General features: G+C 64.6%; 46 protein-coding genes and 9 pseudogenes (2 of these 55 cut by a window edge). 34 read left to right on the top strand and 21 right to left on the bottom strand.

Annotation, left to right across the window (positions count from 1 at the left end; all coding sequences use genetic code 11):
- The 4 genes from ASPU41_RS21345 to ASPU41_RS21335 all read right to left on the bottom strand — a co-directional run.
- A protein-coding gene (locus ASPU41_RS21345) for a hypothetical protein (protein ID WP_197515884.1) crosses the window boundary here: on the bottom strand, positions 1-240 show its start. It extends 615 nt beyond the left edge of the window; the window shows 240 of its 855 coding nt (coding positions 1-240); its start codon is at positions 238-240; its stop codon lies beyond the left edge, outside the window.
- A gap of 4 nt (positions 241-244) precedes the next feature.
- Complete coding sequence (locus ASPU41_RS21340) at positions 245-1,321, bottom strand: DNA adenine methylase (protein WP_083266760.1); 1,077 nt, start codon at positions 1,319-1,321, stop codon at positions 245-247.
- 179 nt (positions 1,322-1,500) lie between these two features.
- A complete protein-coding gene (locus ASPU41_RS22405; protein WP_083266759.1) occupies positions 1,501-1,743 on the bottom strand; it encodes a hypothetical protein in 243 nt (80 codons plus the stop codon).
- 143 nt (positions 1,744-1,886) lie between these two features.
- A complete protein-coding gene (locus ASPU41_RS21335; RefSeq protein WP_069953068.1) occupies positions 1,887-2,639 on the bottom strand; it encodes a YfbU family protein in 753 nt (250 codons plus the stop codon).
- A 661-nt stretch (positions 2,640-3,300) separates the two neighbouring features.
- Here ASPU41_RS21335 and ASPU41_RS21325 point away from each other — a divergent pair.
- Together ASPU41_RS21325 and ASPU41_RS21320 are read left to right on the top strand one after the other, a co-directional pair.
- On the top strand, positions 3,301-3,882 hold the full coding sequence (locus ASPU41_RS21325) for a DNA-binding protein (RefSeq protein ID WP_069953066.1): 582 nt from the start codon (positions 3,301-3,303) through the stop codon (positions 3,880-3,882).
- Positions 3,883-5,376: 1,494 nt separating this feature from the next.
- Entirely contained in the window at positions 5,377-6,066 is a 690-nt protein-coding gene (locus ASPU41_RS21320; protein ID WP_069953065.1) for a response regulator, read from the top strand.
- A gap of 46 nt (positions 6,067-6,112) precedes the next feature.
- On the opposite strand, the gene ASPU41_RS21315 is transcribed toward ASPU41_RS21320, so the two are convergent.
- On the bottom strand, positions 6,113-7,786 hold the full coding sequence (locus tag ASPU41_RS21315) for a GAF domain-containing sensor histidine kinase (protein ID WP_069953064.1): 1,674 nt from the start codon (positions 7,784-7,786) through the stop codon (positions 6,113-6,115).
- A 373-nt stretch (positions 7,787-8,159) separates the two neighbouring features.
- Here ASPU41_RS21315 and ASPU41_RS21310 point away from each other — a divergent pair.
- Positions 8,160-9,002, top strand: a pseudogene (locus ASPU41_RS21310) (IS481 family transposase); the annotation flags it as partial.
- Positions 9,003-9,078: 76 nt separating this feature from the next.
- On the opposite strand, the gene ASPU41_RS21305 reads toward ASPU41_RS21310, so the two are convergent.
- Positions 9,079-9,603 (bottom strand): hypothetical protein, encoded by a 525-nt coding sequence (locus tag ASPU41_RS21305; protein ID WP_069953063.1) that lies wholly within the window; start codon positions 9,601-9,603, stop codon positions 9,079-9,081.
- Positions 9,604-9,897: 294 nt separating this feature from the next.
- Positions 9,898-10,071, bottom strand: a complete 174-nt coding sequence (locus ASPU41_RS23155; RefSeq protein ID WP_197515883.1) for a hypothetical protein — start codon at positions 10,069-10,071, stop codon at positions 9,898-9,900.
- Positions 10,072-10,270: 199 nt separating this feature from the next.
- Here ASPU41_RS23155 and ASPU41_RS21295 point away from each other — a divergent pair, with 199 nt between their 5' ends.
- From ASPU41_RS21295 to ASPU41_RS21275, 5 genes are all read left to right on the top strand, one after another.
- The gene (locus ASPU41_RS21295; RefSeq protein WP_069953061.1) at positions 10,271-10,522 is read left to right on the top strand and encodes a hypothetical protein; all 252 of its coding nucleotides are present in this window, start codon (positions 10,271-10,273) and stop codon (positions 10,520-10,522) included.
- Between the two features lie 532 nt (positions 10,523-11,054).
- Positions 11,055-11,300 carry a hypothetical protein gene (locus tag ASPU41_RS21290; protein ID WP_069953060.1) on the top strand — a complete coding sequence of 82 codons (246 nt, stop codon included), beginning with the start codon at positions 11,055-11,057 and terminating at the stop codon, positions 11,298-11,300.
- A gap of 69 nt (positions 11,301-11,369) precedes the next feature.
- Positions 11,370-11,993, top strand: coding sequence for a DNA-binding protein (locus tag ASPU41_RS21285; protein ID WP_231941583.1), 624 nt, complete (start codon positions 11,370-11,372; stop codon positions 11,991-11,993).
- Positions 11,990-12,253, top strand: a complete 264-nt coding sequence (locus tag ASPU41_RS21280; RefSeq protein ID WP_069953058.1) for a ParB family protein — start codon at positions 11,990-11,992, stop codon at positions 12,251-12,253. The genes ASPU41_RS21285 and ASPU41_RS21280 overlap by 4 nt, the downstream gene beginning before the upstream one ends.
- A 2-nt stretch (positions 12,254-12,255) precedes the next feature.
- Positions 12,256-12,546: a helix-turn-helix domain-containing protein gene (locus ASPU41_RS21275; protein ID WP_083266757.1), complete on the top strand. Its 291-nt coding sequence runs from the start codon at positions 12,256-12,258 to the stop codon at positions 12,544-12,546.
- 339 nt (positions 12,547-12,885) lie between these two features.
- Here ASPU41_RS21275 and ASPU41_RS21270 read toward each other — a convergent pair whose 3' ends face one another.
- On the bottom strand, positions 12,886-13,194 hold the full coding sequence (locus ASPU41_RS21270) for a hypothetical protein (protein WP_069953057.1): 309 nt from the start codon (positions 13,192-13,194) through the stop codon (positions 12,886-12,888).
- Positions 13,195-13,442: 248 nt separating this feature from the next.
- On the opposite strand from ASPU41_RS21270, the gene mobC reads away from it, so the two are divergent.
- Genes mobC through ASPU41_RS21255 form a run of 3 tightly spaced genes read left to right on the top strand, consistent with a single transcriptional unit; the run spans position 13,443 to position 16,704 of the window.
- Positions 13,443-13,835, top strand: a complete 393-nt coding sequence (mobC, locus tag ASPU41_RS21265; protein ID WP_197515882.1) for a plasmid mobilization relaxosome protein MobC — start codon at positions 13,443-13,445, stop codon at positions 13,833-13,835.
- A 2-nt stretch (positions 13,836-13,837) separates the two neighbouring features.
- On the top strand, positions 13,838-15,454 hold the full coding sequence (locus tag ASPU41_RS21260) for a relaxase/mobilization nuclease domain-containing protein (protein WP_069953056.1): 1,617 nt from the start codon (positions 13,838-13,840) through the stop codon (positions 15,452-15,454).
- Between the two features lie 29 nt (positions 15,455-15,483).
- Positions 15,484-16,704: a hypothetical protein gene (locus tag ASPU41_RS21255; RefSeq protein ID WP_069953055.1), complete on the top strand. Its 1,221-nt coding sequence runs from the start codon at positions 15,484-15,486 to the stop codon at positions 16,702-16,704.
- A gap of 153 nt (positions 16,705-16,857) precedes the next feature.
- On the opposite strand, the gene ASPU41_RS21250 is transcribed toward ASPU41_RS21255, so the two are convergent.
- The 3 genes from ASPU41_RS21250 to ASPU41_RS21240 form a co-directional block, all read right to left on the bottom strand.
- Positions 16,858-17,670 carry an IclR family transcriptional regulator gene (locus tag ASPU41_RS21250; protein ID WP_157357183.1) on the bottom strand — a complete coding sequence of 271 codons (813 nt, stop codon included), beginning with the start codon at positions 17,668-17,670 and terminating at the stop codon, positions 16,858-16,860.
- Positions 17,671-17,754: 84 nt separating this feature from the next.
- Positions 17,755-19,011: an aminopeptidase P family protein gene (locus ASPU41_RS21245; protein ID WP_069953053.1), complete on the bottom strand. Its 1,257-nt coding sequence runs from the start codon at positions 19,009-19,011 to the stop codon at positions 17,755-17,757.
- Between the two features lie 56 nt (positions 19,012-19,067).
- Positions 19,068-20,459, bottom strand: coding sequence for an MFS transporter (locus ASPU41_RS21240; protein WP_157357182.1), 1,392 nt, complete (start codon positions 20,457-20,459; stop codon positions 19,068-19,070).
- Positions 20,460-20,699: 240 nt separating this feature from the next.
- On the opposite strand from ASPU41_RS21240, the pseudogene glyA reads away from it, so the two are divergent.
- From glyA to ASPU41_RS21195, 10 genes and pseudogenes are all read left to right on the top strand, one after another.
- A pseudogene (gene glyA, locus ASPU41_RS21235) lies at positions 20,700-22,008 on the top strand (serine hydroxymethyltransferase).
- A pseudogene (locus ASPU41_RS21230) lies at positions 22,005-23,223 on the top strand (sarcosine oxidase subunit beta family protein). The pseudogenes glyA and ASPU41_RS21230 overlap by 4 nt, the downstream one beginning before the upstream one ends.
- A gap of 26 nt (positions 23,224-23,249) precedes the next feature.
- Positions 23,250-23,672 carry a sarcosine oxidase subunit delta gene (locus tag ASPU41_RS21225; protein ID WP_069953052.1) on the top strand — a complete coding sequence of 141 codons (423 nt, stop codon included), beginning with the start codon at positions 23,250-23,252 and terminating at the stop codon, positions 23,670-23,672.
- Positions 23,669-26,632, top strand: coding sequence for a 2Fe-2S iron-sulfur cluster-binding protein (locus ASPU41_RS21220; protein ID WP_069953051.1), 2,964 nt, complete (start codon positions 23,669-23,671; stop codon positions 26,630-26,632). Before ASPU41_RS21225 ends, ASPU41_RS21220 begins: the two co-directional genes overlap by 4 nt.
- Positions 26,625-27,260, top strand: a complete 636-nt coding sequence (locus ASPU41_RS21215; RefSeq protein ID WP_069953050.1) for a sarcosine oxidase subunit gamma — start codon at positions 26,625-26,627, stop codon at positions 27,258-27,260. Before ASPU41_RS21220 ends, ASPU41_RS21215 begins: the two co-directional genes overlap by 8 nt.
- Entirely contained in the window at positions 27,260-28,675 is a 1,416-nt protein-coding gene (locus ASPU41_RS21210; RefSeq protein WP_069953049.1) for an L-serine ammonia-lyase, read from the top strand. Before ASPU41_RS21215 ends, ASPU41_RS21210 begins: the two co-directional genes overlap by 1 nt.
- A gap of 154 nt (positions 28,676-28,829) precedes the next feature.
- The gene (locus ASPU41_RS21205; RefSeq protein ID WP_069953048.1) at positions 28,830-29,315 is read left to right on the top strand and encodes a glutathione peroxidase; all 486 of its coding nucleotides are present in this window, start codon (positions 28,830-28,832) and stop codon (positions 29,313-29,315) included.
- 10 nt (positions 29,316-29,325) lie between these two features.
- Positions 29,326-29,508, top strand: a pseudogene (locus ASPU41_RS22400) (L-serine ammonia-lyase, iron-sulfur-dependent, subunit alpha); the annotation flags it as partial.
- A gap of 3 nt (positions 29,509-29,511) precedes the next feature.
- Positions 29,512-30,396, top strand: coding sequence for a formyltetrahydrofolate deformylase (purU, locus tag ASPU41_RS21200; protein WP_069953047.1), 885 nt, complete (start codon positions 29,512-29,514; stop codon positions 30,394-30,396).
- A 133-nt stretch (positions 30,397-30,529) separates the two neighbouring features.
- A pseudogene (locus ASPU41_RS21195) lies at positions 30,530-31,108 on the top strand (pyridoxal 5'-phosphate synthase lyase subunit PdxS); the annotation flags it as partial.
- 128 nt (positions 31,109-31,236) lie between these two features.
- Here ASPU41_RS21195 and ASPU41_RS21190 read toward each other — a convergent pair.
- Together ASPU41_RS21190 and ASPU41_RS21185 are read right to left on the bottom strand one after the other, a co-directional pair.
- On the bottom strand, positions 31,237-33,732 hold the full coding sequence (locus tag ASPU41_RS21190; RefSeq protein ID WP_069953046.1) for an ATP-dependent Clp protease ATP-binding subunit: 2,496 nt from the start codon (positions 33,730-33,732) through the stop codon (positions 31,237-31,239).
- A 552-nt stretch (positions 33,733-34,284) separates the two neighbouring features.
- Complete coding sequence (locus ASPU41_RS21185) at positions 34,285-34,836, bottom strand: flavin reductase family protein (RefSeq protein WP_069953107.1); 552 nt, start codon at positions 34,834-34,836, stop codon at positions 34,285-34,287.
- Between the two features lie 1,751 nt (positions 34,837-36,587).
- On the opposite strand from ASPU41_RS21185, the gene ASPU41_RS21170 reads away from it, so the two are divergent.
- Complete coding sequence (locus ASPU41_RS21170) at positions 36,588-37,877, top strand: ISL3 family transposase (protein ID WP_069953043.1); 1,290 nt, start codon at positions 36,588-36,590, stop codon at positions 37,875-37,877.
- 270 nt (positions 37,878-38,147) lie between these two features.
- On the top strand, positions 38,148-38,759 hold the full coding sequence (locus ASPU41_RS21165; RefSeq protein WP_069953042.1) for a recombinase family protein: 612 nt from the start codon (positions 38,148-38,150) through the stop codon (positions 38,757-38,759).
- On the opposite strand, the pseudogene ASPU41_RS21160 reads toward ASPU41_RS21165, so the two are convergent.
- A pseudogene (locus ASPU41_RS21160) lies at positions 38,746-39,015 on the bottom strand (EamA family transporter); the annotation flags it as partial. The gene ASPU41_RS21165 and the pseudogene ASPU41_RS21160 overlap by 14 nt on opposite strands.
- A gap of 524 nt (positions 39,016-39,539) precedes the next feature.
- Here ASPU41_RS21160 and ASPU41_RS21155 point away from each other — a divergent pair.
- Positions 39,540-40,836 (top strand): annotated as a pseudogene (locus ASPU41_RS21155) (hemolysin family protein).
- Positions 40,837-41,152: 316 nt separating this feature from the next.
- Here ASPU41_RS21155 and ASPU41_RS21150 read toward each other — a convergent pair.
- Entirely contained in the window at positions 41,153-41,449 is a 297-nt protein-coding gene (locus ASPU41_RS21150; RefSeq protein ID WP_069953101.1) for a transcriptional regulator, read from the bottom strand.
- Between the two features lie 1,313 nt (positions 41,450-42,762).
- On the opposite strand from ASPU41_RS21150, the pseudogene ASPU41_RS22395 reads away from it, so the two are divergent.
- Positions 42,763-42,969 (top strand): annotated as a pseudogene (locus ASPU41_RS22395) (helix-turn-helix transcriptional regulator); the annotation flags it as partial.
- A 63-nt stretch (positions 42,970-43,032) separates the two neighbouring features.
- On the opposite strand, the gene ASPU41_RS21130 reads toward ASPU41_RS22395, so the two are convergent.
- Positions 43,033-45,834: a cation-translocating P-type ATPase gene (locus ASPU41_RS21130; protein ID WP_083266754.1), complete on the bottom strand. Its 2,802-nt coding sequence runs from the start codon at positions 45,832-45,834 to the stop codon at positions 43,033-43,035.
- Between the two features lie 869 nt (positions 45,835-46,703).
- Between ASPU41_RS21130 and ASPU41_RS21125 the strand changes: the two genes are divergently transcribed.
- From ASPU41_RS21125 to ASPU41_RS21105, 5 genes and pseudogenes are all read left to right on the top strand, one after another.
- Positions 46,704-47,660, top strand: coding sequence for a calcium/sodium antiporter (locus ASPU41_RS21125; RefSeq protein WP_083266770.1), 957 nt, complete (start codon positions 46,704-46,706; stop codon positions 47,658-47,660).
- Between the two features lie 323 nt (positions 47,661-47,983).
- Positions 47,984-48,478: a YqhA family protein gene (locus ASPU41_RS21120; RefSeq protein WP_197515888.1), complete on the top strand. Its 495-nt coding sequence runs from the start codon at positions 47,984-47,986 to the stop codon at positions 48,476-48,478.
- Positions 48,479-48,910: 432 nt separating this feature from the next.
- Positions 48,911-49,111, top strand: coding sequence for a hypothetical protein (locus tag ASPU41_RS21115; protein ID WP_069953035.1), 201 nt, complete (start codon positions 48,911-48,913; stop codon positions 49,109-49,111).
- Positions 49,069-49,555, top strand: a pseudogene (locus tag ASPU41_RS21110) (CBS domain-containing protein); the annotation flags it as partial. The gene ASPU41_RS21115 and the pseudogene ASPU41_RS21110, both read left to right, overlap by 43 nt.
- A gap of 63 nt (positions 49,556-49,618) precedes the next feature.
- Positions 49,619-50,806 carry a TerC family protein gene (locus ASPU41_RS21105; RefSeq protein ID WP_069953034.1) on the top strand — a complete coding sequence of 396 codons (1,188 nt, stop codon included), beginning with the start codon at positions 49,619-49,621 and terminating at the stop codon, positions 50,804-50,806.
- A gap of 30 nt (positions 50,807-50,836) precedes the next feature.
- Here ASPU41_RS21105 and ASPU41_RS21100 read toward each other — a convergent pair whose 3' ends face one another.
- The 3 genes from ASPU41_RS21100 to ASPU41_RS21090 are packed head-to-tail and all read right to left on the bottom strand — an operon-like array spanning position 50,837 to position 52,719.
- A complete protein-coding gene (locus ASPU41_RS21100; protein WP_069953033.1) occupies positions 50,837-51,451 on the bottom strand; it encodes a dTMP kinase in 615 nt (204 codons plus the stop codon).
- Positions 51,445-51,708: a hypothetical protein gene (locus tag ASPU41_RS21095; protein WP_069953032.1), complete on the bottom strand. Its 264-nt coding sequence runs from the start codon at positions 51,706-51,708 to the stop codon at positions 51,445-51,447. The genes ASPU41_RS21100 and ASPU41_RS21095 overlap by 7 nt, the downstream gene beginning before the upstream one ends.
- Before the next feature lie 6 nt (positions 51,709-51,714).
- Positions 51,715-52,719 (bottom strand): TerC/Alx family metal homeostasis membrane protein, encoded by a 1,005-nt coding sequence (locus tag ASPU41_RS21090; protein ID WP_069953031.1) that lies wholly within the window; start codon positions 52,717-52,719, stop codon positions 51,715-51,717.
- A 102-nt stretch (positions 52,720-52,821) separates the two neighbouring features.
- On the opposite strand from ASPU41_RS21090, the gene ASPU41_RS21085 reads away from it, so the two are divergent.
- Complete coding sequence (locus tag ASPU41_RS21085; protein ID WP_069953030.1) at positions 52,822-53,184, top strand: helix-turn-helix transcriptional regulator; 363 nt, start codon at positions 52,822-52,824, stop codon at positions 53,182-53,184.
- A 497-nt stretch (positions 53,185-53,681) separates the two neighbouring features.
- On the top strand, positions 53,682-54,158 hold the full coding sequence (locus tag ASPU41_RS21080; protein ID WP_231941627.1) for a universal stress protein: 477 nt from the start codon (positions 53,682-53,684) through the stop codon (positions 54,156-54,158).
- A 44-nt stretch (positions 54,159-54,202) separates the two neighbouring features.
- Here the strand turns inward: ASPU41_RS21080 and ASPU41_RS21075 are convergent, their stop codons facing one another.
- A complete protein-coding gene (locus ASPU41_RS21075) occupies positions 54,203-54,505 on the bottom strand; it encodes a P-II family nitrogen regulator (protein ID WP_069953029.1) in 303 nt (100 codons plus the stop codon).
- 5 nt (positions 54,506-54,510) lie between these two features.
- On the bottom strand, positions 54,511-55,455 hold the full coding sequence (locus tag ASPU41_RS21070) for a sodium-dependent bicarbonate transport family permease (protein ID WP_069953028.1): 945 nt from the start codon (positions 55,453-55,455) through the stop codon (positions 54,511-54,513).
- 353 nt (positions 55,456-55,808) lie between these two features.
- Here ASPU41_RS21070 and ASPU41_RS21065 point away from each other — a divergent pair, with 353 nt between their 5' ends.
- Together ASPU41_RS21065 and ilvD are read left to right on the top strand one after the other, a co-directional pair.
- Positions 55,809-56,684, top strand: a complete 876-nt coding sequence (locus ASPU41_RS21065) for a DUF6671 family protein (RefSeq protein ID WP_069953027.1) — start codon at positions 55,809-55,811, stop codon at positions 56,682-56,684.
- Positions 56,685-56,766: 82 nt separating this feature from the next.
- Positions 56,767-57,671: the 5' portion of a dihydroxy-acid dehydratase gene (ilvD, locus tag ASPU41_RS21060; protein ID WP_069953026.1), read on the top strand. It continues 799 nt past the right edge of the window; the window shows 905 of its 1,704 coding nt (coding positions 1-905); the start codon lies at positions 56,767-56,769; the stop codon falls past the right edge of the window.

Genomic DNA, 57,671 nt, shown 5'->3' with positions numbered 1-57,671 from the left:
TCTCAGTGCTTCCTGCGAAAGGCCCACTACAAGGCCTAAGACACCAACCCCGGTACCTCGCGGTTGCTCGGCGACCCAGGCTGCGAGTGATTCCCGGGTGATTGACTCCAGAGCGGCAAGCCCTTCTGCGGCCGCTTTGATAAGCCGGCCTTCTTCGTTCTCCAGTGTGGGATCGACATGGGAGGTAAGAGCGCCGAGGGAAGCTACGTACTCCTCGAAGCTTGGTATAGCAGTAGGCACGCTGTCAGTCTCTCCCGATGAAAATGTATTCCTGGACGGACCGCCGTGCTGCCGTGGAGTGGGTTCCGAAGTGGTACTGGTGATCAATCATGCGTACTTCGACATTGGGTTTCACAGTGCCAAGCAGTTCTTTGATCCTGGCATCGCCGGGCAGCGCGTTGGATGAGTAGGACATCACTATTGCGCCGGCATCTTTGAATTTGTCGAACGTTCGCTCCAGCGCATCTTCGATGGTGCGTTTGTTGGCGAAAACCGAAGCCTGTTTGGGGATCTTCTTGGTCTTGGTCTTCTGCATGATTTCGCGTCCTACCCAGTAGTCCGATAGACCTTCCAGGAAGTGGTACCTCTTTGTGTAGTCGGCATCGTCAGTGGGCGGTGCGTAAGGGGGGTCCAGGTAGACGACGTCGTAGTCTGTCTTGGCCAGATCGAAAACATCGCCCGTGACTGCCCTGCCCTCTTGACCGGCGGAGAACACGGCTGCGTTGTACTCTGCAGCGCGTTCCCGGAAGTGGTCGCGCAGAGGCAACGATAGGTCCCGTCGGCCATCGTCATAGTGGGAGAGGTCTCCGGAAATGGTGAATACGCCACGCGGCTGCTTTCTTGCAGCAGAGAGGATGAGCGCGGCAAGGGCAATATCCCGCTCAAAGCCGGTCATGGAATCAATGTGTGACCAGGCAGAGTCGAGGAATACGCGATCGTCTTCGGCGAAAAAGACATCCCTAAAGGTTGTCTGGATGAAGTTCCGACTGTCTGCTGCTGGGCCACAGATGGTGGCGATCACTTCATCGGTCAAGAGGGTGGTGTCGTTCACCATGGACGCGCGGGAGATCACCGATGGGAAGTGGAGATAGTCATTGGTGGTGACGGCGTAGCCCATGGCTTTTGCGAGGTATCCGACGAATCCGGAGCCACTGAACGCATCAAGAAAAGTGGTCCCGCCAATCTCGTTAAAGACGGTTCCGAGGTGGGGCGCGAGCTTGTACTTGGAGCCCATATACCGAAGCCGCGGGTAGGTCGCCGCTCGCGCAAGCGCGGCAACCCGGCTTCGCATAGGTGACTCTAGTTCGACTGCGGTGCTCATACGACCCATTCCTCCGGATACCAGTGAGGACTCAAATACGTTGCGTGTCGCGCGTTTTGAGCCCAGTACGAGACTACCGTCTGGAGACGACAAAGCTTTGCCACTGTGCCTCGAAGGCCGGCCATGGCGCCAGGTAGAAATCAGGCTCCCGGGTGGGTGCAACGCGTTCGTATCCTTCGTTACCCAGGCCCGCCAACGCCCGGCCAGTGGACGCCAACAGCAACGCTTGGACGAAGCAATCGGAGCGCAGCCCTTTGGTCTGCGGCGCCGAAATTACGTGTCCGAGGCCAGCCGGTAGCCGCCAGTGCTCGATGCTCATCATTGGCATTGGCATTGGCATTGGCATTGGCATTGGCATTGGCATTGGCATTGGCATTGGCATTGGCATCGGCATCGGCATCGGTGCGTCTCGCTTCCCACAAGAGTCCCTACTGAAACAGAACCAGGTGTACCGGTTCGGTTCAGGTACCTCGTGAGGCTTGTGAGAGTCTTCACGTCATAGTGGTCGTGCGAGGTTTCGCAACCGTGGGTTTGCCCATCTTGGCCGAGCAGGCTGTCACTGGCGCTAGCGGTTTGAGGGGTGGACTCTGGCGGCAGCAATTTTCGTAAGGTCCGCTTCGCTGAGGAGGTAGGCTTTCGGGCCGGCTGACCGCGGGCGGTTTTGTTTTACTTCTCGGTATGCGGTCAGCATCCGTGAGTAGACATCGGCCATCTGATGGTGCGAGTTCCCACGCTCCGGGCCAAGGACAAATTCTTCCTGTTCCGTCCATTTTTCGTCCTTCACGAGGAAGCGCACGTAGTCAGACATCTGGTTTTCGAGCTTGTCGTTGTGATCAAAGCCTTGGAAGGTCAGTGCGTGTGCGAGAGAGTCCTCGATTTCAGTTCCCTTTTCCCGGAGGCTATTGAGGCTATAGAGAGCGATGCGGAACATGTCCAGCACGTCCATGACGAACGCGCACTGGCGAGCAGTTAGCTCGGGGCGTATGCCTGCAAATTCAATCCAGTATTCCTTGGTGAATCCCTTCTCTAGAACCTTCGCCCGTTCCAGCTGGTAGTCCCGATCCCCGTCCACATCGTTTGCATCTTCAGGCAGCACGCGGCCAAGTATGCGGTGCAAAAGCGCGAGAGTGTGGCGATCCAGTGGGGAGAGCGAATCAGGTTCCAAACCTTCTTTGTCTGATTCCTGCTCACGAAACCCAAAGACTGCATCCTGAAGACGGTCACGAACGAAATCGCTGAGCGTCTGGCGTTCCTCTTCGGCTTTCGCCTGGAGTGCGTCTCTAACTGCGTCCTCAACACGGACTGTAATGGTAGCCATTTTCCCACTTCTGTAAGACACTGCATACGCAGCGTACGACACGTGTTTGCGTCGTACTGTGAGTGTAGCAGAGCGTTCGGAGGGTAGTCGTCTCTTACTCCTAGGTTGGGAGGAAGTCTCCTTGAGGGCAGGGCCAGTCGTTGCCTTCGGCGCGGAAGTCCGCCAGCTGGGCGAGCCGGTCATGCCACCGGGATTCGTCCGCAGCGGCCCTGGCGTTCCCCGCCGATTCCGGGACGCGGGGGGAGGCAGTCACGGTACGCCGGGGGGCAAGGTTCCTTCTGCTGCTTCGCGGCCTCGAGCCCGGGGTCTTGGCCCCGGGCGATGACCAGGTGATACCCGACGGTGGCCGGCTCGGCACGGATCAACTCAGCGATGCGTTGCCGGCCCAGCCCGGGCCGCGTCCGGAGCGCGCCGTAACGGCCCTGTCCATGATTGAGCCCATCTTGGGGCCCACGGCCTCCCCGAGGACGGGCCAGCAACGTGGATCACAGCAAGGGTGGGGCTATTGGGTCCGCCGCCGGGCCCCATGAGCTGCCGGAGGCGGTAAGGGCTGACATAGCCGTCGAATTCGGCGGCGGCGGTATTGCCATTAAGTAGTAGGAGTAGTAGTGTTGTTACTACTACTACTACTACTACTCCTACTACTTTTGAGGTTGTCGCCGTGGCGTTGAGTGTGAAAGACCGTGTGTTTGCTGCTGCGGAGCAGATCAGTGCCGAGCGCCGGCCTACCGTCTCGACGGTGCGGGCGGCGGCGGGTGTGAGCAACGCCGACGCCACCCGTTACCTGAAGGAGTGGGTCGAGGAGAAGCAGGCCGCGGGAGGCCAGGTCGCCGCGACGCCGACAGCGGTGCTGGAACAGGCGGCGCGCCTGGCAGGGGCCTGCTGGGCCGAAGCGTCTACCGTGGCCAATGAGCGGCACGCAGCTGCGGAAGCGGTTTGGGCGCAGGAGAAGAAGGATCTCGCGCTGGAGATCTCCGAACTCGTCGCTGACCTGGACAAGGTCAGCGACGAGAAAGACGCCGCCGTCACGGAACTCACCGCCCGGGTCACCGCACTGGATACCCAGGCCGCGGCGATGGAGGCGCAGCTGGAGCAGGCACGCGCCGCCGAACAGCAGGCCAGCAACACCGCAGCCGACGCGGCGGCCAGGGTGGCCGCGGCCGAGGCCCGGGCAGAGACCCTGCAAAAGGCCCACGACGCTCTCCTGCAGCGCATCGTGCCGGAAACCCCCGGGCAAGGATGACCGGGCCGAACGAACCAGTGGCGGCGGGGCCCAGCCTTGAGCTGCTCGGAGGGCCCACATGGCTTCCCGGACCTATTGGCGTGAGGCAACAGGCCCCTCATGGAACCGCTGACTCTCGTGAACTTCGTGCTGTCACTGACGGTCCTGGCCGCCCTCGATCATCACCTACCGGACCGTCTCGATAAAGCGATCAAATCCGAGATGATGCCTCGGTATGCCATGCTGGCAGGGTTGGTTTGCTATAGCCAACAACACACAGGTACAGCGGTGCCCCCGGGGAGTCCCCGGGGGCACCGCTGTGTTTTTACTTCTGAACCGGATTTCAGGCGCAGGACACTAGGTGCGGGAGGACCCGCGTGTCCAGGGTCCCGGGCTCTCAGGCCGGGCACGGTGGCCGGCTGAGGCGAAGGGCGCCGAGTCATTCATGTGGCAGGAGATCGGCGGTACCTGGGGCTCTGAGAAGGTCCTCCGGAGACGACAACCGGATTATTCAGTCCGTCGTCCTTCCCGGTCTCTGGTCCTCTCACTTGTTCTGGGGCCGGGCCCGGTTCGGGAGCCACGGTCCGGGGTACCGGTCTCACCAGCTGGATGGACGGTGATGGTGATGTTCTCGTCCCCGTGGATCATTCGCCGTCCGATCGCTCCATCGAAGCGGACCCAGATGATGTCCCTCTCGCCGGTCATCGTGTCCACGACCCCGGCAGTTGCCGCCCCGCCTGGAGGGTAAGCAGTGACACGATCACCGGGCTGCAGGTCCTGCCAGGCCGGATCAGCGCGGATTCGAGGGTCCTGTCCAGCCAGGGGTTCGGCTGCCGCTTCGGTTTGCTGCTCCCTGACACGGGCGCGGTACGCCGGGCGATTCATCATGGTTCTCCCTTTCCGGGTGCGGGTTCTCACTGGTGGCACGGGGGCACGTCAGCCAAGGCCCCACGCGGTGATCCTGTCCTTCGAGCCCAAGACGAACCGGGACGAACGGCCTCCCCGGCCTGCCTGGTTCCAATGCCCGGCACTTTTGCACCCGTTCCGCCCCCGGAAGGCCACTCGCTACACCCCGGAACCGGTCCGTGGTCATTTGAAAGCGCGTGAGCATCTGCCCCGGCCTCCCTGAAACTAGTGCCGGGGCGCCGGGGCCGGGAAGGGCCACAAGCCCCCGGATTGCGTTCCACGGGTTTGCCGCATCACCGGTACGTGGCGGACGACGATACCTATCAGGCAAGCCCGGACCGCGTTCTTGCGTCCGGGGCAGGAGCGGCGTGACGCTGGCCGGCGTCGCCCGGTCCCGTTCCAGCCAACGCGGCTTCCGCCGGAGAAAACCGTTGCGGCATTTGACCAGTGAGAACGTCGCCATCGGCGCCCCATGTGATGGCCCGGACGGTTAGGGACTATGGTCCCTGTTGCCCCGCGGCCTGACGGGGCAAAATTATATATCGTGCCTTCCGTAGGGGGCGGCCGCAGGAAGCGGACCGGGAAGATACTGATCCAAGGAGGATCTGCATGACCACACCCGCAACAGACGCCCGCACCGAAACACTCTCACCGGCACCGGTGAGAGTGTTCATCCTCGATGACCATGAGCTCGTCCGGGAGGGTCTCAGGGACCTGCTCGAGCACGAAGGCTTCGAGATCGTGGGCGTAAGCGGATCGGCCGTCGAAGCAACCCGCCGCATCCCGGCGCTGAAGCCCGACGTCGTGGTCCTGGACGGGCGGTTGCCCGACGGTACAGGCATCGAGGTCTGCCGGGACGTCCGCTCCGTCGACCCCGGACTCAAATGCCTGATCCTGACCAGCTACGATGACGAACACGCTCTCCGCGGAGCCGTTCTGGCCGGAGCATCGGGCTATCTCCTCAAGCGGATCGGCAACAACGAACTCGTCGAGGAAATCCGGCGCACCGCCGACGGCGAGAAGCTCTTCGCCCCCGGGGTTGCCGAACGCATGCTCGAAGGGATCCCCGAGGCCCCGACCGACCCGCGGCTGGAGGCCCTGACCCCGCAGGAGAAGAAGGTCCTCAGCCTTATCGCCCGGGGCCTGACGAACCGGCAGATCGGCGAAGAGATGTTCCTGGCGGAGAAGACCGTGAAGAACTACGTCTCCTCGCTGCTGGCCAAACTGGGCTTCGAACGACGCACCCAGGCCGCGATATACGCCACCCGGACAGGCCCGCCGCAACCACCTGCGGACTAACCGCCAAAGGGGACCCGGTTGGGGGCGCCGCGGTTTTTTCGAGGACTCAGGCGGTTGTCGGCGCCGTCCAGCTCACCCGGGTACCGTGGCCCGGGGAACTGTCGATGAAGCAATCTCCGCGCAGTGCCGCGGCCCGGTGTTTCATGTTGGCCAGGCCGCTGAGCCGGGCGGGGTTTTCGAATCCACAGCCGTTGTCGGTAATCAGCAGTTCCACGGCGCCCTCGCGTACCGTGAGCGAGATGCTGATTTCACCGGCCCCGGAGTGCCTGACCGCGTTGCTCAGACCCTCGGCGAGCACGGCCAGCAGCTGGGCGGCCACGGCCTCGGGCACGGCGTCATCGACCGGCCCGGTCAACTGCAGATTGGGTGCGAAGCCTGCGCCCCGGGCCGCTTCCTGCACCGTCCGCAGCACGTGATCGGTCAGGAGTTCCGTGCCCGTGCGGCCGGATTGAAGCGAGTAGATCGTGTTCCGGAGGTCCCGGATCGTCCCGTCCAGTTCCTTGGTCACGCCCGTGATGCGCTCATGGGCGGCGGGGTCCGCGGTGTAGCGGCGCAGGGTCTGCAGGCTCAGACCGGCGGCAAACAGGCGCTGGATCACCAGGTCGTGGAGGTCCCGCGCGATCCGGTCCCGGTCGGTGAAGAGCACATGCTCTTCCCGGAGCCGGTTGGCCCGCACCAAGTCCAGCGCCAGACCGACCTGCGCGCCGAAAACGGTACTTGAACTCAGGTCGGACTGTGGATAGTCGGCTGCGCCTTCGGCGCGGGCCAGGACAAGGATGCCGTTGCCGGTGCCCTTGTGTCCGAGCGCGCTGACCAGGACAGGCCCCAGCTTCTCTGCGGCGTCGGGCCCAAAAACCTCCCTCGGATCGCGGGCCGTGGCGGATTCCCCCGTTTCCAGGACCGCTGCTGCCAAGGCGGAGGCGGAGAGCTCCTGGCCCGCGGGCAGTGACTGCGCACCGACCGAGGTCCCGCACCGGAGCGTCCCGTCGATGCCGGGGGAGGCGATGACGGCCAGCACGGAGCCGGAGGTGAACAGGGCACGTTCAGCAATAAGATCGAGGCAGTCCGGGTGCAGCGGGTGCGATGCCGTGATCAACCGCTCACTGATCTCCATCCCGGCCTCCAGCCAGCGCTGGCGCCGTGCGCTGTCTTCAAACAAGCGGGCATTCTGGATCGCAACGCCGGAGGCCGCGGCCAGGGCGACCGCGAGGTCCTCGTCCTCATCCGTGAAGTCCTGCCCGTCGTTCTTCTCAGTCAGATAGAGGTTTCCGAAGACCGCGCCGCGCACACGGACCGGAACACCCAGGAAGGACTTCATCGGAGGGTGCCCCGCCGGGAACCCGGCGGCCCCGGGGTGCTCCCCCAGGTCATGAAGACGCAGCGGTTTCGGTTCGCGAATCAAATGCCCCAGGACCCCGTGACCGGTTGGAAGATCCCCGATGAGCCCAATCCCGTCCTGATCAATGCCGACCGTAATAAAATGGCTCAGCCGACCGTCCTCGCCAATAACGCCGAGCGCCCCGTACCGGGCACCGAGCAGTTCACACGCCGAGTGCACAACCCGGTCCAATACGGCCTCGAGACTTAGGTCCTCCGCGAGCGAGACAACCGCGGCCAGAAGGCCTTCCATGTGTTCCTGGGTTTGCAGCAGCGCATCGGCCCGGTCGCTGACCTCGCCGACCATTTCATGCATCCGCCGACGCATCGACTCACGCCACATCCGTGGCGACCCCTCGGACACCGCAGGCGGATGCGGGGGCAGGAAAGGGCAGCGGAAGAAGGAGCGTCGGCGGAGACTGCGTGGCTGGTGGCTGGGTGTTCACGACAATCTCCTAGAGTCTCCGGAATGTTCATCCGGGCAGGCCTGGAAGGCTCATTGTGGGTCAGTCCCAGACTGATGTTGCTCACAACCCTACGGGAAAGGCCAAAACAGGCAAGAATCTTACTTTCTTCCGACCTCAGGCGGGAAGCCCTCATTGCTGACAAAATGAAGGGAACATAGGGCCCACGTCCATCCCGGGAAGCAAAACCTACATGCGGTGCGATGGCATCGGGCACGCCTGGATTCGGTCCCCGGCAGTCCAGGCACGCCGACTCACGCTCGCTGGGCCGACCGTTACCGGGACCTTGGCGAGGACGGGGGGAGGACCTCTCCAGCCGCCCCTCACGGTCCCCGCACCGGACACCGGCACGGAGGGAACGACGGATCATCGCCCTAAGGGTCAACCGGCACTGGGAGCCGGCAAGGATCGGGCTACCTCCTGTGCATCCATCCCTCCACCGTGAACAAGGTCCTCTCCCGGTACCGGCTGGCCCGGCTGTCCTGGCTGGACCGGGGCGCCGGCAGTGTGATCCGCCGCTACGAGCATCAGAACCCCGGAGACCTGATCCACGTGGACATCAAGAAACTCGGACGGATCCCGGACGGCGCCGGACACCGTGTCACCGGCCGGGCCACGGGCAAACGGAACAAGACCGGCACCGACGCCAACCGGCGCCCGGGCTACGCCTACCTACACAGCGCGGTCGATGACCACTCCCGGTTTGCCTACACCGAGATACTGACCGACGAGAAAAAGGAGACCGCAGCAGGTTTCTGGGAACGGGCCAACGCGGCGTTCAACGCCGCCGGGTTCACCGTCCAGCGGGTCCTGACGGACGAGGTCTCCTGCTACCGCTCCCGCGCCTTCGCCCAGGCCCTCAGCCCGGACATCAAACACAAACGGACCCGCCCCTACCGGCCCCAAACCAACGGCAAGGTCGAACGGTTCAACCGCACCATGCTCGAGGAGTGGGCCTACGCCCGCCCCTACACCTCAGAGACCGAGCGTGCTGCCGCTTTCCCATCCTGGCTCCACCACTAGAATCACACCCGCGACCACACCTCACTCAAAGATCAACCACCCGCCAGCCGCGTCATTAACCCCCGTGGTTAATACACCTGGACCTTCGTGCCCGCAGTCACCGGGCACCGTGTCGCCGACGGACGCACGAAGCTGCCCGCGTGGTCCGTCAGGACGCGACCTTTCCGACGGCCGGTTCCTGGACACGGAGGCGGCAGGGCGGCCTGACCGGGTCGACTGCCGCCGGCAGCCTTCCCTCCCCGGTCACAGAGCGGAGCCGATCCAGGACAGCGGTCCCAACGACGGCTTCGCCAAGATCAACGAGGATCTCCATCCCAGGCAGAAACGAGTTCGTGCGGCGCACGATGCCATAGAGCACCGCGACGTTCATTTCGGTCACAGTTCCACGGACCGCGACGCGGGCCGACAGAAGGTTGCTGTCCAGGCTAACAAGGACCTTCAATTTGCCCTCGACCCGGGCCAGTGCTGGTGTCGCCGGCCGGGATCGCCGGAGCAGCATCAAGCGCTCCCCCCTCCCTGGCCGCAACCGCGCGGTGACGTTCAGGGACTCCTCCCGCCGGAGCGGCCGGCCGCTCCGGGCCGCATGGTTTGAGGGATGCTCACGCATCGCCTGCCGGCGGGCTGCTTCTTTCGCCGGATCGGCGAGGACGAGGTGACGGTGGGCCGAGGCCAAGGCATTTTCCTTTCGCTGCTGAGGCGCTACTCCACAGCCCGATCGAGGAAACGACCTGAGCTGCCACGTACAGGAGTGACAGGCGAGCCTGTCAGTCAGGAACCGCCCATAGACCTGCAGAGCACTTCCAACAGCATCCACGACCCGCGCCGGGCGCTAACAGGGAAGAAAGTCCTGATCTCTTTAGCGCGTCCCGCGGGGGCACAAAGCACAGGACCCGGCACCACCCGTTCAAGGGGGCTTAAGCCTCTGGAAACTCCGGCAACCCCGCCGTTACTGTCAACAATTGTCGAGTCAAGCAGAAACTGGCGGAGGCAGCAGAGGCCCGTGCCGGGCTATCGGGGCGAGGACCGCGAGGATCAACAGCACCACGCCGACCCAAATCAGGAAGTTCAAAGAGGGAACCAGACCGGCGCGGAGGAAGAACAGAACCGCAAGGACCACAACGACGATGAGAAGAAGGTTCATGACCGTCACCTACCACTTCTTTGAATTGTTCACCAATTGCCCGGCCACAGCGTCTGCGGCTACGGCGACGGCCGGGGAATGTCACAGGTGACCTTGGGGTTCAGGCCCATGTAGTCCACGCGACGTGCGCTCCCCGGACCCCCGCGACTGACCGCCGCAGCGGCCGCCCCTTACCCGACCACAAACCCGGAGGACAGCCTTGGAATCACACCTCACCGCCGTCCACGTCGCCGCCGGCGAAGTGGAACTGATCGAAATACGGGCCGACCAGGCCCACGCCACGCTCGTCGAGGCGATGTTCCGGGCCATGGCAGCCGGGGTTCCCCCGGTCATGGCGGCCGCCGCCGCCGGTATGAATGTCGCGCAACTCTTCGACGCCGTCCGCCGTCACGCCCCGGCCCTCGCCTCCGGTCCGCATGCAGCCGACAACGATTACATCCGCTGGCTCTGACGGAGCCGGGGCCGCCCCAATCCTGATCCGGCAGGGACCCGCACCGGCAAAACCCACAAAACACACCACCCTCCCGGGGGAGCATGCACCAGAGAACCCCTGAGTTCCGGCCCGGCCCGAGCGCCGCGGTTCACTGCCGCCTACCCCTCGCCCACCTGGGCGGGGGTCGAGGACCATCCCGCGGAAAAGTAGCGCTAGGGATCAAGCGATCGCGAGGATTGCTAGTGTCGATCGTTGAGAGAGCATGGCTGGTGAATACTTAACGGCTGCCGAAAAGGCGGCGTACGGGCGGAATAGGGCTTGGGGACCAACTCGTGGATGAGAAACGCCCAAGCCATTGTCGGTTGATGTACGGCTGTAAAGCACGCCGTCTCCGGGCCCAACGCAACGCCTACGGACGTTTGGGTGACTGCTCAGGCTGAACAAGGCGAACTTCCCATCGCGGTAAGGGAAAGCCGCTCCAACTTGGTCATTTTGATGCTTAGCGCTACTTTTCCGAGCAGTGGTCCTCGACCCCCGAGAAGCGCCCACCGTGATCGAACTCGAAGTCGAGGAGATCGGCCCGTCCCTGCAGTACGCGGCCGCGGACGTCCACCAGACCCAGGGCGGCGCCCCGGATGCCGCGCAAAGCGGAGCCGGGCAGAAGCAACCGCACCCCGCCGAAAGTATGAGCATCAGCAGCCGGGAGTACGCAGACGATGACCCGTGGTTCGGTATCGCCGCCAACCCCGGCGGCCGGATCACCGTTCCGGGCGCAGCAGCCGAACCAGCCATCTGACAAGCGGCGACAAACCCGAGTAGTAGGAGTAGTATCACTACTACTCCTACTACTCTTACTATTTTTTTGATGGGAATGCGCATGACCGAGAGCGTGAAAGACCGTGTGTACGCCGCTGCTGAAAGGATCAGCGCCGAGCGGCGCCCTACCGTTTCCACCGTGCGCGCGGCCGCGGGTGTGAGTAATGCCGACGCGACGCGCTATTTGAAGGAGTGGTCGGACGAGCGGCAGGCTGCGGGCAGTCAGCTGGCAGCGACGCCGGCGACGTTATTGGAAGCGGCGGCGCGCCTGGCCGGAACGGCTTGGGCTGAGGCCTCCGGATTGGCGGACGCGCGGCATGCGTCCGTGGAAGCGACCTGGGCGCAGGAACGCAAGGACAGGGATGCCGAGATCGCGGAGCTCGTCGCGGACTTGGACCGGCTCACCGAGGAGAAGGACACGGCTGTGTCCGCGCTGGCCGCGCGGGTCGAGGAGTTGCAGGGCCAGTTGGCGGTCCTCGCCGCCGAGGTGGAGGAATCCCGGGCCACGGAGCGGGCCGTTGCCGCAGAGGCGGCGGAGACGGCAACGAAGCTCGCTGCTGCCGACGCCAGGGATACCGCCATGCAGGCAGCCTACGAGGCCCTGCTGGCACGCATCGCCCCGGCCGGCCCGGGTGCCGCGGACCAGGGTACTGATCACGTTGAGGATCAATGAGCATGAAAAGAATCGCGGCGTTCACTCCCTACTTCACCGAGGACGAGGCCGGGCAGGTCCGGGCAGCGTTCCTGGCCGCCGGTCACGTCGAAGGGGATGTGAGCGTGTCGGACTTCATCGTCCGTGCGACGATGCGCGAAGTGAAACGCCTCCAGCGCAAGCACAACCATGGCAGGAAATGGGAGCCGGCCCCGGCCGGTTCACTCCGCCGCGGGCAGCGCACCAGGGACGAACTGCAACACCGGAACGAGGTCGAATAGAGATGCCCACAAGGATTGAGGACAAGGACAATTTCCCCGCGCCTACGAAGGGGCCGGTGTTCCCCAGGATGCTGACACTGGAGCAGGTCCAGGAGGTCCTGAACGTGAAGGGCTCACTCGTCTATTCGCTGGTCCGCAGCGGTGAGCTGCCCGCCGGGCAATTCGGTGGCCGGGGTGTGTGGCGGGTTCGGGAGAGTGACCTGATGGCGTACATCGAGGCAGCGTTCGCGAAGACCGCCGAGCGTATTGCCGCCGGCCAGGTCCAGGAAGATGACGTCGCGGCCGAAGACTGACCAGCAGCTGAAGAAAGAACGAAGGCCGGCACCTCGAAAAGGTGCTGGCCTTCGCCGTGTCCGCGAACCGGAACTTCCGTGTCGTCTATGGCTAAAAGAACCGGACCCGACGCGCACCGACGGCCGGGAGGGTGCGTCTTGGACCATGGGAGAGTCTGCCGTTGGTGCCCATCTGTGTGTTCAGGCTGTGCATGATCGCCGGTGCGCCGTGGTGATGGATCCCCGCAGGGTTCCCTGGCGGTTGTGTGCAGCCGATCAGTTGGGTCCCGTCGTCCGGGTGTGTGCGGGAAAAGCCCGGAGGTTTAGCTTTTGCCGTGCCCATGCGGGCTAGGGGCAAGGTTACTGTGCGCTGTGGCTGTCGTCCTCTGTAGGGGCTGCGGCGCTGTGGGTCGTGGCGCGGCTCGATGTCTTCCGGCGGCGTCCTGCGGCGCCGGATTCGAGACCCAGCTTCTTCAGCTCCTCCGGGCTCCATCCGTCCTTGGTGGCGCGCACGTAGGCGCGCTTGTCCTCGCGTTCTGCTTCGGCGAGCTGTTCCCGCAGGTCGGTGATCCGCTGCCGGGTCTTGACCAGTTCGGTTACAGACTCGATGCGTGAGTTCAGGAGTGCCTTGGCCTGGTTACGTGTCTGTTCAATATCGATGGTTGCCATGCGTCCAGCCTAGGCCGCCGATACGACCTATTACGGGCAAATTCCGTGCGCGCCGGTATCACCGGCCTTGCAGGAGTACTGACTTACCGAAACGGGCAGGCCAGAGACAAAGCGACGGAGCAAGCTATACACTTACACGGGTGTAAGTGGCTTGTCGCGCTCGACACTGGCGGTCGTGTGCGGCACACTTGTCAGTGTGGTCCCCGGGTTCGGGGTCGCTGCGCTGGGCCTTTGAAGGGATGGATTGAATGGCGGATGAGGGATTCGCTCACCGTTTCAATCTGTCGCGCCGGCGCCGGGAGAACACTCCGGCCGGTTCGAAGAAGCGCCGTGACTTGTGGGTTACTGTTGAAGAGGAAGCTGCGCTTGTCGCGAGGGCTGAGCGGGAGAAGGTTACCGTCCCGAACCTGCTGGTTACTTCGGCATTGTCCGAGACCCAGGAGACGACAACGGAACGGCGTGCCGCTATCGCGGAGCTGATGTCCCTCCACAATCTGCTGGCGCGTTCGTCGGTCAACATCAACCAGCTCGCACGGCAGGCGAATGCTACGAGCGAGTTCCCCGCCGAGGCGCGCGAAGCGTTGAAGCACCTCCGGTCAGTGGCGATGCGCATTGACCGCACCATTGAGGGGCTGATGTAGGGATGATCCCGAACATCACCCGTGGTTCGCGCATGGGCGGGCTCATGGTTTACCTTGCCTCGACGGACGCCAACAAGACCAAGAACGCACACAGCGATCCCCACCTGGTGGCAGGTGACGCTGCGATCATGGCGTGGTACGACGACGGTGTCCTGGACCGTGACGATGCGCTTGCTATTGCTAAGCATCTTGACCAGCCGCGCAGGGCATATGGCGTATCGGTTCAGATCAAGGACATGCAGTGGGATGCGGCCAAGAAGGAGCGCGTCCACGTCGGTTACAAGGACGCCAGCGTATGGCACTGCTCGCTGAGTCTGCGCGCCGAAGAGGGTGCACTGACGGACCAGCAGTGGGGCGATATCGCCAATGACTTCGTGGACTCCATGGGCTTCACCGAAACCAGCGGAAAGGCCCGCTGCCGGTGGGTTGCGGTCAACCACGGCACGAGCGAGAACGGCAACCACCACATCCACCTGGCCGTCTCCCTGGTCCGCGAGGACGGCACCAAGGCTTCCACGCACGGCGATTACAAGAAGGCGCAGGAATCGTGCCGTGAGCTGGAAGTTAAGTACGGGCTGGAACAGCTCTCGACCGTGCATTCGACCCGTGGTTACGACCGGGCCGAGAAAGCTACCGCGGTCCGGGACGAGCGGGAAATGCACCGGTCCTCTTTGGCTCGAAAAGTCCGTGCCAGCGCCAGCTCCTCGGCTACCGAAGGGGAGTTCGTCCGGCGCGCCCGGGACACCGGCATGCTGGTCCGTCCGCGCTACGCGAAGAACACCACCGTCGTCATTGTCGGGTACTCCGTAGCGGAGCGGCCCAAGCAGGGCGAGCGGCCTATCTGGTTCGGCGGCGGGACACTCGCGTCGGACCTGAAGCTGGGTGCTTTGCGTGAAGAGTGGATGGACTCACCGCACCTGGCGACCGAGGCCGCAGCGGAGTGGAACGCGGCGGCTCGCAACAGGCGCACCGTGTCCAGGACCGGCCCCGAGAACGCAACACCGCCGGCGGAAATGTGGGTGGAATACACCCGCAACGCGACCGCGCTGGTCGAACAGCTGCGCACACTGCCGCGGGACGATCATGCAACCTGGGCGAAAGCAGCGAGGGAAGTATCCGGCGCGTTCGCGGCATGGTCCCACCGGCTCGAACCTACCCCGGGTCCGTTGGCGGCCACCGCCGCCGAACTGTCCCGCACAGCCCAGCTCCGGGCGCCACGGCAGTACAGCAAGCCCGTCGCTTTGCCGTCCATTGCCGGCACTGCCATGTTGTTCATGGCGGCGTCCAGCAAGAGCAAAACGGCCGCCCAGTCGGCGCTGATGCTGCAGCTGGTGAACACTGCTTTCGCTATCCACGAGATGCACCAACAGTCCGGACGAACCCGTGAAGCGCAGCGGCTCCGGGCTGTCGTCACTGAGCAGCTGAAGCCGTTCGCGGCCAGCATGCCCCGGCCGGTCACCGTCGGTGCGCCGGAACAGGCAGCGGCCCCGAACTCCGTAGAACTTGGACTGCGTGGCATGGCGCCCATCCGTCCAGGGTCAGCGGTGCCGAGCACACCCACGCCGGCCAAAAACCGCCAGCACTCGGGCCGTGATTCCGGACCCGTACTTGACCGATAACGACCACCACCAACTGCAAGGGGAGCACGATGAGTGAATCAGACGGAATGGACGAATTTCTGGACGGCGGAATGCGGCAGTCCCTCATGATCGCGTCCCGCATTGCCGAGACGCTGGCCCGTCGCCGGCAGGAGTCCCAACGGCAGCAGGAACACCAGGATGCCCAGGCAGCGCACGAAGCGCAGGCCCGCCTCACGGCAGGCCGCAGTGCGGCACACGCGGCGCTGGCACCGGTAAACAAAGACCAATGGTGGGATAAGGCCCAGCCCCACGACATCGCCACGGCACACGCCGTCGCTGAAGGCTGGAAAGACTACGACCCGACCGCCCTCGCGGCCTCGGAAAAGATCCGGCAGGAAGTCCTCACCCGCTACGGCATCGACACCCGCGATGCCGGATATCTGGAGGCAGATATCCAGAATGCCGCCACGGACAAGGCCCGGCAGGACGCCCTGGAGCGCAGCCAGGAAGAGACGCGCACGGCGGCCGCCGAACACGAGGAGGCCATGGGTCTGCTCGCTGCCGCCCGCGCCGAAGAACTCCGCGCCCAGGCCGCGACACTGGCCCCGGAAATGGAACGCCACCAGGTGCCCGCGGAGTACCTTGCCAACGCGGAGCTGGCCCAGGCATTGCAGACTGCACACACCGCCAAGACCCCCGCAGCAGTGGCGGCCGCGGATGCCACCGTGCAGGAACGAATGTTCCTCATCGGCAAGGACGGCCTTAACGGTCCCGACATCGACCAGCTGCGCAAAGAAGCCTCCACAAACATCAACGGCGCCGGCGACTCCCACTTCGAGGATCCCGCGTTCGTCCAGGCCGCCAAAGACATGCACGAAGCCAGACTCCTGGCCGAGGGAGGCTTCACAGGCTCCGAACGGACGCCCGTGGAACAGCGGTACGAACGAGCCGAAAGGGAACTTTTCGCCCGCATGGAAAGCATCGGCCGTGAGATCGAGAACCGCGTCACCGGTAACGACAGCAGCCGGCTCAAAGACCAGGGCCTGAAAACGGAAAGTACGTCTGCCGCTGACTACGGCTCAGCGGAACGCCATGAAACTTTCGCCGCATCCCTGGCAACAACCGGAGCGAACGAAACCCAAGTCCGAGGGCGCGCCGCTGCGGAACGCAGCGAGGGCACACACCCCAGTGCAGCCGTCACCATGGGCAAAGGCGGAGCCAAAGCCAGGAAGAGACGCACAGGCGTGGCAGTGGGCTCCGAGAGGAGCAAAAGCGGCCCAGACCTGTAAGACAACACAAAAAAGGGGGGGACGACCAAGTGAACTGGTTCCCCTTTTGCGTGAAATCGTTGCCGAAGTTCCTGCCTCGGTGGATGACGCGTGTGACGAACCCGGTTCTGCCCAGCAGCGAATCGGCGGCTGGCATTTCTAACCCAAGTTGGACTATTCTGCGCCTTCTTCTGGCAAGCGGCCGCCGAGGCGGGTAGTGACCCTGCGGGCCGCGGCTGAGCATGCCTCGCCGAGGCTTTGCAGCCGCTCGCGGGAAACCCGGAACCGGGGGGCAGGGATGAGGACGGCGGCCACGATGTCGCCACGGTGGTCGTAGACGGGCGCGGCCACGCCGACGTCGTCGATGGATGATTCACCGTAGTTGATGGCCCAGCCACGAGCCGTCACATCCTTGAGCTTGATTTGGTAGCTATCCAGGCTGGCATCATCGAGTCCCGGGTAGGTGATCGCTCCGCTGCGCAGGAGTGTGCGGACCCGTTCGATTGGTTCGGCGGATAGGAAGACCTGCACGGAGGCGCTCATGGCGTCGGTGTATCGGGCTCCCAGCGGGGTGGTGTGCCGGATCTGGTGATGGCTGGCGATCTGTTCAACGCACATCGATTCCGTGCCGTTCCACACCATGAGTGCGCTGGTTTCGCCGGTCTGTTCGCTGAGTTCCCGCAGGACCGGGTAGGCCACACGCCGTTCCTCGAGTTCCGCGAGCAACGGGCCGGCAATGGCAATCAGGCCCAGACCGAGGCGGAATCGGCGCGTTTCCGGGTCCCGCTCTACGAGGTGTTCCTGTTCGAAGGTGGACAGGATCCGGGAAACGGTGCTCTTGTGCAGGCCGACGCGGTTGGCGATCTCGGTGACTCCAAGCAGTGGTTCGTCTGCGGTGAAGGTGCGGAGGACGGCGATGGCGTTGACGATGACGGAGGCGCCTTTGGTGTCGCCGTTGCCTGGGGTCTCGGGTTCTGGTGAGCTCATGGTGCTATCCATCATTCCCTAATGGAGGCCGAAAGCGGCGCCGCAACAGAGCGGCGCCGCGTTCAGGCCTTGGATCCCAGCTGGTCAGGCTCCGATGATGTTGTATTCCGGGCCGAACGGGAACTTGGTGATGTTCTCGGCCCCGTCCTCGCCGACCACCAGGATGTCGTGCTCGCGGTAGCCGCCGGCGCCGGGCTGGCCGTCCAGGACTGTGATCATGGGTTCCATGGAGACCACCATGCCGGGCTCGAGCACGGTGTCGATGTCCTCGCGGAGTTCCAGTCCGGCTTCGCGGCCGTAGTAGTGGCTGAGGACGCCGAAGGAGTGACCGTAGCCGAAGGTCCGGTTGGCCAGCAGCCCGTGGCCCACGTAGATCTCGTTCAGTTCGGCGGCGATGTCCTTGCAGACCGCGCCCGGCTTGATGAGTTCGAGGCCGCGCTTGTGGACTTCCACGTTGATGTTCCACAGCTCCAGGGAGCGGGCGTCGGGTTCGCCGTAGAACAGGGTGCGCTCCAGGGCCGTGTAGTAGCCGGAGGTCATGGGGAAGCAGTTCAGGGACAGGATGTCGTGTTCCTGGATCTTGCGGGTGGTGGCCCAGTTGTGGGCGCCGTCGGTGTTGATGCCGGACTGGAACCAGACCCAGGTGTCCCGGATTTCGGAATCCGGGAAGGTCCGGGCGATTTCGTGGACCATGGCTTCGGTGCCGATCAGGGCGACCTCGTATTCGGTGATCCCGGCGGTGATGGCGTTGCGAATGGCCTCGCCGCCCAGGTCACCGATGCGGGCGCCGTGCTTGATGACCTCGATCTCTTCGGCTGATTTGATCATCCGCTGGCGCATGGCTGCCTGGGCGACGTCGACCAGGGTGGCCGACTCAAAGGCGGCCTGGATCTTGTTGCGGTTGTCCAGCGGGAGCGAGTCATCTTCGACACCGATCCGGCGCGGGGAAATGCCGCGGGTGCGCAGCACCTCCTGGATGGCGAAGATGTAGTTGTCCCGGCGCCAGTCCGTGTAGACCACGTTGTCGCCGTAGCTGCGGCGCCACGGCATGCCGGCGTCGATGTTGGCCGTGACGGTCACGGTGTCGTCCTTGGTGACCACCATGGCGTAGGAGCGGCCGAAGTAGGTGAAAAGGAAGTCGGAGTAGTACTTGATGGAGTGGTAGCTCGTCAGGACGACGGCGTCCAGGCTCTTCTCGTCCATGATGCGGCGCAGGCCGGACAGCCGGCGCTCAAACTCGGCGTCTGAAAAGGTCAGCTTTTCCTTCTGTCCGTTGTGCAGGACTTTCAGTCGCTCCAGTTCGGAAATCGACGAGGCGTTCGCGGAGGTGGTGCTGGTCATGGTGGTGCCTTTCTTCGGTGCTGTGCTTTTCGTGAGGAAAGTTGTAGTGGGCTGGCTTATTCGTGGGTCAGTGGTTCTTTGCTGGTCTCACGGGAGAGTGCGACGGCGATCAGGGAGATGACTGCGGCCGCGACCAGGTAAAAGGCTGGAGCCAGGTCGTTGCCTGTGGTTGCGATCAGGAGGGTGGCCATGAAGGGTGCGGTTCCGCCGAAGAGCGCGTTGGAGAGGTTGAAGCTGACCGCGAAGCCGCTGTAGCGGACGCGGGTGGGGAACATTTCTGCCAGGAAGCTGGGGAGCGTGCCGTCATTGAGGGTGAGCATGGCCCCCAGCAGGATCTGGACGAGGACGATGACCAGGAAGTTTCCGGTGCCCAGCAGGGCAAAGGCGGGCACCGTCAGCACGATGAAGCTGATGGACGCGGCGATGAGAACCTTCTTGCGGCCGTAGCGGTCCGAGAGCATTCCGGTGAGGAAGATGAACCCGATGTACGTCAGTAGCGCGATGGTGGTTGCGAGGAAGGATTCGGTTGCCCCGAGGCCAAGCTCAGACGACAGGTAGGTCGGCATGTAGCTGAGGATCACGTAGAAGCCGACGGCGTTGAGCAGCACCGCGCCGACGGCCAGAAGCAGCTTCCGCCAGTGTTTCCGGAACAGACTGGACACGGGTGCCTTGGCGGCCTCGCCCTCGGCGGCCAGTTCGCGGAACACCGGCGTGTCTTCGAGCTTCGTGCGGATGTAGCGCCCGATCAGGCCCATCGGCGCCGCGAGCAGGAACGGCAGACGCCACCCCCAGCTTTGCATCGCTTCGGTGCTGAGCAGAGCGGTCAGGAGACCCGCGAGCAGAGAGCCGAGGAGCAGGCCGGCGGCGGTACTGGCCGGCACGACCGCGGCGTACAGGCCGCGCTTGTTGGCCGGGGCGTACTCCACCAGGAAGGCCGATGCGCCGGCATATTCACCGGAGGCGGAGAAACCCTGGGCGACGCGGATGATCAGCAGCAGGATCGGAGCCCAGATGCCGATCGAGTCGTAGCCAGGGATCAGTGCGATGCAGAACGTCGCTCCGGACATGATCAGGATGGACAGAGACAGGGCAGTTCGGCGCCCGACGCGGTCGCCGATATGGCCCCACACGAAGCCTCCGAGGGGCCGAACCAGGAACGAGATCGCGAACAGGGCGAAAGTCAGCAGCAGACCCGTCTGGGGATCGGATTCGGGGAAGAAGACCGCGGCGATGGTGACGGCCAGGTAGCCGTACACGGCGTAGTCAAACCACTCGACAAAATTGCCGATGAAGCTCGCAGCGACTACCCGGCGCCGGGTCTCCCTGCTGACCGCGGAGTGTTCCCCACCCGGGCCGGACCCGCCGGCCGGAGGTTGTGAGCCTGAGCCCGGAGCCCGCCGAGAGCTGGGATCCGGGATCGTTGACGCCTTGTTTGGTTCGTTACTCATATGTCCACCAATGAAAATTTGGGTTGCATTGAACGCAACGCTGTTGCATCAGATTAGGCGTGAGCTGAAACACAGTCAAGGGTCTAGTGGCGGACTGAAAAGAAATCTGACTACATGCAGGGACTACATGCAGGGCTGGAAGAAAAGTGATTGACGCAACACCACTGACGTTCTAGAGTTGCATCCAACGCAACACTGTTGCATTCGGCTATTAGTTTCCTTGAACCGAAAGAGGCCGCCATGACGGGCACCCTGAATGAACCCCTGGCCAGCGTCGACGTCGACGTCGCCCGGGCCATTGACCATGAACTGGAGCGCCAGCAGTCCACGCTCGAGATGATTGCCTCGGAGAATTTCGCCCCCGCCTCGGTCATGGAGGCGCAGGGCTCGGTCCTGACAAACAAGTACGCCGAGGGCTACCCCGGCAAGCGCTACTACGGCGGCTGCGAGCACGTTGACGTGATCGAACAGCTCGCGATCGACCGGATCAAGGCCCTGTTCGGTGCGGAAGCCGCGAACGTGCAGCCCCATTCGGGCGCCCAGGCCAACGCCGCCGCGATGTTTGCCCTGCTGGAACCGGGCGACACCATCATGGGACTCTCGCTTGCGCACGGCGGTCACCTCACCCACGGCATGCGCATCAACTTTTCCGGCAAGCTCTACAACGTCGTCCCCTACCATGTGCGCGAATCCGACATGACCGTGGACATGGCCGAGGTCGAGGCCCTGGCCCTGGAACACCGCCCCAAAATGATCGTGGCCGGCTGGTCCGCGTACACGCGCCAGCTCGACTTCGCGGAGTTCCGCCGGATCGCCGACGCCGTGGGCGCCTACCTCATGGTCGATATGGCTCACTTCGCCGGCCTCGTCGCCGCCGGGCTGCACCCGAACCCGGTGCCCTACGCCGACGTCGTCACCACCACCACGCACAAGACCCTGGGCGGCCCGCGCGGCGGCGTGATCCTCAGCCGTGAGTCCCTGGCGCGCAAGATTAACTCCGCCGTTTTTCCCGGCCAGCAGGGCGGGCCGCTGGAACACGTCATCGCCGCAAAGGCCGTGTCCTTTAAGATCGCCGCAAGCGATGAGTTCAAGGACCGGCAGCAACGCACCCTGGAAGGGGCCAAGATCCTGGCCGAGCGCCTGCTCGCACCGGACGTGGCCGAATATGGGATCTCCGTCGTGGGCGGCGGCACCGACGTGCACCTGGTCCTGGTGGACCTGCGCAACTCGGCGCTGGACGGGCAGCAGGGCGAGGACCGCCTGCACCGAATCGGCATCACGGTGAACCGCAACGCCGTCCCGTTCGACCCCGCCCGCCGATGGTCTCCTCCGGGTTGCGGATCGGCACCCCGGCCCTGGCCACGCGCGGCTTCGGCCGGCCGAATTCACCGAGGTTGCCGACATCATCGCCGAGGCCATTAAGGGCGAGCTCAGCGACGAGTCGGCCGTACTGCTCCGCGACCGGGTCACGGTCCTCGCCGAGAAATTTCCGCTTTACCCGAATCTTTCCGGAACTGCCGGAACCACCCCGAACGGAGTTGCACAATGAGCACGGAACAGCTTCCGGAGCACCCGGATTTCCTCTGGCGCAACCCGGAGCCCAAGTCCTCGTACGATGCCGTGATTGTCGGCGGCGGCGGGCACGGCCTGGCCACTGCCTACTTCCTGGCCAAGAACCACGGGATGACCAACATCGCCGTCCTGGAAAAGGGCTGGCTCGCCGGCGGCAACATGGCCCGGAACACCACGATCATCCGCTCCAACTACCTCTGGGACGAGAGTGCGGCGATTTACGAGCACGCCCTCAAGCTCTGGGAGATCCTGCCCGAGGAACTCGAGTACGACTTCCTGTTCAGCCAGCGCGGCGTGATGAACCTTGCCCACACTTTGGGCGACGTCCGCGAAAGCATGCGGCGCGTGGGGGCGAACAAGCTTAACGGCGTGGACGCCGAATGGCTGGACCCGAAGCAGGTCAAGGAACTCTGCCCCATCCTGAACATCAATGACAACATCCGCTATCCCGTTATGGGCGCGACCTACCAGCCGCGTGCCGGCATCGCCAAGCACGACCACGTCGCCTGGGCGTTCGCCCGCAAGTGCGACGAATTGGGCGTGGATATCATCCAGAACTGCGAAGTCACCGGCTTCGTCAAGGACGGCAACCGCGTCGTGGGCGTCAAGACCAGCCAAGGCACCATCAACACCGAAAAGGTGGGCCTGTGCGCGGCCGGGCACAGCTCGGTCCTGGCCGAAATGGCCGGATTCAAGCTCCCCATCCAGTCGCACCCGCTCCAGGCCCTGGTCTCCGAACTGCACGAACCGGTCCACCCACGGTGGTCATGTCCAACCACGTGCACGTCTACGTTTCCCAGGCGCACAAGGGCGAACTCGTGATGGGCGCCGGCGTTGATTCCTACAACGGCTACGGCCAGCGCGGCTCCTTCCACGTGATCGAGCACCAGATGGCAGCCGCCGTCGAACTCTTTCCGATCTTCGCCCGGGCCCACGTGCTCCGGACCTGGGGCGGGATCGTGGACACCACCCTGGACGCCTCCCCATCGTGGGCACCACGCCGGTGGAGAACATGTTCGTCAACTGCGGCTGGGGAACCGGCGGCTTCAAGGGCACCCCGGCGGCCGGGCTGACCTTCGCGCACACCATCGCCACGGGCACACCGCACCAGCTGAACAAGCCGTTCGCACTGGAACGCTTCGAAACCGGAGCCCTCATCGACGAACACGGCGCAGCCGCCGTCGCCCACTAGCCGCCGCCCCTAGAAAGAAGACGCACATGCTGCTTATCTCATGCCCCAACTGCGGCTCTCGCGACGAGACCGAGTTCCACTACGGCGGCCAGGCCCACGTCAAGTACCCGGAGAACCCGAACGGCCTGGACGACAAGGAATGGGCCCAGTACCTTTTCTACCGCGAGAACCCCAAAGGCATTTTCGCCGAACGCTGGCTGCACAGCACCGGCTGCCGCCAGTGGTTCAACATGCTCCGCGACACGCTCACCTACGACATCCAGGCCATCTACCCGATGGGCGCGACCCGGCCCGATGTGACGGTCCCGGCCGCCGCCGAATCCGGCACTGCCAGCACCGCTGCTGACAGCACCACCACCGGGGGTTCCGCGCCCAGCATCTCGGCGACCAGCATCGCCCCGGCCGCACCACCCGCCAGCACCACCGCCCCGAAGGGAGCAACCAAGTGACTTCCCAGAACGCCCGCCTCGCCGGCGGCGGACGAATCGACCGCACCATCTCCTGGCGTTTCACCGTGGACGGCGAGGAATTCACGGGCCACCCAGGCGACACCCTCGCCTCGGCCCTGATCGCGAACGGCCGCATCGCCGTCGGCAACTCGCTCTACGAGGGCCGGGCCCGCGGCATCATGTCCGCCGGCGTGGAGGAATCCAACGCCATGGTCAGAATTGCTCCGCGCTTCCCCGGCGACGTTGCCGAGTCCATGCTCCCCGCGACCACGGTCACCCTGGTGGACGGCCTGAAGGCAGAATTCCTCAACGGCCTGGGCAAGCTGGACCCGGAGGAGGACCGCGCCGAGTACGACAAGAAGTACGTCCACACCGACGTCCTGGTGATCGGCGGCGGCCCCGCCGGCCTCGCGGCGGCCCGGGAGGCCGTCCGCACCGGCGCCCGCGTGATCCTCATGGACGACCAGCCCGAACTGGGCGGATCCCTCCTTTCCGGCTCCACCGCACCTGAGTTGGCTGAGACCATCGAAGGCAAGCCGGCGCTGGAATGGGTAGCGGACGTGGAAGCGGAACTCGTCTCGGGAGCCGAAACCACCGTCCTGAACAGGACATCCGCCTTCGGCGCCTACGACGCCAACTACGTCATCGCGGTCCAGAACCGTACCGACCACCTGTCCAGCCCGGCCGCCCCCGGCGTGTCCCGGCAGCGGATCTGGCATGTCCGCGCCAACCAGGTGGTGGTTGCCCCCGGAGCCCACGAACGCCCGCTGGTCTTCGAGAACAACGACCGCCCCGGCATCATCCTGGCCTCGGCCGTCCGCAGTTATCTCAACCGTTACGCCGTTGCCGCGGGGCAGCGCGTAGTCATCAGCACCACCAATGACAGCGCCTACGCCCTGGCGGCGGACCTCCGCGCCGCCGGCGTCAAGCTTGAGGCCGTCGTTGACGCCCGCCCGCAGCTGACCGCAGTTGCTGCGGCCGCCGTCGAAGCAGGCACCCGGGTGCTGACCGGCAGCGCCGTTGCCAACACCAGCGCCTCGGACTCCGGCGACGGCCGGCTCGACGCCGTCACCGTCCGCAGCATCAACGACGACGGCGAACTCACCTCCGGCGTCGAAGAAATCGCCTGCGATCTGCTGGCAGTTTCCGGTGGCTGGAGCCCGCTGGTCCATCTCCACTCCCAGCGCCAGGGCAAGCTGCGCTGGGACGACGAGCTCGCCGCTTTCGTGCCGAGCACGGTGGTCCCGAACCAGCAGACCATTGGCTCCGGCCGCGGCAGCTTCGAACTCGGGGACTGCCTGGCCGAGGGCATCTCCGCCGGAGCGGCGGCCGCCGCCGCCGCAGGCTTCAGCCCTGAAAATTCCGACGCAGTCGTCGATCCGCTGGTCTTTTCGGAGCCGAAGGCCTCCGCCCCGACCCGGCAGCTGTGGCTGGTCCCGGGCCAGGAAGGCACGCCGGATGACTGGCACCACCACTTCGTGGACTTCCAGCGTGACCAGTCTGTGGCGGACGTGCTGCGCTCCACCGGAGCCGGCATGCGGTCCGTGGAACACATCAAGCGCTACACCTCCATCAGCACCGCCAATGACCAGGGCAAGACCTCCGGCGTCAACGCGATCGGCGTCATCGCCGCCGCGCTCCGCCAGGCAGGGGAAGCATCGCGGGGGATCGGCGACATCGGCACCACCACCTACCGGGCACCGTTCACCCCGGTGGCGTTCGCGGCACTCGCGGGACGCCAGCGCGGCGAACTGTTCGACCCCGCCCGCGTCACCTCGGTCCACCCGTGGCACGTCGCCCAGGGTGCCCTGTTCGAGGACGTCGGGCAGTGGAAGCGCCCCTGGTACTACCCGCAGGCGGGGGAGGACATGGACGCCGCAGTGCTGCGCGAATGCGCCGCCGTCCGCGACTCCGTGGGCTTCATGGACGCCACCACGCTGGGCAAGATCGAAATCCGCGGCAAGGACGCCGGTGAGTTCCTCAACCGGATCTACACCAACGCGTTCAAGAAGCTCGCCCCGGGTTCCGCCCGCTACGGCGTGATGTGCATGGCAGACGGCATGATTTTCGACGACGGCGTGACCCTGCGTCTCGACGAGGACCGCTACTTCATGACCACCACCACCGGCGGCGCCGCCAAGGTGCTCGACTGGCTGGAGGAATGGCTGCAGACCGAATGGCCTGAACTGGACGTGCACTGCACCTCGGTGACCGAACAGTGGAGCACCATCGCCGTCGTCGGACCCAAATCCCGCGCCGTACTCGCAAAGGTGGCCCCGCAGCTTGCCGCCGACGGCGGGCTGGAAGCGGAAGCCTTCCCGTTCATGACCTTCCGCGAAACCACCCTCGCCTCGGGCGTGCAGGCCCGGGTCTGCCGGATCTCGTTCTCCGGCGAACTTGCCTACGAGATCAACGTTCCGTCCTGGTACGGGCTGAACACCTGGGAAGCCGTGGCCGCCGCAGGGGCCGAATTCAACATCACGCCCTACGGCACCGAAACCATGCACGTGCTGCGTGCCGAGAAGGGTTACCCGATCGTCGGGCAGGACACCGACGGGACCGTGACCCCGCAGGACGCCGGCATGGAATGGGTGGTTTCCAAGGTCAAGGACTTCATCGGCAAACGCTCCTACGCCCGCGCCGATGCCAAGCGCGAGGACCGCCGGCACCTGGTCAGCGTCCTTCCCGTGGACAAGACGCTCCGGCTGCCCGAAGGCACCCAGCTTGTGGAAAAGGGCATCCCCACCAGCCCCGCCTACGGCCCCGTCCCCATGGAGGGCTTCGTGACCTCGAGCTACCACAGTGCCGCCCTTGGCCGTTCCTTTGGGCTGGCACTGATCAAGAATGGCCGCAACCGCATCGGTGAGACCCTCGTGGCCGCCGCCGGCGACCAGCTGGTTGATGTCGTTATCGCAGAAACCGTACTTTTTGACCCCGAAGGGACCCGCAAAGATGGCTAATACAGCAGCACTGACAGGTATCAATGGACTCCGGGACATCCGCCGCAGCCCCGCCTCCCACCTGACCGAAGCGCTGGCGGCCGGCTCCGTCCCGGGCAAGGCCGTCCTCAACGAAGGCCCGTTCCAGACCATGGCCGGAATCCGCGTGGACCCCCGCTCCGGGGGAGGAACACGGATCGCAGCCGTGACCGGCGGACTGCCGGCACGCTGCGGCGAAGTGACCGGCACGGACAGCATCAGCGTCCTCTGGCTCGGACCGTCCGAGTTCATGGCAGTGGCACCGGAAGCTGCCCACGATTCCTTGGGCGGCAGCCTCATCGGCTCCCTCGTGGAAGCACTGGGCGACGCCCCGGGCCAGGTGGTGGACCTCTCCGCCAACCGCACCACGTTCGAGCTCTCAGGCCCCCGCGCCCGGGCAGCCCTGGAAAAGGGCTGCGCCCTTGACCTGCACCCCCGCAGCTTCACCCCGGGAACGGCGCTGACCACCGAGGTCGGCAACATCCCGGTGTTGCTGCAGAAGACCGGGGAGGACAGCTTCCGGCTCTTCCCGCGGGCATCCTTCGCGGAGTTCCTCGGACGCTGGCTCCTCGACGCCATGCGCGAATACGCGTCCCCCGAGGTCCCCTGATGGCGCTCAGCGTCCTGGACCTGTTCTCTGTTGGCATCGGGCCGTCCTCTTCCCACACGGTCGGCCCGATGCGGGCGGCCAAACGGTTCGCCGACGGACTTAAAAGCGACGGACAGCTGAGCTCCACCACGAGGGTGCAGGCCGAACTGTTCGGCTCCCTCGGCGCCACCGGCCGGGGCCACGGTTCAGACAAGGCCGTGGTGCTGGGCCTCCAGGGCCAGGACCCGGACACGGTGGACACAGGAACCGCCGATGACCAGGTGGCGGCCGCTGCCCTGGATGCCGAACTCCGGATCGGCGGGAACCACCGGGTGGACTTCAACTGGGACGAGGACGTGTTGCTGCACCGCCGCAAGTCCCTGCCGGCCCACCCCAACGGCATGACCTTCCGGGCCCTGGACCACACCGGCGCCGTTCTCAAGGAGCGCAGCTACTACTCGATTGGAGGCGGCTTCGTTGTTGACGGCGACGCCGACGCGGGCGACCAGGTGGTGGCAGACGACACTGTGCTGCCCTATCCCTTCACCACAGCCGACGAACTCCTGGACATCTGTCAGCGGGAGAGCATGTCCATCTCCGACGTGATGCTCGCCAACGAACTCGTCTGGCGCAGCGAAGCCGAACTCAGGGACAGGCTCCTGGCCCTGTGGGCGGTCATGCGCCAGTGCGTGGAGAACGGCTGCGCGGCCGAGGGAATCCTGCCCGGCGGGCTGAACGTCAAGCGGCGCGCCCCATCCCTGTTCCGGACGCTGGCAGCATCCGCCGTCAGCGCCGAGACGGACGCCCGGAACCCCTCACCGGTCCAGGTGCCCGCCGACCCGCTGCTCGCCATGGAATGGGTGAACCTGTTCGCCCTGGCAGTCAATGAGGAAAACGCCGCCGGCGGCCGCATCGTCACCGCCCCCACCAACGGTGCCGCCGGGATCGTGCCGGCGGTGCTGCACTACTACGTCAAGTTCGTCCCCGGGGCCGACGACGACGGCGTCGTCCGCTTCCTGCTGACGGCCGCCGCCGTCGGGATCCTCTTCAAGATCAATGCCTCCATCTCCGGCGCGGAAGTCGGCTGCCAGGGCGAAGTCGGATCGGCCTGCTCCATGGCGGCGGCCGGGCTGTGCGAAGTCCTGGGCGGCACCCCCGCGCAGGTGGAAAACGCCGCCGAAGTCGGAATCGAACACAACCTCGGGCTGACCTGCGACCCCGTCGGCGGACTGGTGCAGATCCCCTGCATCGAACGCAATGCCATTGCCAGCGTCAAGGCCATCAACGCCGCCCGCCTGTGCCTGCACGGCGACGGCAGCCACAAAGTGTCGCTGGATAAAGCCATCAAAACCATGCGCGAAACAGGAGCGGACATGAAAACCAAGTACAAGGAAACCTCCCGCGGAGGCCTCGCCGTGAACGTCATCGAATGTTGAGCCATGATGGCCATTTAGTCGGGATCCCGCCGCGGCAAGGGGCAGGCGTGCGGCGTGCAGGGAACCATGGAGTTCCACGTGCGGTGGTGCCAAGCGAGCGGCGGCGCCGTTTCCGGGATGCCGCTTCGGATCAACAACTTTGCGAGGATGCCTCATGACCGCTCTGCACTCCATTCCCCTTACCCTTATCGACGGAACGGACGCTGACTTCGGCCGCTTCAAGGGGGAGGTGGTACTGGTGGTGAACGTCGCGTCCCATTGCGGACACACGCCGCAGTACGCAGGACTAGAGGCGCTGCACAACAAGTTCCGGGAGCAGGGATTCGCGGTGCTGGGGATCCCGTGCAATCAGTTTGCCGGGCAGGAGCCCGGGGCCGACGCCGAGATTGCCGAGTTCTGCGAACGCAACTTCGGTGTGACGTTCCCGATGACTGCCAAGGCAGACGTCCATGGCGAGGACCAGCACCCGCTCTACGCGGAACTAACCAAGTTCAGAAATCCCGATCTTCCGGAGCAGGTGCAGTGGAATTTCGAGAAGTTTCTAGTGAACCGCGACGGTGGGGTTGTAGCGCGCTTTGCCTCGACGATGGCTCCTGAATCACCCGAAGTCATTGGCTCCGTGCAGGGGGCCCTCGCATGACACGGATTGACGCCGCACCATCGCCAGTGTGAAGGCCATCAACGCCGCCGGCCTGTGCCTGCAGGGGTACGGCAGCCACAAAGTATCGCTGGACAAAGCGATCAAGACCATGCGTGAGACAGGAGCGGACATGAAGACCAAGTACAAGGAAACCTCCCGCGGAGGCCTGGCCGTGAACGTGATCGAGTGCTGACCCGTGGATACCTTGAATAGCACGGCCGCTGACTTCGTTCTGACCCTCGATTGCCCGGAGACCCGGGGAATCGTGCACGCTGTGTCCGGATTCCTGCTGGAAGAGGGCTGCGACATCCTGGAGAGCAAGCAATTCGATTCCCAGGACGACGGCCATTTCTTCATGCGGCTCCACTTTGCCTCGTCCGGGGACTCCCCCGGCGGGCCGGCCACCCTCGAATCGCTCCGGGAGGCTTTCGGTCCCGTGGCCGAAAGGTTTGGTATGCAGTGGCACCTGCGGGCCGCGGGGACGAAATGCCGGGTCCTGATCATGGTGTCCAAATTCGAGCACTGCCTCAACGACTTGCTGTTCCGCGCCCGTATCGGCGAGCTGCCCATCGATATTGTCGGGGTCGTCTCGAACCATCCGGACCACCGCGGGATCGTGGAATGGCACGGCATCCCCTTCTTCGACGTGCCCGTCACGGCCGACACTAAGCCGGCGGCCGAGGAGAGCCTGATGGAACTCGTCGACCGGCTCGACGTCGAACTGGTGGTGTTGGCCCGTTACATGCAGGTCCTCAGCGACGATCTCACCCGCCGCCTGGACGGCCGCGCCATTAACATCCACCACTCTTTCCTGCCCAGCTTCAAGGGCGCCAAGCCCTACCATCAGGCACACGCCCGCGGCGTGAAGACCGTCGGCGCCACCGCCCACTACGTCAACGCGGAGCTCGATGAGGGACCGATCATCTCCCAGCAGGTGGTGGAGGTGGACCACACCTACACCGCCGAGGACCTCGTCGCCGCCGGACGGGACACCGAGCGCAAAGCACTGTCCAACGCCGTCCGCTGGCACTGCGAGGGACGCGTCTTCCTCCAGGGCAACCGGACCGTCGTGCTGAAGTAGCCTCCTATCCAACCAGGAGTCGGCCGCGACCGTGGCAGCATCCCGCACCTATCACCACCCACAACTACGAAAGAGACATCCAGTGAATCAGCCACTTTCCCGGGTTACGGGCAGCAACCACGTCAAGCGGGGCATGGCGGAGATGCTCAAGGGCGGCGTCATCATGGACGTCGTCAACGTTGAGCAGGCCCGCATCGCTGAGGATGCCGGAGCCGTGGCAGTCATGGCCCTCGAGCGCGTTCCCGCCGACATCCGCGCCCAGGGCGGCGTGTCCCGCATGTCCGATCCGGACATGATCGAGGCGATCATCGCCGCCGTGTCCATCCCGGTCATGGCCAAGGTTCGGATCGGCCACTTCGTCGAGGCCCAGGTCATCCAGACCCTCGGCGTGGATTACATCGACGAGTCCGAGGTCCTGACCCCGGCCGACTACGCGAACCACATCGACAAGTGGAACTTCACCATTCCCTTCGTCTGCGGCGCCACCAACCTCGGTGAGGCGCTGCGCCGCATCAACGAGGGTGCGGCGATGATCCGCTCCAAGGGCGAGGCCGGCACCGGCGACGTCTCCAACGCCACCACCCACATGCGCCAGATCCGGGCCGAGATCAAGAAGCTCGCCGGCATGGCCGAGGACGAGCTCTACGTCGCCGCCAAGGAACTGCAGGCCCCGTACGAACTCGGGGCGCTTCAGAAAACGGAAAAAATACCACGCTAAGCCTTGGAAGGTGATCGTAGGGGCCTGAGTTTGCCCGTGCCGATCCTGTGCGGCCTGCAGGACAATGAGGTGAGACACCAGATTTCCGCCCGCCTCGGCGGTGGCCAGCGGCGGTTTTCCGTTTAGCTCGCGGCGGGCAGTGCGTCCGGGATCCGCGGCTTGGTGTTTCCTGCGAAGGTGAACCTGGCGTCGTCGCCTTCGTCGTCCACGTCCACCACCACGATGTCGCCTGCGTGCAGCTCGCCGAAGAGTATCTTCTCGGAGAGCTGGTCCTCGATTTCGCGCTGGATGGTGCGGCGCAGCGGCCGGGCACCCATTGCGGGATCGTAGCCGCGGGTTGCCAGGAGCACCTTGGCCGCGGGCGTGAGCTCGATGCCCATGTCCTTGTCCGCAAGGCGCTGCTCCAGCCGGCCCACGAACATGTCCACGATCTGGATGATCTCGTCCTGGGTCAGCTGGGGGAAGACGATGACGTCGTCAACCCGGTTCAGGAACTCGGGGCGGAAGTGGGTCTTGAGCTCCTCCGTGACGCGGGCGCGCATCCGGTTGTAGCCGGTCTGGGTGTCCGTGCCGGACTGGAAGCCGGTGGCCACGCTCTTGGAGATGTCGCGGGTGCCGAGGTTGGTGGTCATGATGATCACGGTGTTCTTGAAGTCCACCACCCGGCCATGGCTGTCGGTCAGGCGGCCGTCTTCCATGATCTGCAGGAGTGAGTTGAAGAGGTCCGCGTGGGCCTTCTCGACTTCGTCGAAGAGCACCACGGAGAACGGACGGCGCCGGACCTTTTCGGTCAGCTGCCCGCCCTCGTCGTACCCGACGTAGCCCGGAGGGGCACCGAAGAGACGCGACACCGTGTGCTTCTCCGAGTACTCGGACATGTCCAGGGTGATCAAGGCGTCCTCCTCGCCGAACAGGAACTCGGCCAAGGCCTTGGCCAGCTCGGTCTTGCCGACGCCCGTGGGCCCGGCGAAGATGAACGACCCGCCCGGACGCTTCGGGTCCTTCAGGCCTGCACGGGTGCGGCGGATGGCCCGCGAGACCGACTTTATCGCCTCCTCCTGGCCCACAACACGCTGGTGCAGCTCGTCTTCCATCCTCAGCAGACGGCTGGACTCCTCCTCGGTGAGCTTGAAGACCGGAATGCCGGTGGAGTTCGCCAGCACCTCCGCGATCAGGTCCTCATCTACCTCGGAGATGTCGTCCATGCCGCCGGTCTTCCAGTGGCGTTCCTTCTCTCTGTGCACGGCGACGAGCTTCTGCTCCTCGTCGCGCAGCGCCGCGGCACCCTCGTAGTCTTCCGCATCCAACGCGGACTCCTTCGCCAGCTTCATCGCGGCGATGCGCTCGTCCATGACCTTGAGCTCCGGCGGGGCGGTCATCCGGCGGATGCGTAGCCGTGCACCGGCCTCGTCGATCAGGTCGATCGCCTTGTCCGGCAGGAACCGGTCCGAGATGTAACGCGCCGAGAGGGTCGCCGCAGCGACCAGCGCGCCGTCGGTGATGGTGACGCGGTGGTGCGCCTCGTACCGGTCACGCAGGCCCTTGAGGATCTCGATGGTGTCAGCCACGGAGGGTTCCTTGACCTGGATCGGCTGGAAGCGCCGCTCCAGCGCGGCGTCCTTCTCCACATACTTGCGGTAGTCATCCAGCGTGGTCGCACCGATGGTCTGGAGCTCGCCCCGGGCCAGCAGCGGCTTCAGGATCGAGGCCGCATCGATGGCACCCTCGGCCGCACCGGCACCCACGAGGGTGTGGATCTCATCAATGAACAAAAGAATGTCGCCGCGGGTGCGGATCTCCTTGAGGACCTTCTTCAGCCGCTCTTCGAAGTCACCGCGGTAGCGGGAACCTGCGACCACGGAGCCGAGGTCCAGGGTGTACAGCTGCTTGTCCTTGAGAGTCTCGGGCGCGTCGCCGCGGACAATCGCCTGGGCCAGGCCCTCGACGACGGCGGTCTTGCCGACGCCGGGCTCACCGATCAGCACCGGGTTGTTCTTGGTGCGGCGGGACAGGACCTGCATGACGCGTTCCATCTCGGATTCGCGCCCGATCACCGGGTCCAGCTTGTTCTCCCGCGCAGCCTGGGTCAGGTTGCGGCCGAACTGGTCCAGGACCACGGAACCGGCGGGAGTCGCTTCGGCCTGGCCCGGGCCTAAGTCTGCGCCGGTGGTTTCCTTGCCCTGGTAGCCGGAGAGCAGCTGGATGACCTGCTGACGGACGCGGTTGACGTCCGCGCCGAGTTTGACCAGCACCTGGGCGGCAACACCTTCACCCTCGTGGATGAGGCCGAGCAGGATGTGCTCCGTGCCGATGTAGTTGTGGCCCAGCTGAAGGGCCTCGCGCAGCGAGAGCTCCAGCACTTTCTTGGCGCGCGGGGTGAAGGGGATGTGGCCGGGCTGGGACTGCTGGCCCTGGCCGATGATCTCCTGCACCTGCTCCCGGACACCCTCAAGTGAGATGTCCAGGGATTCAAGGGCCTTGGCGGCAACGCCTTCACCCTCGTGGATCAGACCCAGAAGGATGTGTTCGGTACCGATGTAATTGTGGTTCAGCAGTCGGGCCTCTTCCTGGGCCAGCACCATTACACGTCGGGCACGGTCGGTAAATCGCTCAAACATTTCGCCACACTCCTGGCTGCCGCCTACCTTGATGCTACGTCGCCTCAGGCCCCCTTGGGGGTGTTCGCGGCAGGCAGGATATTACAGAGCCAGATTCATGTGACCTTCCCGGGTAAGGGGCAGGCCTTCACACCGCTATCTGGCGAGCCACAGCAAGTGACCTCCGCCGCAATGACACCTCCTGTAGTGTGCGCGCACCAATGCGGAACCGCAGCGAATCGGTTCCAGCATCGACTCTTAAGATGCAATGGGCCCAAGCAGCGCATCCGATGCCCGAAGGAGAAAGCGGCTAAAGCACGGCAGGAACCTCCCGGAGCATTCGCCGGCGGGATGCGTCCGGCAGGTAGCAACGGTTCCCTCGTCGGCGCCGACTGCCACGACGACGGCGATGTCACCACTGGACTCTGCTGTAACTGTGGTTTCGGCACCGCCCCCAAGCGAGGACTTCATCGGGCACTACAATCACCACAGGCCCCACACGGCACTCAAAGGCGCCTCACCCACCAAACGCGTCACCAACGTACCGGGTTAGTACATCTGGGCGGGCAGCTTCTAAAGCGCCAGGCGGTGGTAGGCGGAAGCAAAATGTATGAGCGGGTCCGGTATCTCCGACCCCGGAGCGTCACCGCCCAACGCAACTACCTCTCCTACGACGAGCAGATGTGTAGCCGCCGGATGGATGGCAACCGTTCTCAGCTCGAAGTACGCGATCGATCCGTCGAGGATCACCGATCCGGTGGCCGGGCCACGGCGGTACGGGACCTGGGCCAGCAGGCCCTCAACCGGGGTCCCTGGACTGGCCAGCCAGTCCGCTGCGCCTTGGTGCTTGCTGCGCAGCAGACTCAACGCCCATGTACCCGTCGCGGCGACCGCTTCGCCGATGCGTGAGCCCGCGTAGAGGCTGACCAGCATCGTAGGAGGGTCATAGGAGACGGAGAGAAAAGCAGTCACCGTTGCCGCGTAGTCGCGCTTGCGCAGGGATGTGGAAACCACAGCGACGCCGGCGGAGATGTCCGCGCTGAGCACGCGGTACAGATCGATGTCCGCCTGGGAAGGCTGTCCGCCGTCAAGGCGGTGCGCGTCCAACGTCCCCGGACTCTCCATAAAGTACATCGTTTCACGCGCCGAACCATAGGAGTGCGGTTATTCCCTGCACTGGAGATCCCCGCATCAACCTTCTGCGTTGAGCGCCGCTTTTCCCCGTGGCCCCATCGTGGGACCATGCCTGCATGAGCGGAAGTGAAAACAATGGTCCGGCGCCCCCCGCCACTGATGGAGCGGGAAGGAATGACCGGGCGCCGGCAAGCAGAGAACATCAGGCAGCGCCGCCCACCCAGGGGATGCGCACCGTGGGCCAGCGTCGCCGGGATGCGGAACAGAAGCTTGAGGAGCATCAGCAGGAGGCCCGCCACAAGACCAAAGCCGAAGACGGCCCCGAGGAACCCCCGGCGAGCCAGTAACGGCCTTTGAGCGGCCTGAGGCGGGCTTTTCGTCAACGGTGCGTCGGCGCTTGAGGAACCGAAGCGAGGAAGTCCAGGCATTGATCGGCCCCGGACTCATGGCCTGAACGTTCGTAACCGCATACGGTGAACGGCGGCACGTCCTTCAAACCTTGCCGGGAGCAGACAACGACCGCGGCCGGAGGAGTCCTGCCGAAGCGGCCACCCACAGCCCGCCGCGCGGCGGACGACCCTCCCCGGCGTGGGGTGGGTGCATTGCCCGCGGGCGGGGTCTACGTTCGGGGTTTTTACAAGGAGTTTCGACCAGACTTGCCCCGTCCTGATGTTGCACGGTGTCCGCGCACTTCGGGTCTGGTCACCGGGCGCGGCCCCCAGCATTGCCGGGCCCGGTGACTATCCTGGCAGCAGCGCCCGGCCGGTGACGGCCCTGCTGCGCGGCTGCTCACAGGCAGGTGTGAGACCTTATCGATCCGGGACGGCAGCGGCACAGCGAAGCGCCTGAGAACCGCCATCGGTGAGTCAGATGCGTTTCACGGAGTGCCGCGTCGGTGCCCTTGACGGCGCATCAGGAACAGTCAACCAACCCGATGCTGTGTCCATGTCAATCTCATCCGGGTTACTGGAAACGGAAAAAATCCCACGCTAAGCCCTGCCCCGACTCGGCACCCAGGGCTGGTGCAAAGTCGTGTGCAGGGTTGTGGCGCTGATGCCGGCATGCCCGGCGCAAGTGCTCTTAATACAGGGGAACCGCCGGTAAACAGGTGATCGTTCAAAACCGCCGTTCAACAGGCGTTCCGTCATGACGTCTTCGCCCATCCAGACCCTTGTTGGCCGGCTGGCGACAATGGACCCGGGCGTCACGCTGGCCACGCTGCTGGACGCGCTCTCCTGCGTTCCGGACCCACACAAGCTCTTGGGCCTTGGCACTGTCCTGACGACGACGACGAGGGCTGGGCGGGTAGGCTCGACGGCCGTTGCCGAGCAATGGCACATCGGTGGAGTGTCTTGCAAAGCTTTTACTTGTTGAGACATCCGATCCGACCCCAGGAAGACAGGGCACTTGTCATTTTCAATACCCGCCTGCACGATGGCCCGTGTGTTCTCGGGGTTGTGCAGGCGAGTGTTGAGCACTGATTTTTCAGTACCCCTCTGCACTAACGTCGTTTCTGCTTGATACTCCTCTGCACAACAGCGAGGTAGTGGAGTGGACGCGGAATCTTTGCGCATCGGTGAGGGGCGATTCAGGCGGCCCGGGAAGATCCGAGGCGCAGGCTCTCTATAACTGGCTCTTCAAGGTTCCCGGGGAAATAGGTTCGTGTTGTAGCTAGAAGAGGACTCGTGGTCCTGCTGGGATGAGTGTTACTACGCATTCAACCTGAACAGGAACCACGAGCCTTGTTAGAGCCTACTGGGGCTGGCCATGATGCTGCCAGCATGATCTTCAACCTGCCCGATTACCGTGTCACCGGCACGGTCGTACTCCCGGACGGGGCACGTCATGTCACGGTGGAGTCCACCTTCCCGCCAGGCTGTCCGAGCTGCGGGGTGATCGCTTCGCGGGTGAAGGAACGCCGGTGCCAGCGGCTGCGTGACATCCCGGTTGCCGGCGCGGTGGTGCTCCTCTGGGACAAGCGGCGCTGGTTCTGTGATGAGTACCTGTGTGAGCGGAAATCGTTCTGTGAGGCGACGCCGCAGGTGCCGCGCCGGGCACGGTCGACACGGCGGCTGCGCGAGACCGTACTGGATGCGGTCATAGATTCAGGCCGGGCCGTGTCTGAGACCGCCATGGCATTCGGGATCTCGTGGTGGCTGGTCCAGCAGGTCATCGGCGACGCCGCTCTCCGGCTGCCGGATGTGGACCTTCTCATGCCCAGGATGCTGGGCATCGATGAGCACCGCTACCGTTCTGTGCGGTTCTTCCAGGACCCGGGCACGAAGGTCTGGACCCGGTACGAGCCGTGGATGACAACGATCGTTGACCTGGACACCGGCCAGGTCCTGGGCATCGTGGACGGACGCGACCACAAGGGCGTCGGAGACTGGCTCTTCGCCCGGCCGCTGCACTGGCGGCTCGGCGTGCAGGTCGTCGCGATCGACCCGTCCGCGGCGTTCCGGAAAGCACTGCGGATGTGGCTTCCACGCTCGGCGGTGTCGGTAGATCTGTTCCACGTGACGATGCTGGCCAACGACATGCTCACGACCGTCCGTCAGGGCCTGTCACAACAGGTTCGGGGCCGGCGGGGCAGGGCCACTGACCCGGCGTGGGCGAATCGGATGCTGCTGCTGAAGGCCGATGAGAAACTCTCAGAACGTGCCCGGCATCGCCTTGCAGGCGTGTTCGCCGCTGATGATCCCACTGGCAGCCTTCAGGCCGCGTGGCAGGTCAAGGAACAACTCCGCACGCTGCTGAACACAGGCTCCCTCGAAGACGCCGCAGCGGCGAAGTCTGCCCTGGCGGACCTGGTCGAACGGGCGGCGATGCCAGAAACCAACAGGCTCTACCGGACTATCTGCCGGTGGTGGGCCGAGATCGAAGTCCTCATCGTCACCGGAGCCACAACAGCCAAGGTCGAGGCCAATAACACCGCCATCAAGCACATCAAACGAACCGCACGAGGCTATCGAAACCCGGACAACTACAAATCGCGTATCCTCTTGAGAAGTGCAGCCCGGATGGCAGCATGAGCAATCATCTCAGCAGACCATTCCCCGGGAACCTCGAAGAGCCCTATAACTTCGCCCTCATCAGGTGCCGGGACACCGGATCTGCGACCCGGCTACGGGCAGACTTCTCCGGCCTCGGCATTCCTCCGGAAGGCCTGTCACATATCGACGACCGCGTATCCTTTGCATGACTTAGGATAAGTAACGGGTAAAGTGACAATTCTCAGATTCGGTTATGTTTCGATTCCTGTTGTCACTTAAACGAACGTATAAATAACAAGGAGAACTGCCGTGCTCGTCGGATACATGCGCGTCTCCAAAGCCGACGGGTCCCAGACCACGGACCTGCAGCGCGACGCACTCCTGGCCGCCGGCATCAACGCTGACTCCCTCTACGAAGACCGGGCTTCCGGGAAGAAGGATGACCGGCCCCAGTTGGCCGCCTGCCTCAAAGCCCTGCGCCACGGCGACACCCTCATGGTCTGGAAGCTCGACCGGCTCGGCCGGGACCTGCGACATCTGGTCAACATCGTCCACGACCTGACCGAACGCGGTATCGGGCTCAAGGTCCTCACCGGGCAGGGCGCTGCGATCGACACCACCACGGCCTCCGGGAAGCTCGTCTTCGGAATCTTCGCTGCCCTCGCCGAGTTCGAACGTGAACTGATCTCCGAGCGCACCCTCGCCGGGCTCGCTTCCGCCCGCGCCCGGGGCCGTAGCGGAGGCCGCCCGTACAAGATGACCCCCGCGAAGCTCCGGCTCGCCATGGCGTCCATGGGCAAACCCGGAACCAAAGTCAGCGAACTCTGCACCGAACTCGGCATCACCCGCCAGACCCTCTACCGGCACGTCTCACCTGCCGGAGAGCTGCGGCCCGACGGCCAAAAGCTCATTTCCCGGTAAGGCGCGGGTTGCGCCGGACGCGGACTGCAGTGTCTGCGTAGAGGATGACGGCGAGGCCGCCGGTGAAGGTCAGCCAGGTCAGGGCCTGGCCCAGCAGGAGCCCTGCCCAGCAGATGCTCAACACGGGCTGGAGGAGCTGGATCTGGCTGACTCGGGTCATGGGGGCGGTGGCCAGGCCGCGGTACCAAGCGAAGAAGCCAAGGACATGCTCACCAAACCCAAGTAGGCAAAGGGCCCACTGCACCGGTGTTTCTGACACAGCCTCAAGCGTTGCAGATAGGGGATGCCGGACCCTTGCGGGCATTTTCACCGTTGGGCTAAACGGGCATCTCAACGACGACGGAACCGGGTATCCGGTCGGAACGACCAGGGCGGGACAGCCAATACCGTGAAGGCACCCACTTGACCGGATTCGGCGTAAAGGCGAATGGTGAACGACTAACAGTTAATCGTCGATGTCTCCCCATGGACCTGGATTCGCGTCGAGGGTGTTGGCCAAGGTACGCAGCGAGATAATGGCCGGGTCCTCGTGGTGCCAGGCTGGCCGCGGCCGGGGCCCGGGCAGATATCGCAGAGAAGGCACACGACGCGCTCTTGCAGCGCATCATGCCGGAAGCACCCGCCTCCGAATAGTCCGCCCAGACTAAAGCCAAGGCCGGGACTGTCTCCACGCCCGGCGCGCCGCCCGACGCCGGGGCCCAGAGCTACCAAGGCGTTCCTGCTTGGTTTGCCCTTCCGGCTGCCACCCCATTCGGTGCCGGGGGTCGGTAGTGTCGGTTCATGGATAGCAGCACCTTGGTCAATTTCCTGCTGGTTCTCTTTTTTGTGCTGTTGGGAGGGGTCTTCGCTGCTACGGAAATGGCGCTGGTGTCCCTTCGCGAGAGCCAGGTGCGTCAGATAGAGAAGCTTGGGAAGCGGGGGGCCCGGATTGCCGCTTTGGCCCGTAATCCCAATCGATTCCTGTCAACTGTTCAGATTGGCGTGACGCTTTCGGGCTTTTTCTCAGTCGCTTATGGTGCTTCCACCATCGCACCCGATGTGGAACCCCTGCTGGAAAATATCGGGCTGGGCCCCGCGGCAGAGCCGGTGTCCTTCATCGGAATGACGTTGTGGTGGCATATCTATCCCTGGTCCTCGGTGAGTTGGTGCCCAAGAGGTTGGCGATGCAGAACGCTGTCGGCTTCACGAAGTTCTGGCCCCTCCGCTGAACACCCTTGCGGAATCATGCGGCCGTCATCTGGACGCTGTCTGTCTCAACCAATGCCCTGGTCAAGCTCTTCGGCGGCGATCCCCACGCCAACCAGCAGAGCGTCAGCTCCGAGGAACTGTGGGACATGGTCGCGGAGAGTGACATGCTGGAAGAACACAGCCGAAACATCCTCAGTGACGTGTTTGGGGCGGGGACCGCTCCCTCCATGAAGTCATGCGCCCCCGCACTGAGGTGGCATTCATCGACGGCACACTAAGCATTGCGGCTGCCCGCAGCATCGTCAGGGACGGCCGGTACTCGCGCTATCCGGTGATTGGCCGGACCGTGGATGACGTCCTCGGTTTCGTCCACATCCGTGACCTGATGCCCCGGGCCGACTTGTACGAGGAGGGGACAGTGAAGAGCATTGTTCGCGAGATTCTTCCGCTGCCGGGAACGAACAGGGTGCTGCCTTCGCTGGCCAGAATGCGCCGACTGGGTCATCACATAGCGCTGGTGGTTGACGAGTATGGGGGCACCGATGGCATCGTCACCCTGGAGGACCTGGTCGAGGAACTGGTGGGTGAAATCTACGATGAGTACGACACCGGGGCCGACCACGAGGATCGCGTGAGCGTGGCCAACGGTTCTGTCGACATTGACGGCGGCCTGATTCTGCAGGAGTTTCAGTCAGCGACCGGCATAGCACTGCCGGAGGGGCATTACGAAACAGTCGCCGGATTTGTCATGGACCGTCTCGGCCGCCTGCCCCGTGGCGGGGACCGGGTGGAAGTGCCAGGCCATGTGTTCACGGTGCTCGCGATGGACGGCCTGCGCATTGGGCGGATCCGGGTGACGCCCGTGAACGAACGGCCGGTGGAACTTTGAGCACTTCCGGGCCTCAGCATCAGCAGCCGGGTGGACGCTGCCGATGACCCTTGGTTCGGTTCAACGCCAACCGCTCCGGGCACATCCACCCCGGGGGTCCAGTACGCCGAACCGGCGTACTGGTCAATGGTCGGAGCCGCCGGAAAGGCTGGCTCCGACAGCCCACCCACTTACCGCTGGGGATTGCGATCGCCGGTGGGTGAAGTTGTGGGTCGGCCGGGAAATTGGCTGGAGTGCAGGGCGCGCGGGCACTGGGTCGTGGTGGTAGGGGGTGTTGTCGCCCAGCATGGTCCAAGGACGTTGAGCATCCAGCTCCCTACATGTCTCGCGGCCCGCGCCGTGCCGGGCTGGACGGCGTGGGAGCGAAGAGCGCCAGCAACTCGCCGATCTCGTGTGTCGCGGTTGCCGGGTGGTGGAAGCGTCGGTGGGGGTCCACGGTGTAGTGGCTGCGTCGTCCCACCCTGTGGCGGGTGAGGTAGCCGACGGTCTCGAGGTCCTTAAGGATGCTCAGCGTCGCACGTCCGGTGATCCCAACACTGCCGGCAATCTCGCTAACCAGTGCGTCAGGGGAACCGGCCACGACCAGCAGTACGTGGGCATGTTTGGTGAGCAGTGTCCACTGTCGCCGCTGGGACTGATCCCGGGGCCGCGGCCCGGAACCGTCTGCATGGTCCGTCGCTGGTAGAGGAGTCCCGTCGCCGGGACGGAAAGTGGAAGGCACTTCGTGTTTATCCCTTCGGAAGTAGAGGGCTCACGACCCGACCAGAGGCAGGGGGCGGGTCGGCGCATGGTGGTGGTGGCCAACTCCCGCGTATCCCCGCCTCGGCGATTCGGGATCGAGGTGGTGCACGGCACCGCGTCAACGGAGCCGGTTGCCGTAGGCGGCGAATGGCCCTTGGTTGTGGCTAGGCAGAAGGCGGGGCGGCATCGGGTGGCGGGTTCCAGCGCAGCTCCCCGCTGCGTGAATGGTCGCTGAGGTGATCTCCGAACGGTCGGACGGCGTACTTTCATGGCTCCTGGACGCCGCACCGGCTACGACGAACACGACCTCGGCCCGTGTTTGAGGGAGGGCACCGGCAACGCCGATGGGGTGATGAGCACGGCCGCCCCTGCCCGGCGGGCGGCGCGGGCCAAGGCCATGGCTATGGCTTGGGCCTGAGACGCGCGGAGGAAGGGGCAAGCGCGGTACCGCACCAACTGTAAATGGAACAACACGCCGGTGGCGTCCAGGGCGGGGTGCACCCGTGCCGCGACGGTTTCGGCCTCCCGCAGCGCTTCCCGGTACAGGCGGGCTGCGATGGCGGCGTCGGTGGTGAAGGCCGGTTCCGCGAGGGGCCCCAGCAGAACGACGGGCCGTCGTTGCGCGCAGGCGAGGGCCGCGGCGCGGCGGGCCACTGCCTTCCCTCAGGACCATCGGTGAACCGCGGCAAGGGGGCGGGGCGTTGGCGGGCGGGTGTGTCCATCATCGTTCCCTTTCGGTGCTGGTTCCAAGGGGGTGCTTTGTCCGTGGTGTGGGTGGGCGGCCGCCGTTCCCTCCAGGGTTCGGAGTCCCGGTCCCCTCGGAGAAGACCGGGAAGGACGCCGCGCGGCGAGGGACCAGGCCCTGAGGACGGGACCGCGGAAGGGGCCGCTGGATAGGCCGGTGTGGAGGGGGCGAGGCGGTACACCAGCTCGGCCCGCAGGAAGTACATCGCCTTCAGACCGAGTACGGCGAACACGACGTCGGCTGCCCCGACCCGCACCGGCATCGGCACCAGCGGGTTGACCGGAAGCCGCCCGGAACTTCTGATCAGAAAACTGCCGGGCGTTGCGGGGGGCGGCCATGGGAACGACGCTGCGGAGCAGGGGCAGCGCGCGGGACCGCTCCGGTCCGATATGTCCGCGGGCGGCAACGCCCATAGATCTACGTAACACAAAACACGTATCATGTTTCGCATGCAGACTTCTCCATCCTGGACTTTCCTATCCAACCACGGGCACGTGCTGGTCGCGTTGGCCGGTGATCCTCAGTCGCGGATGCGGGATGTGGCCGCCAAAGTCGGCATCACCGAACGTGCCGTCCAAATGATCGTTCGCGACCTGGAGGAAGCCGGGTATGTCGTCCGCGAGCGGGTGGGTCGTCGGAACCGGTACACCGTGGTGGATCAGAACCGCTTTCGGCACCCGCTGGAGGAGCACGTGCGGGTGGGGGATTTCCTAGCCCTCGCCGCACCAGCAACCCCGGCCAGCTGTCGTCTCAGCGCTCCTCCCCGCCCGATGTGCGAGCTTGATCGTTTCCTCGACCACGAGGACGCAGGAGGCCACCGCAAGGCAGATCAGCCACTGGGTGGCGGAGAGCGACGTGGTGTCGAAGATGCCCTGGAGCGGGGCCAGTTGCACGGCGAGGACCTGCAGGACCAGGACCGCGGCGAAGGAGATCCACAACCAGCGGTTGGTGAACAGATGCCGCGTGAACACCGTCTGCCGCTCGGCCCGGGCGTTGAGCGCGTTGAAGAACTGGAAGAGGACGAACGTGGTGAATGCCATGGTGGACGCCACGGCGGCGCCGTAGGCCCCCTCGGCCAGGGTGAGCACCGACAGGGTGCCGACCGCCATGACGGCGCCAGCCCGCAACATCCGTAGCAGCCGGGTCCGGTCCAGGATCCGATCAGTTGCCCTGCGCGGCGGTTCGTCCATCAGCCCTGGTCGGGCGGGGTCAACGCCCAGGGCCATCGCCGGGGGGCCGTCCATGATGATGTTGACCCACAACACCTGGATGGCGGTTAGCGGTGCCGGGAGCCCGGCCACGGTCGCCCCGAGGAAGGACAGGATGGCGCCGATGTTGGTCGACAGTTGGAAGCGGACGAACTTCACCACGTTGTCGTAGATCGATCGGCCCTCGTGGACCGACGCGACGATGGTGGCGAAGTCGTCGTCGGTGAGAATCATGTCGCCGGCTTCCTTGGTCACCTCGGTGCCGGTGATCCCCATCGCCACACCCATATGCGCCGCGCGCAGGGCTGCCGCGTCGTTGACGCCGTCGCCGGTCATTGCCGTCACGTGCCCCAGGGCCGTCAACGCCCCGACGATGGCGACTTTGTGCTCCGGGGCGACCCGGGCGAACACCCCGATGCTCTCCACGCGTTCCGACAGCTCCTCCGGGGTCATCCGGTCCAGCTCGGCGCCGGTGACAACTTCGCCACGGATGCCGAGCTCCCGGGCGATGGCGGCCGCGGTGTCCCGGTGGTCGCCGGTGATCATCTTGACCGAGACCCCGGCCCGGTGGGCGAGTGCGATGGCGTCCTTGGCCTGCGGACGGGGCGGGTCAGCGATGCCAACCAGGCCGAGCAGCGTCAGGCCGGTCAGCCGGTGCTCAAGCGCGTCGGCGTTCGACGGATCACCGGCGGCGGGCAAGTCGTCCATCAGCGTCGTCGCGGCGGCCAGCACCCGCAGACCCCTCGACGCGAGGGCTGTGACCTCGCTTGCCAGCTGGTCCCGGCCGGCGGCGTCGAGGTCACGAACTCCCTCGGCGGTGAGTAACGCCGTGCTGCGCGCGAGGAGTACGTCGGGAGCGCCCTTGAGGTAGACGCGGATGCGGCCGTCCTCCTCGTGTGCGGTCACCATGAACTTGCGGGCGCTATCGAAGGGCAGCTCCGCCACCCGCGGGTGCGCCGCACGCAGCGTCGGGGCGTCGATCCCGGCCTTCACGGCCGCAACGACCAGCGCGCCCTCGGTGGGGTCGCCGACGATGCCAGCCCGGCCACCCGCCCCCGGGGAAGCCAGCACAGCGTCGCTGCACAGAACGAACGGTTCCAGCAGACGCCCGGCATCCCCGGTCCGCTGCCCGGCGGTCTCGGCAATGATCGAGCCTGTCGGGGAATACCCCTCGCCGTCGATGCGCATCCGCTGCCCTGCGAACACCAGCGCACGGGCCGTCATCTGGTTCAGCGTCAGCGTTCCGGTCTTGTCGCTGCAGATGACCGTAGCCGAGCCCAGGGTCTCCACCGAGGCGAGCCGCTTGACGATAGCTCCCCGCCGGGCCATTCGACCGACGCCGAGGGCGAGGGTGAGGGCCAGGACGGCCGGCAAACCTTCGGGCACCGTGGCCACGGCGAGGGCCACCGCCGTGAGCGCCAGCTCGCCCAAAGGCTCGCCGCGCACGAGGGCGATGGTCACGTAGATGGCGATGGCGATGCCGCCGATCAGGGCGATCCGCTTGCCCAGTGAATCCAACTGCACCTGCAGCGGGCTCTTGGGCTCCTCGCCGCTCGCAAGCAGTTCCGCGATCGCGCCGACCTCGGTCTGCGCGCCAGTGGCGGTGACCACGAGTTCGGCCCGGCCGCGGGTGAGCGCGGTGTTCATGTAGCCCATGCCGGTGCGGTCGGCCAGCGGCACTTTCTCACCGGGAGCGGCGCCCACCGGCAAGGTGTCCTTGGCCACCGGCTGAGACTCCCCGGTCAGTGCGGACTCGTCGATCTCCACCGACTCCGCCACCAGGAACCGTCCGTCGGCCGGCACCCGGTCTCCGGCCTCGAGCAGGACCAGGTCACCCGGCACAAGCTCGACCGCTCCGACCACCCGCACCGACCCGTCCCGGCGGACCCGTGCGGTGGGCACCAGCATGTCGCGCAGCGCCTCGAGGCTGCGCTCCGCCCTGTTCTCCTGAACGAAGCCGATCACGGCGTTGATCAGGAGCACGATCAGGATGACGATCGTGTCCTTGAGGTCCCCGACGACGCCAGCGAGAACCGCGGCACCGAGCAGGATGAGGATCAGTAGGCTACGGAACTGGTCGAGGAATCGCAGCCAGCCTGGCCGCCGCGGCCGCTCGGCCAAACGGTTCTCACCGGTCAGCTCCCGTCGTCGGGCAACCTCTGCCTCACCGAGTCCCTGCGCGGAATTGACGCCCAGCGACTCTGCCACGGCGGTCGCGGTCTGCAGGTGCGGATCCCGCAGAGGCGCGTCCTTCGCGCCAATCGCCGGAAGGAAGTGGGATGACTGGTCGTCCTTGATTGCCATTACTGTTCATTCCTCGTGGTGTCTGGTGTGGTATCCGGTCGGAGAGGTTGATGGGGGTGTACTCGAGTCCATCTTGAGCATCGTCTTGTTTGCCATCCGGATCAACACCAGGGCAAGGCCGACCTTGAGGTAGACGAAGCGGTGGACAATCAGCCGGCATGAGGTACACATCGGAACTTGCCGCCATTCGTGGCGGGTCATCGAGGTACCGGCCCGTCAGGGGGACGGATGATATGGACAGGCCCGCAGGTCCTCGTTCCCGCGCTGCCCACGATGCCGCGCGGGGCCCAGCAACGAGTTCGCGGATGCAACCGCAGGGCGATGGCGGCGGACCACAAGGCCAGAGCAAACCACGGGATCAGGTCCGACACAGGAACTCCTCTTGCCACTGCCGTTGGCGGGGCTAAACTGATACAGCCAGACTAAAGCACATAAACTCGCGAAACAAGGTTCGCATGTGTCTCTGAGGTGGATCTCCCGCCAGGCTTGCTGTGCTCGGGTGGTGGTCAGTGCTCCGCTCGTTCTGCGGGGAATTCGCCCGTAGCGTTTGCCTGCCGTGCGAGTTTCTTGATGTTGTTCGAGGAACGGGCAAGCAAATTGTGCAGGGACGTCAGGTCCGCAGCAATGGCGCGGCGTTCCGCAGGAGAATCGGAACGTTCCGAAGGTGGTGACGAAGTCAACAGACTCGGGATGGTGAGCATCTGCCGCTCAGTCCTTGCAACGAGCGCGACTTGTGCCTCCACGGACGCGCACGTCAGGGCGGTTCCTGGACCCTTGGGGGTCCATTGCAGCTCCTGAGATGATCAGGTGTTGCGACGATTTTCGGAATCTATCGGATTTGGGAGGTTCAGGGTCTCATGGGGAGCTGGATGCTCATCGTGGTTGGGTTGGCCGCCTTGATCGCCGGAGCCGAGCTCGTGCTCCGTGCAGGCACTCGATTGGCAGCCCGATTGGGTGTGTCTCCCCTCGTCATCGGGCTGACCGTGGTCTCCATCGGCACCAGCGCCCCGGAGCTGGCCGTCGGCGTCGACGCAGTGTGGGTCGGTGCCGGGGATCTCGCGGTCGGCAACATCGCCGGCACCAATCTCGTCAACCTGCTCCTCATCCTGGGGCTCAGCGCTCTGCTGCGCCCCTTGACACTGCACGGTCAGATCCTCCGCTTCGACCTACCCATGATGGCACTGGCAGCCATCAGCTTGCTGCTGATGACGCTGGATCGGACGCTCTCTCGGACCGACGGCGTGCTGCTGGTGGCCATCGCACTGATCTACACGGCCGTGATCCTGCGTGTTAGCCGGCGGGAGTTGGCGTCCGTACGCGCGGAGTATGAAGCCGAATACGCCCCGCCGCCCCGGCCCTCCCCGAAGGGCAAGCTCGTGGATATTGTTCTGCTCGTGGCCGGCATCGCCGTGGTGGTCCTGGGGGCACACGGGTTGGTGGGCGGATCCGTGGACCTCGCCCAGCAGCTGGGTGTATCCGACGCCCTGATCGGGTTGACTATCGTCTCCATCGGCACTTCTGCGCCGGAGCTGGTGACGACTCTCGTCGCCACCGTGCGAAACGACCGTGACGTGGCGGTCGGAAACCTTATCGGCTCCAGTGTCTACAACATTGCGTTCATCCTCGGGGTGACCACGCTGACCGCCCCGGGCGGAATCACCGTCTCCGAACAGCTCGTCCAGGTGGACCTGCCCCTGATGACCGCGGCGGTGCTGCTGTGCATCCCCGTATTCCTCAGCGGGCGGAGGGTCCACCGTTTTGAAGGCGGGCTCTTCGTCGTCCTGTACCTCGGGTATCTTCTCTGGCTCCTTACGACCCGCACCTGACCCGGAAGTGACGATGTCGGAGCAGTGCCCGGGTGGCCGTGGTGCTTTCTTACCCAGACCTGCTCCGAAGTGCCCGCAAACATGGACCGCACCGCGCAAGACCGCCACTCTTGATCTGGGAACAAGGAATCAAGGACACTTGCGTTGACTCCGCGCCTCAAGGCGGACGATGACGCCTTTGTCGAAAAGATGAGCCGGTTCCGCCCGCGGCCGTTACGATCGGATTACTGCGACAGGCAGGAGGCCGCAGTCCGCGCGAGTAATGCACGGAAGCCTTAAGGTTCAGACGAGAGGACCCGATGCAGCCCCGAACGGACGGTTCAGTGCCGCAACCGGAAAACGACCCGACATCCCGCCGCCGGCGCCGGCGCCTGGCTATCGAACACATCCGGTACGTCGCCGTCATCGGGGCAGCCACTGCGCTGTTCCTTTCGGCCGTAACCTACCTTTGGGCCCTGGGCAAGGCAGTGACGTTCGTCCACATCTTGGCCGTAGAAGGCCTGTCCTCCGATCCGGCCCTGGTGAAACTGTTCGAGAGCATCGATTCCATCCTGATCGCGACCGTGTTGCTCATCGTCGGCTTTGGGATCTGGGAGCTGTTCGTGCACGACCTCGATCTTCCGCCGTCGTTGACCACCACCTCCTTTGATCACCTAAAGGGGCGGATAGCCGGCACCCTGGTCCTGGTCCTTGCCGTCCGATATTTGGAGCGCCTCATTTCCAGGCCCTCACCCGAGGAGATCCTGGCCCTAGGCATCTCGACCGCACTCGTCGGCGGCCTGCTTTTCGTCTTCGCGACCTTTCGCCGATCGCATTGACGCGTGCTGCAGGATTGCATCTGCCAGGCATTCCATCCATGGCCCGGCTACCGGATGCACGAGACCCACACCTCGGACTCGAGGCACCTACGATGGCGCAGATAAGGCACCTCGTCGGGCAAGTTCACCGGTCGCCTCATCCGGACACGACAAGACAATGGCATCCGCGTGGGTTGACGAGCCGGGCCCGGTCAGCGCCGGCGCAAGACCGTGCCGCCCGCCTCATACCCTCAACCGTGGAGCAGCTGACTAGGCCGATCGTGAGGTCGAGCTCCGGTCACAGGGTCGTCCCAAGACAGGATCCCCTCGCGGACATGTAGTGGCCGTGCAGACGACTCTGGACATTTCGTGCAGACGACTTAGAGGAGAATGACAGCGGCGTCGCAAAAGTTACAGCCGTAACTGGTCATTGTCGCCGGACTTGTGGGACAAATGGTGCAGCTGATCAACACCACCTTCGCCGTCTATGAAATGCATCAGCAGTCCGGACGAACCCGTGAGGCACAGCGCATCCGTGCAGTGGTCGAGCAACAGCTTGCCCCGTTCACCGGCACCATGCCCAAGGCCGTGCTGGTGGGTGCGGAACAGCAGTCGCGAACATTGTGGAGCAGTCCACCAGGGACGGGATGCTGACGGACACCAGCGGAACCCTGACGGCGGCCTTCGAGTTCACGGCCAAGACCGTCGCCGACGTGGAAGTGCCGATCGCTGAGATGGTGCTGCTGCCCTCTTCGGCGACGCCGGCGGACATCCAGCGGGCCGTCGCGGCGCACGGCTACTCCCGTTACATCCTCACGGACGACGACGGAGCCCCCACCGGCTACCTGCACCTCAAGGACGTTATGGACCTCGCGACGCCGGCCGCGTTCAGCGACGCGGTCCCCGCCAAGCGGATCCCGGAAGCTGGCGTCGGCGTTCAGCGGCAGCGAACTTGAGGACGCGCTGGCCACGATGCGCCGCACCGGAGCCCACGTCGCCCGGGTCTTCGACGCCCACGGCAACACCACCGGCGTGCTCTTCCTCGAGGACATCATTGAGGAACTTGTGGGCGAGGTGCAGGATGCCACCAGCGCATAAAATTCTCAGATCGTCCGAATTGCCGGACCGAACCGGCCGGATCCTTCACGGAAGTTGAGCACCATGACCGTTTCTCCCCTTATTTGGGCAGTCACCATTGCCGTCATTCTGGCCTTGCTGGCTTTCGACTACTTCTTCCACATCCGCAAGGCCCATGTGCCCACGCTCAAGGAGGCGGCCGCGTGGTCGGCCCTCTACGTGGGCCTGGCGGTCTTGTTCGGCGTCCTGGTGTGGATTTTCGGCGGCACCGCGATGGGGTCGGAATACTTCGCCGGCTACATCACGGAGAAGGCCCTCTCTGTCGACAACCTGTTTGTCTTCCTGATCATCATCGCGAGTTTCCGGGTGCCCCGCGAGGACCAGCAGAAGGTGCTGCTCTTCGGCATCGTCTTCTCGCTGATCGCCCGCACCGGCTTCATCTTCCTCGGGGCCGCGCTGATCAATTCCTTCGCATGGGTGTTCTACATCTTCGGTCTGATCCTGCTGCTCACCGCGGGTAACCTGCTCCGGCCGGACGCCCACGGCGACGACGAGGCGGATAATTTCATGATCCGCATTGCCAGGAAGCTCTTCCACACCACGGAGCACTACGACGGGGACAAGCTCTTTACCATCCACGATGGCAAGCGGGCGCTGACGCCGATGCTGCTGGTCATGGTGGCCATCGGCGGAACCGACATTCTGTTTGCCCTGGACTCGATCCCGGCGATCTTCGGGCTGACCCAGAACGTGTTCATCGTCTTCACCGCCACCGCGTTTTCCTTGATGGGTCTGCGCCAGTTGTACTTCCTGATCGACGGGCTCCTGGACCGCCTCATCTACCTCGCGTACGGCCTGGCGGTGATTCTCGCCTTCATCGGGGTCAAGCTGGTGCTCCACGCCCTGCATGAGAACAACCTGCCGTTCATCAACGACGGCCAGCCCGTTCCCGTCGTCGAGATCAGCACGGCCACCTCACTGACTGTCATTGTTGGGGTGCTCGTCCTGACCGTCGTCGCGTCGCTGCTGAGCAAGGCCGGCAAAGCCCAGACGTCCATCAACAATGCACGCCGGCACGCCGTCAACTACCTTGACCTGGAATACACCGCTGACGCGTCCGAACGCGAGCGGATGTACCGGATGCTGACCGATGAAGAGTCCCAGATTCTCACCATGGATCCGAAGTACCGCAACAAGGCCAAGGACATTGACAAGATTCGGGCGCTGGTCGCGGAAGCGCACCGGCAGCACGAAGAGTACCTCGCGCGCTGAGTTGCGGCACCCGCTGGTCCCTCGTTCTGGCTACTCAGGCGGGGGCCGGCGGGGGGAGTGCTCCCCGGCCGGCCCTCCGCAGGCCTGTGCGATGGCGGCCTGCAACAGGGCCAGCACCTCGGAAGGCGGCCCGTCAGCGGGAATGACGGCAAACCGGGGGAATTCCGGGAGTGAGTGATAGGCCTCGTCCAAGGACTGAAGGTCTTCGAGCCGTTCGGAGTCGGTGCCCCGCGCAAGAACCCGCGCGTGGGCCTCGTGGGGGTCAATGTCGAGGTAGATGACGAGGTCGGGCTGGGGGAGCGCGCGGATGAGGAACGGGAGCACGCGGCCCCGGGAGAGTCCGTGCATCTGGCGCAGCGCGAGCTGGCAATGCAGGTCCCGATCCATGACCACCAGGCCGGGAAATCGTCGGGCGCGGCGGTGTGAATTCAGGACGTTGAGCGTCCGGACTGTCGTTTCCAGAAAGTCCGCCAGCCGCGGTGGCAGGTGAACCCCGAGCCTGGCACTGATCAGGGACATCTGTCGGCGACCCGCATAGTTGCCGAGAAACAGGGCGCCCTGGCCCGCGCGGCGGGCGGCATCAACCAGGGCCCGTGCCGCCGTCGTCTTTCCTGAACCGTCAATTCCGGTGAGCACGATCAGCAAGCAGTCTCCTTTGGGCGGGTGGGTGTCGGGCCGCTACCCACCCCAACGAATGCGATCATGGCTTTGTAGCGGAACGGCAGCTCGAGGCGCCGGATCGCGAGGTAGCCGATGATGAGCAGCGTCACCACGAGCACGACGACTGCCCATTCCAGCGCCACCGAAACATCAGCCGCTGCCTGTAGTTCTGCAGCCTGCCGGATTCGCCGGCCACCACAGGCCTTGGGCCTGAGGAGCTGAAGCTGGTTCTGGAAGGCCATGTCCGGTCAGCCGGTCGGCCCTGGATTGGACGGTTTCTCCGCTGTGAGAGAACCCGCGTGGGCGCGTGCGGTGGGGTCCCTGCGGACCTTGATCAGGCTGGCGGTTGTGGTCACTGTCAGAATTACTGCGATGACGATGAGGCTGGTGTTGGTGCTGATTTCCGGTACCCGGCCATCGAGGCCGTGGCCCCAGTGCAGGACCAGTTTCACGCCGATGAAGGCCAGGATGAGCGCCAGTCCAGTGGAGAGGTAGACCAGCCGATCCAGGAGGCCCTTCACAAGGAAGTACAAGGCCCGCAAACCGAGCAGGGCGAAGGCATTGGCGGTGAAGACGATGTACGGCTCGGCGGTGATGCCGAAAATGGCCGGGATGGAGTCGAGTGCGAATAATAGGTCGGTGCTCCCGATTGCCAGCAGCACTATGAACAGCGGCGTTACCGCGCGGCGGCCGGCGATGCGGGTGAACATCCGGCCGCCCTCGTAGTCCTTGGTGACGGTCAATGTCCGGCGGGCCACCCGGACCAGCACGTTGTCCTGCACGTCCGGGTCGGCGTTGCGGTGCCGGTAAAGCTGCACAGCGGTCACAATCAGGATCAGGCCAAAGATTAGGAACATGAAGGAAAACAGCTGGAGCAGTGCTGCACCCAGGGCGATGAAGATCGCCCGCATGACCAGAGCCAGCGCGATTCCGAAGATCAGGACCTTCTGCTGGTACTTCTCAGGAACGGCGAAGGTCGACATGATGATCACGAAGACGAAGAGGTTATCGATGGAGAGGCTTTTTTCGACGATGTAGCCGGCGAAGTATTCCGCGCCGTAGTCCCAGCCCACCTGCATCGCGAAGACCAGTCCGAAGACAATGGCCACGGCAATGTACAGAATTGATGAGATTGCGGCCTCGCGGAACTTGACAACGTGGGGCCGGGCTGCGGCCAGTCCAAGATCCAGGGCGAGCAGCCCGAGAATAAGTCCGATGGTGAGCATCCAGCGGAGTGCACTGACTTCGAGCATTGGTAGCCTTTCTTGTCATTAGCTGATAGAGACTGATTGCTTTCCCTGCGCTCCCGGCCGCCGACCGGGCGTCTGCGGGTCCGATCGACTATTGTCCTTGAAATGGCAACCAAGGATTTTGATTCAGGGACACCCGCCGTGCCTGCCGGCGAAACGCGTTGGACGTTCCTCACCAACCACGCCCACGTCCTTCTGACCATCGCCCGTGACCCGCAGATCCGGTTGCGCGACGTCGCCGCCCTGGTGGGTGTGACGGAGCGGGCAGCTCAGAAGATCACAGCTGACCTTGTTGAGGCCGGCTATATCACCAGGACGCGGACCGGGCGGCGCAACAGCTACACCGTCGCCACGGGCCGTCCCTTCCGCCATCCCGTCGATGCCGGTCACGAACTGGATGAACTCCTCGCGGTCCTCGTCCCTGAGCCCACCCCGCGCACCCTAGACATCAGAACTATAGTTCGCTAATCTAAGTTCGTTGGTATAGATATTACGCTACCGCACGGGGCGGTGGGGTGGCCGGCCGTGGTTTGGCGGTGGCGGTTTGGAAGGAGCTCGCTCTTGAACAATCGAGAGGCACGTTTCAGACCGCAACTTCCCGGTGGTGTTTCCCGGTACCATCGCGGGTTCCGCGGGGCGGACGTACCTTAGCGTTGTCGTCGCTGAATCCGGCGCTGCGGAGGTTCTGGCCGCGGCGGCCGCGCAGGCGCGCGGTTCAGGTGCCCGCTTGCTGATCGCTCTCGCGCGACCCCGTTGGGCTTCCCGACGGGCGCCGCCCTGGTCCGCTTCGTTACAGCGCAGGAATCAGGAGACGCTCCGGTTGGAGCGTCTCGGCGGGGCGGTGGCTCTGAGTCCGGGCGGACCCGCCGTATTGCCTCCGCAATAGAGCGTCTGGCCCGCGACCGCGGTGCCATCCACTGGCCGGCAACCGCGGTTCCGGCCTCCCGCGGCAAGGAGAACCACCAGTGAGCCAGGAAAACTTGGGTGACGGACTGATACCGGCACGGGCTGACAGCATCGTGGTCGGACATGATGGATCTGACTGCGCAGGCTATGCCCTGGACATGGCTCTTGGACTCGCAGACCAGTTGCATGTCCCCGTCGTCATCGTGCGGGCCTGGTCCATCGCTACTGCCCCGCAGCCACCCGGTTGGGAGTTCGGATACGTGCCGTCCTTTGACGAGTACGCCGCGGCCGTGCGTGGGGAGCTCGTGCGGGATGCGGGCGTGAGGATCGACAAATACCCCACCGTGTCCGTCAGCTCCAGGGCCGTTCACTCCAGCGCGGCCGAGAGTCTGATAGACATCTCACAGGAGGCCCGCATGCTGGTGGTCGGATCGCGCGGGCGCGGCGGTCTCGCCGGGATGCTGCTCGGCTCCGTTAGTGACCAATGTGTCCGGCGCGCTGTCTGCCCGGTCCTGGTCGTGCGTCCCCGGAGCTGAGGCCGCGTCACCCCGGACGTTCGCCGGGCCCGTGCGGCCAGGGTCTAGAATTTCTCCGGGCGCAAAACGTCTACGTCACTCACGAACAGGATCATGGCGTAGTCCTGGTAGTAATGCTCCTGGAGGTAGGAGGCAATCGCTCCGGCGGTCTGGTCGTCGCATACCACCTCGATGCGGATGTTGCTGTTCGCTTCCCAGCCGGCACTGCGGACGCCGCGGTGGCCTTTGCCGCGAGCGTCGGTGATGGTGTATCCATGGGCGTTCAGCCGGTCGATGTCCCGAACGAGCGTTCCCTCAAGTACGGCTTCAGTGACGACGGTCAATAGTTTGCGTGTATAACTTTGCATCTGTCCTATCCTTTCGCGAATGTGTGGGCCCACACGGCCAGTGCATGGTAGATCGGGATGCCCAGCAGGACATTGAACGGGAACGTGATCCCCAGCGCGGCGGCCAGCGACAGGGTGGGGTTGGCCTCGGGCACGGAAATGCGCATGGCCGCCGGGACCGCGATGTATGAAGCACTCGCCGCCAGTGTCGCAAGAACGGCCGTGCCGCCGATGGAGAGGCCCAGGACCCAGCCCAGTCCGGTCCCCACCAGGGCCGAAAAGAGCGGCATACCAATTCCAAAGGCCATCAGGAATGGCCCGTGCCGGCGCAGGCTTCCTACCTGTGTCGCAGTGATCAGCCCCATCTCCAGTAGAAAAAGAGCCAGGAATCCCTTGAAGAGATCGAAGAACAACGGCTCGATCGAAGATAATCCGTCCGGCCCCGCCGCCCAGCCGATGAGCAGCCCGCCCAGGAGCAGCACAATGCTTTTCCCGAGGAAAACCTCGTGGGCGACCGATCTCCACCGGGTTTCGCGTGAAAGACCCCGGGCGAGGACAATTCCCACAATAATGGCCGGCACTTCCATCAGCACCAGAAGCAGGGGCATGTGCTCTTCGAACGCGACCTGGCGGCTGCCAAGATACGCGACGGCCACGGCATAGGTGCCTACGCTCACCGAGCCGTAGTGGGCGGCGATGGAAGCGGCATCCGCGCGTTTGAATCGGCCGAGGTAGCGCAGCACGGGGAAGGCGGCCAGTGCGAGGAAGAATCCCAGCGCCACGACGGCCAGCATTTGCGGCAGCAGGCTGCCGAAAGGCTGTCTGGCCAGTTCGATACCGCCCTTAAGCCCGATGGCCAGCAGCAGCACGATACTGACAAACTCGTAAATCGCAGCCGGTAGACGCAACTCCGAACGCAGCAGACCAGCGGTGGCGCCCAGCAGGAAGAAAAGGATGATGGGATCGATCATGTGGCGACTCTCTTGTTCGTTTCCAGCTTTGCGAAGTCCGGGTGCAGGCAAACGGCCCGCACCCCAATGTTCCGGGACTGCAATCCATCCGAGGGCACCGGCATCCCATCAGGATTCCATTAACACACGCTATTTGATTCACGATCAGAACTTTATGTATTCTAAGACGTACGTCGCCGGTTGTGGACGACCACCGGGACTTTTCCAACCCATAGTTTGCACATGACAGGTTGCTGCGATTGACGTTGGCATGGGGTGGGGAAGATGGCAGGAGCAGCAGTCGTCACCGGATGTGCCCCTCATCCCGCAAACCTGCGGTTCCCGGTCGTTCCCCCTGGAGTGAAAGGTCAGTTGTGGTCAGCACTGAGTCCGGTAATTCAACCCCCCGTTCCGTATATGCCGGTGAACGGATTTCTCTGCTTACCCAGCATGGCAAGGAGCGGGTGATCGTCCCGGTGCTCGAGCGTGCGCTCGGCTGCCGGCTTGAACACGTCACGGGCTACGACACGGATCTGCTCGGTACTTTCACCCGTGACATTCCCCGCGCAGGAACACAGCTTGAGGCTGCGCGCAGGAAGGCGCGGGTGGGCATGGAATTGTCGGGATTGCCGCTGGGTATCGCCAACGAGGGTTCGTTTGGCCCGGATCCGTACATGGGGATGTTCCCCTGGAACGTCGAACTCATGATCTGGATCGACCGTGAGCGTGGACTGGAGGTCGTTGGAACAGCTGAAGGCGAGACGAATTTCTTCCACCTGCTGACCGCGGACTGGGCGGAGGCCCAAGGGTTCGCACGCGAATCGAAGTTCCCCGGACATCACCTGGTCGTTCGGCCGGAAGGCGGGCACGACCATCGCATCCGTAAGGGAATCGCCTCATGGCCCGAGCTGGAGCGCGACTTTTCGAAGGCGCTGGCCCGGTCGGCCAACGGCAAGGTTTTTCTCGAGACCGACATGCGCGCACATGCCAATCCGACGCGCATGGAAACCATCCGTCGCGCGGCCGAAGACCTTGCACAGAAACTTCGCTCACGGTGTCCGGCGTGCGACACCCCGGGATTCTGGAAAGTGGAGCGGGTGGCGGGACTCCCGTGCAAGGTTTGCGGCGCACCAACAAGCGAGACCCGCGCTGAGATTGATGGATGCCTCACCTGCGAGCACCGCTCCACCCGCGACGTAACCGACCCGCCAAGAGCCGACCCGCGTTTTTGCAACTACTGCAACCCTTAACACTGCCCATAACCTCGACGCGTCCCGTTGCCCATAGCGTTCAGAGCGATACGTAGCTTGAAATCAACACCGGAGGAAAAATATGCAACCATCACATTTAGTGGACATCAAGCCCCGCAGCCGGGTCGTCACCGACGGAATCCACGCGGCGCCCGCGCGCGGCATGTTCCGGGCGGTCGGTATGGGGGACGATGACTTCGCCAAGCCGCAGATCGGCGTGGCGAGCTCCTGGAACGAGATCACTCCCTGCAACCTGTCCCTGAACCGGCTGGCCCAGGGCGCCAAGGAAGGCGTCCACGCCGGCGGCGGGTTCCCCATGCAGTTCGGCACCATCTCCGTCTCGGACGGTATTTCGATGGGACATGAGGGCATGCACTTCTCCCTGGTGTCCCGTGAGGTCATCGCCGACTCGGTGGAAACCGTGATGCAGGCCGAGCGGATCGACGGCTCGGTCCTGCTGGCCGGCTGCGACAAGTCCCTCCCGGGCATGCTGATGGCGGCGGCACGCCTGGATCTCGCCAGTGTCTTCCTCTACGCGGGCTCCATCATGCCCGGCTGGGTCAAGCTGGAGGACGGCTCCGAGAAGGAAGTCACCCTGATCGACGCCTTTGAGGCCGTGGGCGCCTGTGCCGCGGGCAAGATGAGCATGGAAGACCTCACCCGCATCGAAAAGGCGATCTGCCCGGGCGAAGGCGCCTGCGGCGGCATGTACACCGCCAACACCATGGCCTGCATCGGCGAGGCCCTGGGTATGTCCCTCCCCGGCTCCGCCGCTCCGCCCTCGGCAGACCGCCGCCGTGACGTGTTTGCGCGCAAGTCCGGCGAAGCGGTGGTCAACCTGCTCCGCCTCGGCCTCACCGCCCGCGACATCATGACCAAGAAGGCGTTCGAGAATGCCATCGCCGTGACCATGGCCTTCGGCGGTTCCACCAACGCCGTGCTCCACCTCCTGGCCATCGCCCGCGAAGCCGAAGTGGAGCTGACGCT

Origin of the sequence: Arthrobacter sp. U41, assembly GCF_001750145.1 — a bacterium.
Lineage (GTDB): Bacteria > Actinomycetota > Actinomycetes > Actinomycetales > Micrococcaceae > Arthrobacter.
The sequence above is the reverse complement of the archived record's forward strand: the minus strand, read 5'-3'. Positions and strand labels throughout refer to the sequence as shown.

Coding starts and splice junctions, on each gene's coding strand:
- mobC (WP_197515882.1), top strand. CDS start 13,443: ATGGCGGATGAGGGATTCGCTCACCGTTTCAATCTGTCGCGCCGGCGC.
- ASPU41_RS21105 (WP_069953034.1), top strand. CDS start 49,619: ATGACCGTTTCTCCCCTTATTTGGGCAGTCACCATTGCCGTCATTCTG.
- ASPU41_RS21270 (WP_069953057.1), bottom strand. CDS start 13,194: ATGGCAACCATCGATATTGAACAGACACGTAACCAGGCCAAGGCACTC.
- ASPU41_RS21225 (WP_069953052.1), top strand. CDS start 23,250: ATGCTGCTTATCTCATGCCCCAACTGCGGCTCTCGCGACGAGACCGAG.
- ASPU41_RS21340 (WP_083266760.1), bottom strand. CDS start 1,321: ATGAGCACCGCAGTCGAACTAGAGTCACCTATGCGAAGCCGGGTTGCC.
- ASPU41_RS21185 (WP_069953107.1), bottom strand. CDS start 34,836: ATGGAGAGTCCGGGGACGTTGGACGCGCACCGCCTTGACGGCGGACAG.
- ASPU41_RS21115 (WP_069953035.1), top strand. CDS start 48,911: ATGGTGCAGCTGATCAACACCACCTTCGCCGTCTATGAAATGCATCAG.
- ASPU41_RS21130 (WP_083266754.1), bottom strand. CDS start 45,834: ATGGCAATCAAGGACGACCAGTCATCCCACTTCCTTCCGGCGATTGGC.
- ASPU41_RS21210 (WP_069953049.1), top strand. CDS start 27,260: ATGGCGCTCAGCGTCCTGGACCTGTTCTCTGTTGGCATCGGGCCGTCC.
- ASPU41_RS21075 (WP_069953029.1), bottom strand. CDS start 54,505: ATGCAAAGTTATACACGCAAACTATTGACCGTCGTCACTGAAGCCGTA.
- ASPU41_RS21250 (WP_157357183.1), bottom strand. CDS start 17,670: ATGAGCTCACCAGAACCCGAGACCCCAGGCAACGGCGACACCAAAGGC.
- ASPU41_RS21215 (WP_069953050.1), top strand. CDS start 26,625: ATGGCTAATACAGCAGCACTGACAGGTATCAATGGACTCCGGGACATC.
- ASPU41_RS21125 (WP_083266770.1), top strand. CDS start 46,704: ATGCTCATCGTGGTTGGGTTGGCCGCCTTGATCGCCGGAGCCGAGCTC.
- ASPU41_RS21260 (WP_069953056.1), top strand. CDS start 13,838: ATGATCCCGAACATCACCCGTGGTTCGCGCATGGGCGGGCTCATGGTT.
- ASPU41_RS21335 (WP_069953068.1), bottom strand. CDS start 2,639: ATGGCTACCATTACAGTCCGTGTTGAGGACGCAGTTAGAGACGCACTC.
- ASPU41_RS21205 (WP_069953048.1), top strand. CDS start 28,830: ATGACCGCTCTGCACTCCATTCCCCTTACCCTTATCGACGGAACGGAC.
- ASPU41_RS21275 (WP_083266757.1), top strand. CDS start 12,256: ATGCCCACAAGGATTGAGGACAAGGACAATTTCCCCGCGCCTACGAAG.
- ASPU41_RS21240 (WP_157357182.1), bottom strand. CDS start 20,459: ATGAGTAACGAACCAAACAAGGCGTCAACGATCCCGGATCCCAGCTCT.
- ASPU41_RS21245 (WP_069953053.1), bottom strand. CDS start 19,011: ATGACCAGCACCACCTCCGCGAACGCCTCGTCGATTTCCGAACTGGAG.
- ASPU41_RS21095 (WP_069953032.1), bottom strand. CDS start 51,708: ATGGCCTTCCAGAACCAGCTTCAGCTCCTCAGGCCCAAGGCCTGTGGT.
- ASPU41_RS21285 (WP_231941583.1), top strand. CDS start 11,370: ATGGGAATGCGCATGACCGAGAGCGTGAAAGACCGTGTGTACGCCGCT.
- ASPU41_RS21315 (WP_069953064.1), bottom strand. CDS start 7,786: ATGTGGCGTGAGTCGATGCGTCGGCGGATGCATGAAATGGTCGGCGAG.
- ASPU41_RS21085 (WP_069953030.1), top strand. CDS start 52,822: ATGGCAACCAAGGATTTTGATTCAGGGACACCCGCCGTGCCTGCCGGC.
- ASPU41_RS21280 (WP_069953058.1), top strand. CDS start 11,990: ATGAGCATGAAAAGAATCGCGGCGTTCACTCCCTACTTCACCGAGGAC.
- ASPU41_RS21190 (WP_069953046.1), bottom strand. CDS start 33,732: ATGTTTGAGCGATTTACCGACCGTGCCCGACGTGTAATGGTGCTGGCC.
- ASPU41_RS21070 (WP_069953028.1), bottom strand. CDS start 55,455: ATGATCGATCCCATCATCCTTTTCTTCCTGCTGGGCGCCACCGCTGGT.
- ASPU41_RS21255 (WP_069953055.1), top strand. CDS start 15,484: ATGAGTGAATCAGACGGAATGGACGAATTTCTGGACGGCGGAATGCGG.
- ASPU41_RS23155 (WP_197515883.1), bottom strand. CDS start 10,071: ATGAACCTTCTTCTCATCGTCGTTGTGGTCCTTGCGGTTCTGTTCTTC.
- ASPU41_RS21320 (WP_069953065.1), top strand. CDS start 5,377: ATGACCACACCCGCAACAGACGCCCGCACCGAAACACTCTCACCGGCA.
- ASPU41_RS21090 (WP_069953031.1), bottom strand. CDS start 52,719: ATGCTCGAAGTCAGTGCACTCCGCTGGATGCTCACCATCGGACTTATT.